This window comes from Janthinobacterium sp. BHSEK (assembly GCF_056174685.1).
The window spans coordinates 1-57,671 of the sequence record NZ_JBWBYV010000008.1; the positions used below are offsets into that span (position 1 = coordinate 1).

The 57,671-nt window shown below is 63.4% G+C and carries 38 protein-coding genes, 2 pseudogenes and 1 riboswitch (1 of these 41 running past the window's edge); of the genes and pseudogenes, 23 read left to right on the forward strand and 17 right to left on the reverse strand.

Annotated features, from left to right (window positions below):
• From AC0V2Y_RS03400 to rpsL, 4 genes are all read right to left on the reverse strand, one after another.
• The coding region (locus tag AC0V2Y_RS03400; protein ID WP_475413842.1) for a GTP-binding protein at positions 1-237 on the reverse strand (237 nt) is incomplete at its 3' end.
• A gap of 72 nt (positions 238-309) precedes the next feature.
• A complete protein-coding gene (gene fusA, locus AC0V2Y_RS03405; protein ID WP_152282043.1) occupies positions 310-2,415 on the reverse strand; it encodes an elongation factor G in 2,106 nt (701 codons plus the stop codon).
• 108 nt (positions 2,416-2,523) lie between these two features.
• Entirely contained in the window at positions 2,524-2,994 is a 471-nt protein-coding gene (rpsG, locus tag AC0V2Y_RS03410; protein ID WP_010394377.1) for a 30S ribosomal protein S7, read from the reverse strand.
• A gap of 152 nt (positions 2,995-3,146) precedes the next feature.
• Positions 3,147-3,530, reverse strand: coding sequence for a 30S ribosomal protein S12 (gene rpsL, locus AC0V2Y_RS03415; protein ID WP_010394376.1), 384 nt, complete (start codon positions 3,528-3,530; stop codon positions 3,147-3,149).
• Between the two features lie 425 nt (positions 3,531-3,955).
• Here rpsL and AC0V2Y_RS03420 point away from each other — a divergent pair, with 425 nt between their 5' ends.
• Entirely contained in the window at positions 3,956-5,881 is a 1,926-nt protein-coding gene (locus AC0V2Y_RS03420) for a phosphoethanolamine transferase (protein WP_475413843.1), read from the forward strand.
• A gap of 17 nt (positions 5,882-5,898) precedes the next feature.
• Here the strand turns inward: AC0V2Y_RS03420 and AC0V2Y_RS03425 are convergent, their stop codons facing one another.
• Complete coding sequence (locus AC0V2Y_RS03425) at positions 5,899-7,515, reverse strand: MutS-related protein (protein ID WP_475413844.1); 1,617 nt, start codon at positions 7,513-7,515, stop codon at positions 5,899-5,901.
• 230 nt (positions 7,516-7,745) lie between these two features.
• Between AC0V2Y_RS03425 and AC0V2Y_RS03430 the strand changes: the two genes are divergently transcribed.
• From AC0V2Y_RS03430 to AC0V2Y_RS03465, 8 genes are all read left to right on the forward strand, one after another.
• On the forward strand, positions 7,746-8,978 hold the full coding sequence (locus AC0V2Y_RS03430; RefSeq protein ID WP_475413845.1) for an efflux RND transporter periplasmic adaptor subunit: 1,233 nt from the start codon (positions 7,746-7,748) through the stop codon (positions 8,976-8,978).
• Between the two features lie 35 nt (positions 8,979-9,013).
• Complete coding sequence (locus tag AC0V2Y_RS03435) at positions 9,014-9,730, forward strand: ABC transporter ATP-binding protein (protein ID WP_475413846.1); 717 nt, start codon at positions 9,014-9,016, stop codon at positions 9,728-9,730.
• A gap of 9 nt (positions 9,731-9,739) precedes the next feature.
• Entirely contained in the window at positions 9,740-11,062 is a 1,323-nt protein-coding gene (locus tag AC0V2Y_RS03440) for an ABC transporter permease (RefSeq protein ID WP_475413847.1), read from the forward strand.
• Between the two features lie 28 nt (positions 11,063-11,090).
• A complete protein-coding gene (locus AC0V2Y_RS03445; RefSeq protein WP_475413848.1) occupies positions 11,091-12,329 on the forward strand; it encodes an ABC transporter permease in 1,239 nt (412 codons plus the stop codon).
• A 28-nt stretch (positions 12,330-12,357) separates the two neighbouring features.
• On the forward strand, positions 12,358-13,710 hold the full coding sequence (locus AC0V2Y_RS03450) for a sigma-54-dependent transcriptional regulator (RefSeq protein WP_475413849.1): 1,353 nt from the start codon (positions 12,358-12,360) through the stop codon (positions 13,708-13,710).
• Between the two features lie 14 nt (positions 13,711-13,724).
• Positions 13,725-15,041, forward strand: coding sequence for a sensor histidine kinase (locus AC0V2Y_RS03455; RefSeq protein ID WP_475413850.1), 1,317 nt, complete (start codon positions 13,725-13,727; stop codon positions 15,039-15,041).
• A 238-nt stretch (positions 15,042-15,279) separates the two neighbouring features.
• Positions 15,280-15,804 carry an FxDxF family PEP-CTERM protein gene (locus tag AC0V2Y_RS03460; RefSeq protein ID WP_475413851.1) on the forward strand — a complete coding sequence of 175 codons (525 nt, stop codon included), beginning with the start codon at positions 15,280-15,282 and terminating at the stop codon, positions 15,802-15,804.
• A gap of 58 nt (positions 15,805-15,862) precedes the next feature.
• The gene (locus AC0V2Y_RS03465; protein WP_475413852.1) at positions 15,863-16,642 is read left to right on the forward strand and encodes a spermine/spermidine synthase domain-containing protein; all 780 of its coding nucleotides are present in this window, start codon (positions 15,863-15,865) and stop codon (positions 16,640-16,642) included.
• 15 nt (positions 16,643-16,657) lie between these two features.
• On the opposite strand, the gene pdxR is transcribed toward AC0V2Y_RS03465, so the two are convergent.
• Positions 16,658-18,130 carry a MocR-like pyridoxine biosynthesis transcription factor PdxR gene (gene pdxR / locus AC0V2Y_RS03470; RefSeq protein ID WP_475413853.1) on the reverse strand — a complete coding sequence of 491 codons (1,473 nt, stop codon included), beginning with the start codon at positions 18,128-18,130 and terminating at the stop codon, positions 16,658-16,660.
• 109 nt (positions 18,131-18,239) lie between these two features.
• Between pdxR and AC0V2Y_RS03475 the strand changes: the two genes are divergently transcribed.
• Positions 18,240-18,896, forward strand: a complete 657-nt coding sequence (locus AC0V2Y_RS03475) for a pyridoxamine 5'-phosphate oxidase family protein (protein WP_475413854.1) — start codon at positions 18,240-18,242, stop codon at positions 18,894-18,896.
• Between the two features lie 88 nt (positions 18,897-18,984).
• Positions 18,985-19,812: a class I SAM-dependent methyltransferase gene (locus AC0V2Y_RS03480; RefSeq protein ID WP_475413855.1), complete on the forward strand. Its 828-nt coding sequence runs from the start codon at positions 18,985-18,987 to the stop codon at positions 19,810-19,812.
• Positions 19,813-19,870: 58 nt separating this feature from the next.
• On the opposite strand, the gene AC0V2Y_RS03485 is transcribed toward AC0V2Y_RS03480, so the two are convergent.
• The 4 genes from AC0V2Y_RS03485 to AC0V2Y_RS03500 form a co-directional block, all read right to left on the reverse strand.
• On the reverse strand, positions 19,871-20,065 hold the full coding sequence (locus AC0V2Y_RS03485; RefSeq protein WP_475413856.1) for a hypothetical protein: 195 nt from the start codon (positions 20,063-20,065) through the stop codon (positions 19,871-19,873).
• A 267-nt stretch (positions 20,066-20,332) separates the two neighbouring features.
• Positions 20,333-21,970: a serine hydrolase gene (locus AC0V2Y_RS03490; protein WP_475413857.1), complete on the reverse strand. Its 1,638-nt coding sequence runs from the start codon at positions 21,968-21,970 to the stop codon at positions 20,333-20,335.
• Between the two features lie 23 nt (positions 21,971-21,993).
• On the reverse strand, positions 21,994-23,853 hold the full coding sequence (locus tag AC0V2Y_RS03495; protein ID WP_475413858.1) for a M1 family metallopeptidase: 1,860 nt from the start codon (positions 23,851-23,853) through the stop codon (positions 21,994-21,996).
• Between the two features lie 118 nt (positions 23,854-23,971).
• Positions 23,972-26,365, reverse strand: a complete 2,394-nt coding sequence (locus AC0V2Y_RS03500) for a M1 family metallopeptidase (RefSeq protein ID WP_475413859.1) — start codon at positions 26,363-26,365, stop codon at positions 23,972-23,974.
• 145 nt (positions 26,366-26,510) lie between these two features.
• Positions 26,511-26,680, forward strand: a riboswitch (yybP-ykoY riboswitch).
• 21 nt (positions 26,681-26,701) lie between these two features.
• Between AC0V2Y_RS03500 and AC0V2Y_RS03505 the strand changes: the two genes are divergently transcribed.
• Together AC0V2Y_RS03505 and AC0V2Y_RS03510 are read left to right on the forward strand one after the other, a co-directional pair.
• A complete protein-coding gene (locus tag AC0V2Y_RS03505) occupies positions 26,702-27,277 on the forward strand; it encodes a TMEM165/GDT1 family protein (protein ID WP_475413860.1) in 576 nt (191 codons plus the stop codon).
• A gap of 113 nt (positions 27,278-27,390) precedes the next feature.
• Entirely contained in the window at positions 27,391-27,621 is a 231-nt protein-coding gene (locus AC0V2Y_RS03510) for a hypothetical protein (RefSeq protein WP_475413861.1), read from the forward strand.
• Here the strand turns inward: AC0V2Y_RS03510 and AC0V2Y_RS03515 are convergent.
• Positions 27,607-36,234 carry a glycoside hydrolase family 94 protein gene (locus tag AC0V2Y_RS03515; protein ID WP_475413872.1) on the reverse strand — a complete coding sequence of 2,876 codons (8,628 nt, stop codon included), beginning with the start codon at positions 36,232-36,234 and terminating at the stop codon, positions 27,607-27,609. The two genes, AC0V2Y_RS03510 and AC0V2Y_RS03515, sit on opposite strands and share 15 nt — an antisense overlap.
• Positions 36,235-36,641: 407 nt before the next feature.
• Complete coding sequence (locus AC0V2Y_RS03520; protein ID WP_475413862.1) at positions 36,642-38,681, reverse strand: aminotransferase class V-fold PLP-dependent enzyme; 2,040 nt, start codon at positions 38,679-38,681, stop codon at positions 36,642-36,644.
• A gap of 167 nt (positions 38,682-38,848) precedes the next feature.
• Here AC0V2Y_RS03520 and AC0V2Y_RS03525 point away from each other — a divergent pair, with 167 nt between their 5' ends.
• Positions 38,849-39,346: an Lrp/AsnC family transcriptional regulator gene (locus AC0V2Y_RS03525; protein WP_475413863.1), complete on the forward strand. Its 498-nt coding sequence runs from the start codon at positions 38,849-38,851 to the stop codon at positions 39,344-39,346.
• A 169-nt stretch (positions 39,347-39,515) separates the two neighbouring features.
• Positions 39,516-41,482, forward strand: a pseudogene (locus AC0V2Y_RS03530) (methyl-accepting chemotaxis protein).
• 17 nt (positions 41,483-41,499) lie between these two features.
• Here the strand turns inward: AC0V2Y_RS03530 and AC0V2Y_RS03535 are convergent.
• Entirely contained in the window at positions 41,500-42,012 is a 513-nt protein-coding gene (locus tag AC0V2Y_RS03535; protein ID WP_217494244.1) for a thioredoxin family protein, read from the reverse strand.
• A gap of 159 nt (positions 42,013-42,171) precedes the next feature.
• Here AC0V2Y_RS03535 and AC0V2Y_RS03540 point away from each other — a divergent pair, with 159 nt between their 5' ends.
• The 6 genes from AC0V2Y_RS03540 (at position 42,172) to AC0V2Y_RS03565 (ending at position 49,181) form a co-directional block, all read left to right on the forward strand.
• Positions 42,172-42,468 carry a DUF3349 domain-containing protein gene (locus AC0V2Y_RS03540; protein ID WP_475413864.1) on the forward strand — a complete coding sequence of 99 codons (297 nt, stop codon included), beginning with the start codon at positions 42,172-42,174 and terminating at the stop codon, positions 42,466-42,468.
• 79 nt (positions 42,469-42,547) lie between these two features.
• Positions 42,548-43,714 carry an HPP family protein gene (locus AC0V2Y_RS03545; RefSeq protein ID WP_475413865.1) on the forward strand — a complete coding sequence of 389 codons (1,167 nt, stop codon included), beginning with the start codon at positions 42,548-42,550 and terminating at the stop codon, positions 43,712-43,714.
• Positions 43,711-44,808 carry a M48 family metallopeptidase gene (locus tag AC0V2Y_RS03550; protein WP_475413866.1) on the forward strand — a complete coding sequence of 366 codons (1,098 nt, stop codon included), beginning with the start codon at positions 43,711-43,713 and terminating at the stop codon, positions 44,806-44,808. The genes AC0V2Y_RS03545 and AC0V2Y_RS03550 overlap by 4 nt, the downstream gene beginning before the upstream one ends.
• A 136-nt stretch (positions 44,809-44,944) precedes the next feature.
• Positions 44,945-46,762: a DUF885 domain-containing protein gene (locus tag AC0V2Y_RS03555; protein ID WP_475413867.1), complete on the forward strand. Its 1,818-nt coding sequence runs from the start codon at positions 44,945-44,947 to the stop codon at positions 46,760-46,762.
• A gap of 167 nt (positions 46,763-46,929) precedes the next feature.
• Positions 46,930-48,009: an SRPBCC family protein gene (locus AC0V2Y_RS03560; protein WP_475413868.1), complete on the forward strand. Its 1,080-nt coding sequence runs from the start codon at positions 46,930-46,932 to the stop codon at positions 48,007-48,009.
• Entirely contained in the window at positions 48,006-49,181 is a 1,176-nt protein-coding gene (locus AC0V2Y_RS03565) for a zinc-dependent alcohol dehydrogenase (RefSeq protein WP_475413869.1), read from the forward strand. The genes AC0V2Y_RS03560 and AC0V2Y_RS03565 overlap by 4 nt, the downstream gene beginning before the upstream one ends.
• A gap of 27 nt (positions 49,182-49,208) precedes the next feature.
• On the opposite strand, the gene AC0V2Y_RS03570 is transcribed toward AC0V2Y_RS03565, so the two are convergent.
• Positions 49,209-50,048: an HDOD domain-containing protein gene (locus AC0V2Y_RS03570; protein ID WP_475413873.1), complete on the reverse strand. Its 840-nt coding sequence runs from the start codon at positions 50,046-50,048 to the stop codon at positions 49,209-49,211.
• A gap of 79 nt (positions 50,049-50,127) precedes the next feature.
• The gene (locus AC0V2Y_RS03575) at positions 50,128-50,760 is read right to left on the reverse strand and encodes an ArsR family transcriptional regulator (protein WP_475413870.1); all 633 of its coding nucleotides are present in this window, start codon (positions 50,758-50,760) and stop codon (positions 50,128-50,130) included.
• A gap of 191 nt (positions 50,761-50,951) precedes the next feature.
• Between AC0V2Y_RS03575 and AC0V2Y_RS03580 the strand changes: the two genes are divergently transcribed.
• Together AC0V2Y_RS03580 and AC0V2Y_RS03585 are read left to right on the forward strand one after the other, a co-directional pair.
• Entirely contained in the window at positions 50,952-51,479 is a 528-nt protein-coding gene (locus tag AC0V2Y_RS03580; RefSeq protein ID WP_475413871.1) for a hypothetical protein, read from the forward strand.
• Between the two features lie 166 nt (positions 51,480-51,645).
• Positions 51,646-51,759: pseudogene (locus AC0V2Y_RS03585) on the forward strand (IS5/IS1182 family transposase); the annotation flags it as partial.
• A 198-nt stretch (positions 51,760-51,957) separates the two neighbouring features.
• Here AC0V2Y_RS03585 and rpoC read toward each other — a convergent pair.
• Both rpoC and rpoB read right to left on the reverse strand, forming a co-directional pair.
• On the reverse strand, positions 51,958-56,199 hold the full coding sequence (rpoC, locus tag AC0V2Y_RS03590) for a DNA-directed RNA polymerase subunit beta' (RefSeq protein WP_230542354.1): 4,242 nt from the start codon (positions 56,197-56,199) through the stop codon (positions 51,958-51,960).
• 109 nt (positions 56,200-56,308) lie between these two features.
• On the reverse strand, positions 56,309-57,671 hold the 3' portion of the coding sequence (gene rpoB / locus AC0V2Y_RS03595) for a DNA-directed RNA polymerase subunit beta (protein WP_152254465.1). Its footprint extends 2,744 nt past the window's final position; only the last 1,363 of its 4,107 coding nucleotides appear in the window; its start codon lies beyond the right edge, outside the window; its stop codon occupies positions 56,309-56,311.

A 57,671-nucleotide genomic window follows, 5' to 3' on the forward strand; every position in this document is an offset into this window, starting at 1 on the left:
GTGCGCGTAGTGACGCGTTTCCGTTTCGTACTCGACGTGGGCGGTGTTGATCGTGATACCGCGCGCTTTTTCTTCTGGAGCCGCATCGATCTGGTCGTATGCTTTGGCTTCGCCGCCGAATTTCTTCGACAGAACCGTTGCGATTGCAGCGGTCAGCGTGGTTTTACCGTGGTCGACGTGGCCGATGGTGCCGACGTTGACGTGCGGCTTGGTCCGTTCGAATTTACCTTTTGCCATTTTATTCTTCCTTAGAACAATGATTTAAATGTAGGGACCGGCATTCTCGTGAAAGCCGGCCCGGAACTTCTATTACTTAGCTTTCGAGCTTACGATTGCTTCAGTCACATGCTTAGGTGCTTCAGCATAGTGCTTGAATTCCATCGTGTAAGTCGCACGACCTTGGGTCGACGAACGCAACGATGTGGCGTAACCGAACATTTCCGACAGAGGTACTTCGGCCTTGATGATCTTGCCGCCACCGCCAGCAATTTCATCCATACCTTGCACCATGCCGCGACGCGACGACAGATCGCCCATCACGGTACCGGCGTAGTCTTCCGGCGTTTCCACTTCCACGGCCATCATCGGCTCCAGGATGACTGGCGATGCTTTGCGGCAGCCATCTTTGAATGCCATCGAAGCGGCCATGCGGAATGCATTTTCGTTCGAGTCAACATCATGGTACGAACCGAAGAACAGCGTGACTTTTACGTCAACGACTGGGTAACCAGCCATCACGCCCGAAGTCAGCGTGTCGCGCACACCTTTTTCAACTGCAGGGATGTATTCACGAGGAACGGTACCGCCCTTGATCGCGTCAACGAATTCGAAGCCCTTGCCCGGTTCTTGCGGTTCGATCTTCAGAACCACGTGACCGTATTGACCACGACCACCCGATTGCTTGACGAATTTGCCTTCCGACTCTTCGCACACTTTACGGATCGTTTCGCGGTAAGCCACTTGTGGCTTGCCGACGGTCGCTTCAACGTTGAATTCGCGCTTCATGCGGTCAACGATGATGTCCAGATGCAACTCACCCATACCGGCGATGATGGTCTGGCCCGATTCTTCATCGGTACGCACGCGGAACGATGGATCTTCTGCAGCCAGGCGGTTCAGCGCCAGGCCCATTTTTTCCTGGTCGGCCTTGGTTTTTGGCTCGACTGCCTGCGAAATCACCGGCTCAGGGAAGACCATGCGCTCCAGAACTACGCTGGCTTTTTCGTCGCAAAGCGTATCGCCCGTGGTGGTGTCTTTCAGACCCACAACGGCGGCGATGTCGCCAGCGCGCATTTCCTTGATTTCTTCGCGTTCGTTCGCTTGCATCTGCACGATACGGCCGATACGCTCTTTCTTCTGCTTCACGGAGTTCAACACCGAGTCGCCCGAATTCAGGGTACCCGAGTAGCAACGGATGAAGCACAACTGACCAACGAACGGATCGGTTGCGATCTTGAACGCCAATGCCGAGAATTTCTCATTGTCGTCAGCTGCGCGCTCAACTGGCTGCTCGTCGTCATCCAGACCTGGGACAGGCGGAATGTCGATTGGCGACGGCAGGTATTCGATGACCGCGTCCAACATGGCTTGTACGCCCTTGTTTTTAAAGGCGGTACCGCACAACATTGGAACGATTTCGCTGGCGATGGTACGCTGACGCAGAGCAGCCTTGATCTCGGCTTCCGACAGGTCGCCTTCTTCCAGGTACTTGTTCATCAGTTCTTCGGACGCTTCAGCAGCGGCTTCAACCATGTTCTCGCGCCACTTGGCAGCATCAGCGGCCAGGTGTGCAGGAATGTCGCCGTATTCAAACTTCATGCCTTGCGAAGCGTCGTCCCAGATAACCGCTTTCATCTTGACCAGATCGATAACACCGGTGAAGACGTCTTCAGCGCCGATAGGCATCTGAATAGGTACTGGGTTCGCTTTCAGACGCGAACGCATCTGATCGTAGACCTTGAAGAAGTTGGCGCCGGTACGGTCCATCTTGTTCACGAAGGCCAGACGTGGCACTTTGTACTTGTTAGCCTGACGCCATACCGTTTCCGATTGTGGCTGCACGCCGCCGACTGCACAGTAAACCATGCAGGCGCCATCCAACACGCGCATCGAACGTTCCACTTCAATGGTGAAGTCAACGTGGCCTGGGGTGTCGATGATGTTGATGTGGTGCGCTGGGAAGTTGTTTGCCATGCCTTTCCAGAAGCACGTAACAGCAGCCGAGGTAATCGTGATACCGCGCTCTTGCTCTTGTGCCATCCAGTCGGTGGTGGCAGCGCCATCATGGACTTCGCCCAGCTTGTGGTTCACGCCTGTGTAGAACAGGACGCGCTCGGTCGTGGTCGTCTTACCTGCATCGATGTGAGCGGAAATACCGATATTGCGGTAGCGCTCAATGGGGGTCTTGCGGGCCATAATTAATCCTAAATGAATGGACAAAACCGAGCAGCATTTTTTTGCAAAAATGAGCCCGGCCTCGAACAACAGATGCTTGACAGCCGCCTTGCGGTAGCTGGCTTTATATTAGAAGCGGAAATGCGAGAACGCTTTGTTCGCTTCAGCCATACGATGGACTTCGTCGCGTTTTTTCATCGCGCCGCCGCGGCTTTCAGCCGCTTCCATCAGCTCACCGCCGAGGCGTTGTGGCATCGATTTTTCGCTGCGCTTGTTAGCAGCTTCACGCAACCAACGCATGGACAGGGCCATACGACGGACTGGGCGAACTTCGACCGGCACCTGGTAGTTTGCACCACCGACGCGACGGGATTTCACCTCAACCAGCGGCTTGGCGTTGTTGATTGCGGTAGCAAAAACTTCGAGCGGATCTTTGCCCGATTTTGCTGCGATGTGCTCGAAAGCACCGTAGATGATGTTTTCTGCAACCGATTTCTTACCGGACAGCATCAGCACGTTTACAAATTTAGCGACATCAGTGTTGCCGAATTTTGGATCTGGCAAAATTTCGCGCTTGGGTACTTCACGACGACGTGGCATATCAATTCCTTTCAATCTTCAGTTGAGCGCGCGTTCTTCGCACACTCGCGGACGACCATCATAGTCTTCCACTTACTCGACCAGATGCGGTCGACTACATTCACTTAGCTAGTTGCCACTGAGCGAAACTTGGGTTTGCTGCGTACAACTTATTACTTCTTGCCTGCTTTAGCGCGCTTGGTACCGTACTTCGAACGCGATTGCTTACGGTCTTTGACGCCTTGGGTATCCAGAGCACCGCGAACCATGTGGTAACGCACACCCGGCAAATCCTTGACGCGGCCGCCGCGCAACAGCACAACACTATGCTCTTGCAGGTTATGGCCTTCACCGCCAATGTACGAAATGACTTCGAAACCATTGGTCAGGCGAACTTTAGCGACTTTACGCAGAGCCGAGTTAGGCTTCTTTGGAGTCGTGGTGTAAACACGTGTGCAGACGCCACGTTTTTGCGGGCTGTTTTCCAGCGCCGGCGATTTGCTCTTCACGGTCAAAGCGACGCGTGGATTGCGAATCAATTGATTGATGGTTGGCATCGTTATAAATCCAACAAAAAACTACGATTAATAACCCGGGCAAGATGCCCGGCGACTAAAACCTCGTCCCGCTTTCATCTACTGCGCACCGGAGGCGCCCGCAGCCACTCGATAAGGAGCGGCCATGAAATGCCAAGTAATGCGTAAACGATGAGCAGAATAAAATCGAGAACTCGCTAGTTTAGACCTTGTGTTACAGGGGGTCAATCGGTTTACCGCTTTTTGCTATAAAAAAAGGCAAAAATCGCGGGCATTTGTGGCATTTTGACTAATCTTTGGCCGCGACGCGCGGGCGCTGGCACCTCCCGGCGATTGATGATTTGGCATTCTTTCCCTGCGGCCAAGGAGCGCACGGCCGCATTCTTGTATGACCGCAAGACAACAAAAGGATTGATAATAGCGGACATTTTTCGCTGCCTCCCTTTATGCGCTCCTTGCTTCGCCCCGCCAATCTGTTCCTGCTCCTGACGTATGCCTTGCTGACGGCCGTGCCCTTCATCCCCGCGCTGCTGGGGCGCGCGCTCGAGCATCCCTGGCAGATGCTCACCTTCGAGCTGCTGGCCTGGCTGGCCGTCTGGAGCGTGTTCCAGCGCCCCGCCTACTTCCACTGGCTGCTGGTGCCCGCCTTCCTGGCCCTGCCGACGGAAATCTACCTGTTCATCTTCTATGGCCAGGGCATTTCCACGCACCACCTGGGCATCATCTTCGAAACCAGTCCCAAGGAAGCGATGGAATTCCTCGGGCAAAAAGTATGGCTGATGGGCGCCGTCATGCTGGGCGTGATCGCCTGGTGCGCCCTGAGTTGGTATGCGGCCACGCGCACGCGCGACCTGGACTGGCGCGACAAGACGCGCCCGGCCGCCTTCGTGCTGCTGATCCTGCTGGGCGGCTTCTGGTGGTATGGCTACGAATTCGGCTTCGAGGCCAAGGCCGTGCACAGCGCCCCCGCGCCCGCCAAGGCCAGCGGGCCGGCGGCCAGCGGCAAGGCGGGCGCCTCCGGCTTCGGCGACGCCAGTTCGGCCGACGACGACACGGCAGAGGAAGACGAAGAAAGCAGCAAGCCGGAGAACGCCAGCATCGCCGGCGCCGACGAGACGGGCCTGGGCTGGCCCAGCCTGCCCCACTGGGCGCGCCTGCCCTACGCCTTCGACACCGTCAGCAATTCCTGGCCCTTCGGCCTGGCCGTGCGCGGTTTCGACTTCTACAAGGAACGCAAATACCTGGCCGAGCTGGGACAGAAAAGCAGCACCTTCCGTTTCGGCGCGCACCAGCAGCAGCCCGATCCCCATCCGGAAGTGGTGGTCATGGTGATCGGCGAATCGTCGCGCTACGACCGCTGGAGCCTGAACGGCTACGAACGCGACACCAATCCCCTGCTGAAGCAGGAAGCCAACCTGGTGCCGCTGGCTGACGTCATCACGGCCGTTTCCGCCACGCGCCTGTCCGTGCCCGTCATCATCTCGCGCAAACCGGCCACGCAAAGCCTCAAGGATGGCTTCTCGGAAAAATCCTTCCTCACCGCCTACAAGGAAGCGGGCTTCAAGACCTACTGGCTGTCGAATCAGATCTCGTTCGGCCAGTTCGACACGCCCGTCTCCGTGTTTGCCAAGGAAGCGGACGTGGTGCAATTTTTGAACCTGGGCGGCTTTACCAACAGTTCGAACTTCGACCAGATCCTGTTCGACCCGTTCAGGAACGCGCTGGCCGACCCGGCGCCGAAAAAACTCATCGTGCTGCACACCCTGGGCAGCCACTGGAACTACAGCCAGCGCTATCCGAAATCGTTCGACAAGTGGCAGCCGTCGCTGTTCGGCGTCGACAAGCCCGTCTACACGGACACGGCCATCAAGCCGCAGCTGAACAACAGCTACGACAGCTCCATCCTGTACACGGACTGGTTCCTGTCGAACGTGATCGGCATGCTGAAGGACGATGGCCAGCGCACCGCCCTGCGCAGCTCGCTCGTCTATGTGGCCGATCACGGCCAGACCCTGTACGACGGCACCTGCCGCCTGGCCTTCCACGGGCATAACACGCAGTTCGAATTCCACGTGCCCGCCTTCGTCTGGTACTCGCCGCAATTCCAGCAGCACTATCCGGACAAGGTGACGCAGCTGCGGCGCCATCAGAAATCGCGCCTGTCGACGGAAAACATGTTCCACACCCTGCTCGACCTGGGCGACATCCGCTTCGCCGGCGAACAGCCCGAATGGAGCATCGCCAGCCCCCGCTTCAAGCAGCACAAGCGCTACGTCGACAGCTACGGCTGGACCAACTACGACAACGCCATCATCCGTGGCGATTGCCGCGAAGTGATCGACAAGAGCACGCCGGAGAAGCAGGACAAGTAAAGGCGGTAAGGGCGCCCTCAGGCCCGTTCGAGCACGCCGCTACAGTCGGCCGGTTGCGCCATGTGCGTGCTGAGCCAGTCGAAGACGCGCCCGGCCTTGTCCGCGATACCGGCGTCAAAACCGCGCTGCGCCAGCAGGGCGATGCCGTTCGTGGCCTGCAGCACGCCGGGCGCCAGCAGCAGCGCGCCCGCATCGTCGCGGCGCACGCACCACGGCGCCAGGCAGTCTTCCAGCAACGGCCCCAGCACCAGGTTGTGCGACGAGACGATCACCAGGTGCTGCGCTGCCAGGGAATGCAGCACGGCGGCGGCCGCCGCCACCGATTCGAGGTGGTTCGTGCCGCGAAAAATCTCGTCGATCAGGAACAGCGCCGGCGTTCCCTCCTCGGACCGAGCCAGCAATTCGCGCGCGCGACGCAATTCGGCGATATATAGACTTTCGCCGCCATCGAGAGCATCCTCGTTCTGCATGCTCGCATACAGGGGCAGCATGGGCACCTGGGCCGCCTGCGCGTAGCAAAAGCCGAAGGCGCGCGCACTGATCAGATTGAGGCCCACGCCGCGCAACAGCGTACTTTTACCCACCGCATTCTGCCCCGAAATGAAGGCGCCGCGGCCATTGAGCCGCAGCGACAGCGGCATGGCGCCTTCCAGCAGCGGATGCACCACGGCATCGAGCGACAACTGCCGCGCATCGGTTTCCTGCGCCCAACAAAACTGCGCGCGGCCGCGCAGGTGGCGCGCCAGGGCCAGGTCCGCTTCCAGGTCCGCCAGCAGCAGGAAACTCTGGCGCAGGAAGGCGCGTTCGCGCCGCACCACGCGCAGGCTGTGAAAGTAGCGCCGGATATTGCCCAGCATGAGCCAGTCGTCATATTCGCTCAGCAGGGGAATCATCTTGACCCAGCGCACTGGCGTGATCTGGCGGTTGATCACGCCGGCAGCCCGTCCACCTTCTCGCAGGTCCGCCGTGAACGGAGTATCGAGCGCGCCCAGGCGGCCATGCACCAGCAGTATCCGCTGCAGGGTAAAGACGCTGCGCTCCCACGGTTTGCAACGGTCGTGAAAGCGCATCTGCAAGGCCATCAGCAAGAGCCAGACGGGCACCGCGACGGCCCAGGCCAGTGGCGCAAACAGCCACGCGGCCAGCAGCGACGCCAACAACGCCAATGTCGGCAGCAGCAGCCAGCGGCTCCACCACGGTGGTGCTGGCGGCGCTGCGCCGCACAGCAGCGCCGCCACCTCCATGTCTGCCGTCCGCAGCGGCTGCATGGCTTGCTCGATCACCGCCTGCTGTACCGGCGCGGCCAGCAGGGCCGCGATGCGCGCCCGCGAGGCGGCGTCCGCCGTGCCGCCCGCCAGTCGCTGATGCAATCGCTGCTGGCCAAGAATGCTGGTCTGCGTGGCCAGTTGCGCATGGTAGGCGTCGAGCAGCATTTCCTCCCACGTCTGGCTATCGAGCTGGGGCGAACCACCCTGGAGCCGCTGCAGCATGGCGATGTCGCTGGCGGCAAATGGATAATCGAATTCCGGCGGCTCGGGCAGGCTGGCGAACTGGCGCAGCCAGCGTTTTAAACTGGCCAACGGGGACGGCTTGGGGGACGAGGCAGGCATCATGCTCCAGAAAGGTGCCAGCATGGCGCCGCGCGCCATCACTGCCAGGCACAGATCAGGTCGATTGCCAGATTATCAAGATCCATACGTGCGCGGACACCCACTGGACGGCGCGGACACGCCGGACAACCGGACACTTTACATTTTCCCCTTGCAAATCAACACCTTGGTTCTGGCACGGAACCTGCATACAGAAGGGCATTGTCCACGAAATGTCCACCATGATCCGCGATACTTCTTCCCAAGATGCCGTAGTGAGCGCCCCACCGGGCCAGCGCCACAAGCAACGCGCCCTGCTGCTGGCCGGCGCCGTCCTCGTCATCGGCGGCGCCGTCGCCGTGTTCTCCGGCTGGCGCAACAGCGAACATTCCGTCAACGCCAGCCGCCTGCGCATCGCCGACGTCACGCGCGGCACCCTGATCCGCGACGCGGCCGTCACGGGCCGCGTGGTCGCCTCGATCAGCCCCACCCTGTATTCGACCACGGTGGCCACCGTCACGCTGAAAGCGAAGGCGGGCGACACGGTGAAAAAGGGCGACATCCTGGCCGTGCTGGAGTCGCCGGACCTGTCCGACGCCCTCAAGCGCGAACAGTCGAGCGTGCAGCAGCTGGAGGCGGAAGTGGCGCGCCAGCAGATCCTGGCCAAGAAGCAGAAACTGCTGGCGCGGCGCGAAGCGGATACGGCGGAGATCGAGCGCCTGTCCGCGCAGCGCACCCTGGAGCGCTACGAAAGCGTGGCACAGGTGGGCATCATCGCCAAGATCGACTACCAGAAAGCCAGGGATGCCCTGAATTCGGCCGATATCCGCAGCAAGCACGCGTCGCAGGCGGCGGGCCTGGAAAGCGAAGACGTGACCCTGGCACTGAAAACAAAAAGCAATGAACTGGAACGCCAGCGCCTCGTCCGCGACAACGCCCAGCGCAGGGTCGACGAGCTGACCGTGCGCGCCCCCGTCAACGGCTTTATCGGCACCCTGTCGGTGGCCAACCGCAGCGTGGTGCAAGCCAATACGGCCCTGATGACCCTGGTCGACCTGTCGCAGCTGGAAGTCGAGCTCGAGGTGCCGGAAACGTATGTGGCCGACATGGGCCTGGGCATGCGCGCCGAGATCGAAACGGGCGCCATCCGGGCGACCGGCAGGCTGTCGGCGCTGTCGCCCGAAGTGGTGAAGAACCAGGTGCTGGCGCGCGTGCGCTTCGACGGCGCGCAGCCGGCCGGCCTGCGCCAGAACCAGCGCGTGGCGGCGCGCCTGCTGATCGATGAAAAACCGGACGTGCTGATGCTGGCGCGCGGCTCCTTCGTCGAAGCCGAGGGCGGCCGTTTCGCCTACGTCGTGCGCGATGGCGTGGCGATCCGCACGCCGATCAAGCTGGGCGCGACCAGCGTGGCGGCCGTGGAAATCCTCGACGGCTTGAAGCTGGGCGACAAGGTGGTCGTCGCCGGCACGGAAAACTTCGAGAACGCGGCACGCGTCTCGCTTAACTGAATCTCACTCATCTCACTCCCACAAGAGGCCCCGCCATGCTGCGCATGCACAACCTGAGCAAAGTCTACCGCACCCACATGATCGAAACCCACGCGCTGCGCGGCTTCGACATCCATGTGCAACAAGGTGAATTCGTCACCGTCACGGGGCCGTCCGGCTCGGGCAAGACGAGCTTTCTGAACATCGCCGGCCTGCTGGAAGAATTCACCGACGGCGAATACGTCCTCGATGGCGTCAACGTCAGGGGCATGGACGACAATGCCCGCTCGCGCCTGCGCAATGAAAAGCTGGGCTTCATCTTCCAGGGTTTTAATCTGATCCCCGACCTGTCGCTGTTCGACAATGTCGACGTGCCGCTGCGCTACCGTGGCTTCAACCGCGCCGAGCGCAAGGAGCGCATCGAGGACGCGCTGGCCAAGGTGGGCCTGGCGTCGCGCATGAAGCATTATCCGGCCGAATTGTCGGGCGGCCAGCAGCAGCGCGTGGCGATCGCGCGCGCGCTGGCCGGCTCGCCCAAGCTGCTGCTGGCCGATGAACCGACGGGCAACCTGGACACGCAGATGGCGCGCGGCGTGATGGAGCTGCTGGAAGACATCAACGCGCAAGGCACCACCATCCTGATGGTCACGCACGATCCCGAACTGGCGCTGCGCAGCCAGCGCAATGTGCACATCATCGACGGCCAGGTGTCGGACCTGGTGCAGCACGGCGCCTCGCTGTCGGCCAGTCCGCAGCACGCCGCGACCGCGTAAGGAGAGACCATGTTCCGCTACTATTTCACGCTGGGCCTGCGCAGCCTGCGCCGCAACCGCGCCCTGACCGCGCTGATGGTGCTGACCCTGGCCGTCGGCGTGGCCGCCAGCGTGTCCACCGTCACCATCCTGCACGCCATGTCGGGCGATCCGCTGCCGCACAAGAGCAACCGTCTGTTCGTGCCGATGATCGACGTCGTCCCCTTGAAAAGTTATGTGCCGGGCGCCAAGCCCAGCTTCGGCCAGTCGCAGCTGGCCTATACCGACGCGAAAAATTTCATGGCCAGCAAGGTGGGCGTGCGCCGCACCGTTATGTACGGCGTGGCCGGCCCGGTCGAGCCGGCACGCACGGATATCGGCGCCTTCCAGGCCCAGGGCCTGGCGCCCACGCGCGATTTCTTCGCCATATTCGAAGTCCCTTTCCTGCATGGCCAGCCATGGAGCGAAGCCGATGACGCCAGCGGTGCCGACGTCATCGTGCTGAGCCGGTCGCTGGCGGAAAAACTGCTGGGTACGGTCAATCCCGTGGGCCGGCGCGTGATGGTACTGGGACAGCCCTATCTGGTCAGCGGCGTGCTCGATCACTGGGATCCCGTGCCGCGCATACACCGCATCATCGGCAGCAAGGGCGCCTTTGGCACGGAAGATGAATTCTTCATTCCATTTGCCAGCGCCATCCGCCATGAAACGCGGCATGACGGCGGCATGGCCTGCAGCGGCGTCGAACGCGGCCCCGGCTTCCAGGGCACCCTGGCGTCGGACTGCACCTGGCTGCAGTTCTGGTTCGAGATGGAAAGCGCGGGCCAACGTGGCGAGCTGCAGGCATATCTCGACAGCTATGCTGCCGAGCAGCGCAAGCTGGGCCGCATGCCGCGCCACGCGCCCAACGCACTGTACAACGTCAAGGAATGGATGGTGTTCCTGAACGTGGTCGACAACGACAACAAGCTGGCGGCCTGGCTGGCCTTCGGCTTCCTGCTGCTATGCCTGGTCAATACCATCGGCCTGCTGCTGGCGAAGTTTTCCGTACGCGCCAGTGAAGTGGGGATCCGCCGTGCGCTGGGCGCCACGCGGCGCGACATCTTTCGCCAGTTCCTGATCGAGACGGGCGTCATCGGCCTGGCCGGCGGCGTGCTGGGCCTGCTGCTGGCGTATGCAGCGCTGGCGGTCGTGCGTACGCAATCGAAGGAACTGGGCGCCGTGGCACACATGGATATCCCGATGCTGCTGCTGACATTTGCCGTCTCCGTGCTGGCCGCCCTGCTGGCGGGTTTGTTGCCCACCTGGCGCGCTTGCCAGGTGACGCCGGCGATACAGCTCAAATCCCAATGACATTTACCGTACCGCAATGAGGTTCAACATGGAAATCCGCCCCATCCTGTCGGCGCTGATGCGCAGCAAAACCGGTGCCGTACTCGTCGCCGTGCAGGTCGCCATCAGTCTGGCCATCCTGGCCAACGCCCTGCATATCGTTAACCTGCGCCAGGCGATCGCCGCCCGCCCCACCGGCGTGGCCGCTGAAAACGACATCTTTTATGTCAACATCCAAAGCATGGACAAAGGCAGCCACCAGCGCCAGCTGGCCGACCAGAAACGCCAGGCCGCCTTGCTGCGCGGCCTGCCCGGCGTGCTTTCCGTGGCGCAGACCTCGCAGGCCGTGCTGTCGCGTTCCGGCAGCAGCACCAATGTCTCCATCAAGCGTGGACAGCCCACGGCCAGCGCCACCACGTCGATGTATTTCACGCCTGACTCGCTGGTCAAGACATACGGACTCAAGCTGGTGGAAGGCCGTGATTTCCATCCCGACGAGGTGCTGGAAATCGATGAAAAAGTCGATGAGATCTTTCCCAAGGTGGTCATCGTGACGCTTGCCGCAGCGCAAAAGATCTGGCCTGGCGAAAGCAGCTTTGTCGGCAAGACCCTGCTCAACGGCACCGGTGACGATGACGACGAAATGCGCGTGATCGGCGTGGTGGAGCGGTTGCAGACACAGGTCGGCCAGGTCAGCGCGCACGGCGAGCATTCGCTGATCCTGCCGGCGCGCCTGACGGGTTCGCGCGACTCGCTGCTGTATGCCGTGCGGGCCGAGCCTGGACAGCGCGACCGCCTGATGAAGGAGGCCGAGCAAGCCATCCGCAGCGCCAGCAGCGAGCGCCTGCTGGTACGCACCGATACGCTGGAAAAGCACCGCACGTCACGCTATCGGGCCGACCAGGGTTTGTCCTGGATGCTGATCGCCGTCTCGGCCCTGCTGCTGCTGGTGACGGCCAGCGGCATCGTCGGCATCGCCAGCCTGTGGGTGACGCAGCGCAGGAAGCAGATCGGCGTGCGGCGCGCACTGGGCGCCCGCCGCATCGACATCCTGCGCTACTTCCTGACCGAGAATTTCATGATCACCAGCGTCGGCGTGGCGGCCGGCGTGCTGCTGGCCCTGGCGCTGAATCAGCTGCTGGTCAGCCAGCTGGAAATGGCGCGCCTGCCCTTGCCATATCTGCTGGTTGGCGCGCTGGTGTTCTGGCTGCTGGGCTTGGGCGCCGTGTACGGCCCGGCATGGCGCGCGGCCAGCATTTCGCCGGCCACCGCCACCCGCAGTACCTGAGCCGGCACCTGAGTGATATGCTGCGCGCATGCCTACCGTACTGATTATTGACGACAACGCCGCCGTGGCCATCGCGCTCGACGTGCTGTTTTCCCTGCACGAGATCGACGCCGTGCGCGCCGCCTCGCCCGAGGAAGGCTTGCACCTGCTCGAGCGCCACGCCATCGACCTGGTGGTGCAGGACATGAACTTCACGGCCGACACCACGTCGGGCGAGGAAGGCGGCGCGCTGTTCCACGCCATCCGCGCGCGCTACCCCGACCTGCCCGTGATCCTGCTGACGGCATGGACCCAGCTCGACGCGGCCGTCGAACTGATCAAGTCCGGCGCGGCCGACTACCTGGCCAAGCCCTGGGATGACCGGCGCCTGATCGCCAGCGTGCGGAACCTGCTGGAACTGGGACAGGCCAACCGCGCGCTGCGCCAGCGCGTGGTGGCCGAGCAGCGCCAGCGCCACGCCCTGGAACACGACTTCGACTTGCGCGGCATGGTGTGGCAAGACCCGGCCACCGAAAGAGTCGTGCACCTGGCGTGCCAGGTGGCGCGCGCCGACGTTCCCGTGCTCATTTCGGGGCCGAACGGCAGCGGCAAGGAACGCATCGCCGCTATCGTGCAAGCCAATTCCCAGGTCGCCGGCGGCCCCTTCGTCGTGCTCAATTGCGGCGCCGTTCCCGTGGAGCTGATCGAGGCGGAACTGTTCGGCGCCGAGGCGGGCGCCTATACCGGCATCACGCGCGCGCGCGACGGCAAGTTCGACGCGGCCGACGGCGGTACCTTGTTCCTCGACGAGATCGGCAACCTGCCGCTGGCCGGACAAATGAAACTGCTGCGCGTGCTGGAAACGGGACGCTTCGAACGCCTCGGCTCGAACCGCGAGCGGCAAGTGAAAGTGCGCGTCATCAGCGCCAGCAACGCCGACCTGCCCGCGATGATCAAGGCCGGCACGTTTCGCGAAGACCTGTTCTACCGCCTGAACGTGATCGAACTGCGCCTGCCGCCGCTGGCCCAGCGCCCGGCCGACATCCTGGTGCTGGCGCGCCACTTCCTGGGCGGCGAAAAAACGCTGGACGCGCAGGCGCAGGCCACCCTGCTGGCACACGCCTGGCCAGGCAATGTGCGCGAACTGAAAAACGTCATGCAGCGCGCCAGCCTGCTGGCGACCGGCCCGATGATCGGCGCGCAGGAACTCGGCTTGCCGCTGGCCGGTGCCACATCGCCGCGCACGCCGCAGGATGTCGGCGCGACGGAACCGGACCGCGACAGCGTCGCCGCGGCGCTCGCGCGCGCGCATGGCGTGGTGGCGCAGGCCGCGCAGGAACTGGGGCTGTCGCGCCAGGCCCTGTACCGGCGCATGGAGCGCCTGGGCATCGCGCGCGGCTGATGGCAGACCGCCCCATGCGCCTCTCGCTGCTCACGCGCTGGACGGCGCTGATCGTCACCTTGCTGGTGCTGGGCATCGTCATCGCCCTGCTGCTCGCGCACTTCTTGCCAGGCCAGCCGCTGCTGGTACTGGCCGGTACCCTGCTGTGCGTGCTGCCCGTGGCCGTCATTACCATCCGCGCGCAGCTGCAGGCGATGCTGTCGCTGTTTCGCGCCTTGAGCGGCACGGTGGCCAGCTACCAGGACGGCGACTTCGGCTTCAGCCTGCGCTGGCCGCAGAACGACGAACTGGCCGACCTGGTGGCGGCCCACAATGCGCTGGGTGACGTGCTGCGCAAGCAGCGCCTGGACCTGGTGCAGCGCGAACTGCTGCTCGACACCATGGTGCAAAACACGCCGGTGGCCATGCTGCTGGTGGCCGAGGGCAGCGCCATCGTCTACGCCAACCTGGCCGCGCGCCAGCTGCTGCACCACGGCCGCCGGCTCGAGGGGCAGCACTTGACCGACATCGTGCGGCAGGCGGCGCCGGCCCTGGCCGAGGCGCTGGCGCGCCGCAACGACGGCCTGTTTACCAGCGGCGAAGGGGAACAGGAAGAGGTGTATCACCTGGCGCGGCGCAGCTTCAGTCTGAACGGGCGCAAGCACGAGCTGCTGCTGCTGCGCCAGCTGACGCTGGAGCTGCGGCGCCAGGAAGTGCAGACCTGGAAAAAGGTCATCCGCGTCATCAGCCATGAGCTCAACAACTCGCTGGCGCCGCTGGCCTCGCTGGCCCATTCCGGCGCCGAGCTGGTACGCCGCGGTCAGACGGCGCGCCTGCCGCAAATCCTCGCCACCATCGAGGAACGCACGCGCCACCTGGAAACCTTCATCCTCGGCTATGCGCGCTTTGCCAAGCTGCCCGCGCCGCGCCTAGCGCCGTGCGAATGGCAGCCCTTCCTCGACGGCCTGGCATCGCAAGCGGCCTTCACGCTCGACGGCCCGCCGCCCGCGCAGGCGGCCGTGTTCGATGCGGCGCAAATGCAGCAGGCGCTGCTCAACCTGCTCAAGAATGCGTTGGAGTCCGGCTCCAAGCTCCAGCATATCGGCCTGCACGTCAGCCAGGCGCATGGCCAGCTGCGCATCGAAGTGCGCGACCGCGGCCCGGGCATGAGCGGCGCCGTGCTGGAAAACGCGCTGGTGCCGTTTTACTCCACCAAGCGCAGCGGCACGGGGCTGGGCCTGGCCCTGGCGCGCGAAATCGCCGAAGCCCATGGCGGGCGCATCACCCTGGCCAACCGCGAGGACGGCGGCCTGGCGGTGACCTTGATTCTTCCCTTACTGGATAGAAATTAGTTCCTCGTGAAACTATCTTTACATCACAAAATCCCAGACTATTTTTAAGTAAAATATTGACAATAATAGTTTTAATTATCGCAACTCCTCGCATCCTATGCCCGTGTGTTAGAAATAAGCTATTTAAGTTTGCATAATGATATAAAAATAGCTCATTGACAACGAATTATCTTGGCGATAATTTATCACTGCGGTACGGTTTTTTTGAAACATCAATCGTTTTTTCGCGGGGATCAACATGAAATTAAAATCACTCATCGCAGCGGCGGTACTCAGTGCCGCCTCCATCGGCAGCGCCAGTGCCGCCGCCTACACCGTCAACCTCGTCAATACCACGGGCAATCTGTGGACCAGCGGCTTCAACGCCGTGCCCAGTCCGCTCGGCGACTTCACCGATACCTTCACGTTCACACCCAACGCGACCTTCGGTTCCACCGCGCAAGCCTTCCTGGCCAACCTGTCCGTCACGGGCTCGGACAGTTCCTCCATCAGCTTCAGCAGCGCCAACCTGAACGGCATTTCGCTAAGCGGCTTTGGCGGCCCCACCGTCTTTGGCTATGCCCAGGGCGAAATCCTGGCGCCCACGAGCGTCCTGTTCAACGGCCCGCTGGTTCTGACCGTGATGGGCAACACCAAGGGGGGCAGCTATGGCGGTGTCTTCAACCTGAACCTGGCGCCCGTTCCCGAACCGGAAACCTATGGCATGCTGCTGGCCGGCCTGGGCATACTCGGCTTCCTGGCGCGACGCCGCAAGCAATCTTGAACGCTCCTCCCCAAAGACGCCGCGGCGTCTTTTTTCATGTGGCTGCTACACTGGCGCCATGACGACCGACTTTATCTCCACCAGCAACACCGCTTTCAGCCACCCGGGCCACCCGCCCGCCACCACCACCGAACACCGCGGCATCCGCTACCTGCACCTGGGCACCAAGTGGGTGCAGGGCGCCATGCGCCTGGACAAACCCGACGCCATCGAGCTCGAATACGTGCAGATGATGATGATGTGGATGCTGTTCAAGACGCAGCCCAAACGCATCGTGCAGCTGGGCCTGGGCAGCGCCGCACTGACCAAGTTCAGCTACCGCCGCTTTCCCGACGCCACGGTCACAGCCATCGAACTCAATCCGAACGTGATCGCCATCTGCGGCGCCCAGTTCGCGCTGCCGCCCAATGATGATCGCCTCGACGTGCGCGAAATGAATGCGCTCGACTTCGTGCTCGACCCGGCCAACCACGGCACGGTCGACGCGCTGCAAGTGGACCTGTACGACGAAGACGCGCGCGGCCCCGTGCTCGACACGCCCGAGTTCTACCAGGCCTGTTACGACTGCCTGACGGACGACGGCATCATGTGCACGAATGTCTTCGGCGACTTCCCCAACTACGACAAGAATTTGCAGGCGATGGAACTGGTCTTCGACGCCGTCGTCTGGGTGCCGGAAATGGAAGATGAAAACATCGTCGTGCTGGCCTTCAAGAAATCGCCGTCGCTCGACTTCAGCGACTTGTACGAACGCGCCGCCACCATTAAGAAACAGTTCAACCTGCCCGCCAAGAACTGGGTCAACGGCTTGAAGCAGTGGATGCAGGATCAGCAGTAAGGCAGTAGCACGGCATCACGCCGGCAGCAGCGCGCCCAGGCGGCGCGCCAGGCCATCCATGTTCTCGGCCGGCACCTGCGCATAACCGAGCAGGAAACCGTTCCAGCCCGCCCCGTCTCCCGTGCCGTGCGCGGACAGCGCCAGCGCCACGATGCCGTCCCGCGCGGCGCGGCGGCTCAGCGCCAGGTCATCCCATTCCGTGTCGTGAAAACGCAGCGCCAGGTGCATGCCGGCCGTGCCGCCATGGATGGCCGCGCCCGCGCACGCATGGCGCTGCAAGGCCTCGCTCAAGGCGTCACGGCGCTGGCGGTACAGCCTGCGCATGCGGCGCACATGGCGCGCAAACAGGCCGCTGCGCAGGAACTCGGCCAGCGCCAGCTGTTCAGCCACGCGGCCGCGCGCGGCGCCCTGCGCCTGCATCTGCGCGAAGGCCCCGGCCAGCGCGGCCGGCACGACGATAAAGGCGATGCGCAAGGCGGGAAACATGGTCTTGCTGAAAGTGCCCAGGTACACGACGGGCGCGTCGGCCACCAGTCCCTGCATGGCCGCCAGGGGCGGCCCGCCATGGCGAAACTCGCTGTCGTAATCATCCTCGATGATCAGCGCGCCCGCCGCCCGCGCGGTTTCGAGCAGCGCCATGCGGCGCGCGGGACTGAGCACGCTGCCCGTCGGATACTGGTGCGACGGCGTCGTGTAGATCAGGCGCGGCGGCGTATCGCGCCAGTCCTCGTCCGTCGGCGCGATGCCATCCATGTCGACGGCGATACCGGTCACCTGCAAGCCGGCGCCACGGCCCGCCGCCAGCGCGCCGCCATAGCCGGGATGCTCGATCCACAAGGTATCGCCCTGGTCGGCAAAGGCGCGCAGGCAGACATCGAGGCTGCTCTGCGTGCCGTCCGTGATGAACACCTGGCGCGCATCGCAGACGACGCCGCGCGCGGCGCGCAAATGGTCGGCGATGGCCATGCGCAGCTGCGGCTCACCGGCAGGGTCGCCATAATTGAGCTGGCGCGGCGTCAGCGCGCGCCACGCGCGGTCCAGCATGCGCCGCCACTGCGCCAGCGGAAATTCGTCGAGCGCCGGCACGCCAGGCGCGAACGCGCCCATGGCGTCGGCGGGAAACACCAGCGCCGCGCTGGCATCCTGTCCTGACACACCGCGCAAATGCCGGGCGCGGCGCGACAAGCCATCCTGGCCAGCGCTCGCTGGCGATGCCACCGGCACGCCGGCGCCGCCGGCGACGACGGTGCCGCGCCGGTCCGGCAAGACAAACCCTTCGCTGGCCAACTGCTCGTAGGCGTACAGCACGGTATTGCGCGCCACGCCCAGTTCGGCCGCCAGCACGCGCGTGGCGGCCAGGCGCGTACCGGGCGCCAGCTGGCCGCCGCGGATTGCCGCACGCAGGCATTCATGCAGCAGGCGCTGGCGCGGCCAGCCCCGCTCGCGGTGCGTGCGCTCGAACGCGCCCAGCAGCAAGGCGAAATCCATGCATCCCCTTCCATCGTGGCTCTATATTATTTATCGGCTCTGGATCTTTTTTCAGGGCCAGATGCCGATTATAGTGCGGCCTGCTTCTTCAACCAACCGGACCTCCTCCATGACCGCTACCGCCCTGCCTCCCAGCCCCCGTACCCGCGTGCGCCGCGTCGCCGAACTGGCCAGCTATGAGCAAGCCGCCCTGCACGCCATCGTCGATGCCGCCTACCTGTGCCATATCGCCTTCCACGACGACAAGGGCAGCCATTGCATCCCGACCGCCTGCTGGCGCATCGAAGGCCACCTGTACATCCACGGTTCGAACGGCAGCCGCATGCTCAAGCGCTTGCAAGACAGCGACGTCTGCGTGACCATCACCCATCTCGATGGCCTGGTGCTGGCGCGCTCGGCCTTCAATCACACGATGAACTACCGCTCGGCGATGGTGTACGGTCAGTTTGAAAAAGTAAGCGATATCGGCCAGCAGCATGCGGCCATGGACGCGCTGATGGAAAAGCTGGCGCCGGGGCGCCTGGCGCACGTGCGCGGCGGCAGCGCCAAGGAATACGCGGCCACCACCGTGCTGCGCATCGCGCTCGACGAATATGCCGTCAAGCAGCGCCAGGGCGGCCCGCTCGACGACGCGGACGACATGGCGCATGCCGTCTGGACGGGCGAACTGCCGTTTACGCACGGCCGTGGCGCGGCCATCGCCGATGCCCTCAATACCAGCGAGATGCCCGCGTATGCCGCCGCCTGGGGCACGGAATCCGCTTGACCGGCCAGCGTGCTTGCCCGATGATCGGCATTGATGGCGATCGCCACCAAGTTAGCAACCGATCCAATCACGCATGGAGCATATGATGATGAAGCGAGTATCCCTGGCCGCGGCCCTGACGGTCATGCTGGCCTGTGGCGGCAGCGGCGCGGCGCTGGCCGCCGATGCGGGCGACGCGGCGCTGAAGGCGGCCATTGCCGGCAGTGCGCGCACGCCAGCCAATGCGCTGCGCGACAGCGCCCGCCACCCGTATGAAACACTGACGTTCTTCGGCATCAAGCCGACCATGACGGTGGTGGAACTGGCGCCCGGCGGCGGCTGGTACACGGAGATCCTGGCGCCCTACTTGCGCGACAACGGCAAGCTGATCGCCGCCGGCAACGACCCGCAGTCAAGCAGCGAAGGCGCCCGCCGCGGCGCGGCGCGCTTCCAGCAAAAACTCGACGCCAACCCGGCCGCCTTCGGCAAGGTGGAAATCGGCGCCTTCGCGCCCCCCACCACCTACCGCATCGCGCCCAAGGGCACGGCCGACATGGTGCTCACCTTCCGCAATATCCACAACTGGATACCGATCGGCGACGAAGGCATGCAAATCCTGTTCAAGCAAGTGTATGACAGCCTGAAACCGGGCGGCGTGTTCGGCGTCGTCGAGCATCGCCTGCCGGCGCACAAGGCGCAGGACGCCACGGCCAGCAGCGGCTACATGCACGAAGCGTATGTGATCAAGCTGGCCGAGAACGCGGGCTTCAAGCTGGCGGCCAAGTCGGACATCAACGCCAATCCGAAAGACACGGCAGACCACCAGGGCGGCGTCTGGGCGCTGCCGCCCACCTACGCCAACAAGGATGTGGACCGGGCCAGGTACGCGGCCATCGGCGAGAGCGACCGCATGACCTTGAAGTTCGTCAAGCCATAGTCAATCCAAGGGCGGCGTGCCGATCCGGCGCGCCGCCCGAGCACGGATCTAGATCCAGCTACAGGTGGATGCCGTACACGCCGCACAGGCGCTTGACCAGGGTGCAGGAACTGGTATCGCCGTCCACCACGCACGCGGTGTAGGCGTCCTCGCAGGTTTCGCGCGATGGCAGGGCATACGCGGAAGAACTGACGGCGCCGGCAAAACCGACGGCGGCGCAAAAGACGAATACGGCTTTTTTCACATTGATCATTTTTATCCCATTCCCAAGAGTTGAGTCGTTATAAAAACCATGGCACAAGCGCCAGCCGCCCGCATACAGCTATCTCCCAGGCATATGGCGCATGGAAATAGTAGCAGCTTGAAAAGTTAGTAAATGCGCAAACAAGAAATCAGGATAACGTTTCTTTTTCATCCCTTTTCATGAAATAAAAACCGGTCCGGCGCCCATGCGCCGCGCATTTGCATGGCGACAGGCGAAAAAAACCGCAGCCCAGGCTGCGGTTTTGGTATCCACCCTTTATTTCTTTGCTTCCTTCGGCTTCACGGGCACCAGGCTCAGGTCCTGGAAGTCGTAGCTGAAATCCGTCTCGGCCGACACGGGCGCCATCTTCACCCGGTCGATGCTGCCATCGGGATTGAGCGAGAACGTCACGTAGGCATCGGCGTTGAAATTGCGCTCTTTCCAGCGCACGATGAAGGTGTCGTGCTGCCAGTGTTCCAGCTCGCCCGTCAGGTCCGGCGTGCGCGTAAAACTGAGGATATGTTTTTTCCCTTCCGGCTTGATCACGACCTTGCCGTACCAGGCGTCTTCATACTCGCCGTCGTACGCCGCCAGCGGCAGCGAAGGCTGCGATTTCGCCGCGCGCGCGCTCGACGCCTTGCCCTGCTTTTTCACTTCTTCCGCATGCTGGTCCTGCTCCACCTTGGCCACCAGCGCCAGCCAGTCCGACGGCGCCGCCTGCAGGTAATGGTCGAGGATGCGCCATTGCAGCGCCGTCATGGAGCCGCCATTTTCCGCATTGGTGAGGATGGCCACGCCCAGTTTCGCTTCCGGCACCATCACCACGCGCGAATAGAATCCCTGCAGCGCGCCGCCGTGCATGGCGACCTTCATGCCCTTGTAGTCGCGCAGCTGGAAGCCCAGGCCATATGCGCTGAAGTTCGGTTTCGTCGCGGCCAGCGCCGGCTTCGGCTCGGGAATCTTGATCGGCGTTTGCGCCGTCCACATTTCGCGGCCCTGCTTTTCGCTGAACAGGCGCGCTTCCTTGCCGTCCTTGCCCTGCACGCCGGCGATCTTGCCGCCGTCGAGCAGCACCATCATCCACTTGGCGATATCTTCCGCATTCGTGTTGATGCCGACGGCGCCCACGGCGTTCGGCACGGACATCGACTTGACGGCGGCGATCCTGCCGTCGATCTTGCTGTGCGCGCTGGCGACGTCGGGATTGCCCGCATTCTCGGCCAGGCTGGTGGTGGTGCCCGTCATGCCCAGCGGCGCCAGGATGCGTTCGTGCATGGCCTCGCCCCAGCTTTTTCCCGCCTTGTCGGCGATGATCTTGCCGGCCACGATATACAGCAGGTTATCGTAGGCATAGCTGTTGCGAAAACTCGTGGCCGGACGGATGTAGCGCAGCTTCTCGATGATCTCGTCGGTGCTGAACGTGGTGGTCGGCCACCACAGCAAGTCGCCCGCGCCCAGGCCCAGGCCGCTGCGGTGCGTCAGCAGGTCGCGGATGGTCATGGCGCCCGTGACGTAGGAATCGTGCATCTGGAAGCCGGGCAAATGCTTGGTGACGGGATCGTCCCAGGCCAGCTTGCCCTCGTCGACCAGCATGGCCAGCGCGGCGGCCGTGAAACCCTTCGAGTTCGATGCCACCTCGAACATGGTCCGCGCATCGACGGCGGCCGGTTCGCCCAGCTTGCGCACGCCAAAACCCCTGGCGGTGACGACCTTGCCATCCTTGACGATGGCGATCGCCATGCCGGGCACGTCGAACACTTTCAGGGCGGTGGCGACGTCGCGCTCAAGATCGAAGGCCGGCGCAGGCGCGGGCGCTGCGGCAACGACGGGGGCGGCGTCAAATGCCAGCGCCGGCACGGCGATGCTGGAAAACGCCAGCACGATGGCGGCGGCGAGGCGGTTCATGGTATGCATGGTCAGGATGTCCAAAGAAAGGTTCAATGCGCTTGCGCGGCCATCAATTTATCGACGCTTTCCTGCGTCACCGGGTGGTAGCGTTCGCGCGCCTGCGCATACACGTCCCTGGCCCAGGCATGGCCTTGCGGCGTCTTCATCAAGGCGCTGTACAGGGGCACGACGAACTTCTGGCGGCCCACGCTCAGCAGGAATGCCTGCAAGGGCTGACGCACGTCGTAGCCGGCGTTAACGGAGGCCAGATAGAAGCGGTAGGCGACTTCATTGTTGCCGCTCTTGCCCACGCCGTAGACCTGGTCCAGCTCACGCAATTGCGCCGCGCTGGCCTTGTTGTTGATGTCGTTCAGGAAGTGCATCGATTCGATGGCGATCCACTTGTCCATGCCAAGAACCTTGGTGGACAGCTCACCCTTGAGCCAGGCGTCGCGGTGCTGGTCGAGCAGCGCCAGGCGCGGCGAGACGACGCGCTGCGCGCTGGCCGGCACGCCCGTGCCATACAGCCATTCCTCGAGCTCCGCTTCCGGCATGACGTCCGGATGCCGCGCCAGCAGGTTCTTGCGCAGGTAGGCGATGAACTGCTCCGTCGTCACGCTCTGGAACGCATGCTGGTCGAACCAGCCGCGCAGGAAGGGATCGAACACGGCGCGGCCGGCGCGGCGCTCCATGGTGGCCAGGAACCAGGCGCCCTTCGGGTAGATGATGCCGTCGTCCGTGTACGTTTCCGCCGGGTTGGCGTCGGCGTCGCGCGTGATCAGCGCCGTTTTCGCGGCCGGCAATTCGCGGATCGAGGCGGCCAGTTCTTCCTGGTCGACCTGCACGCCCATCTGCGCCACGTCGCTGCCATACAGCTGCTCGACGATGCGCGTGGTGACGTAGGTGGTGAAGCCTTCGTTGAGCCACATGTGCTTCCACGAGGCGTTGGTGACCAGGTTGCCCGACCACGAGTGGGCCAGTTCATGCGCGATCAGGTCGACCAGGCTGCGGTCGCCCGCGATCATGGTCGGCGTGAGGAAGGTCAGGCGCGGGTTTTCCATGCCGCCGTAGGGGAACGACGGCGGCAGCACGATCATGTCGTAGCGCCCCCAGCCATACGGGCCATACAGCGCTTCGGCTGCCTGGATCATCTTTTCCGTGTCGGCCAGCTCGTATTCGGCCGCCTTGATGCGCGGCGGTTCCGCATACACGGCGGAACGGGGGCCGAGCTTGCGCACTTCCAGTTCGCCGATGGCGATGGCCAGCAGGTACGAGGGAATCGGCTGCGGCATCCTGAATTTCCAGCCGCCCTTGCCCGTCGCCTTTTCGTCGTTCTCGGCGCTCATCACGACGCGCATGCCGCTTGGTGCCTCGATGCGCGCGCTATACGTAAAGCGCACGGCCGGCGTATCCTGCGACGGCACCCACGAGCGGGCGTTGATGCTTTGCGACTGGCTGAACATGAAAGGCAGCTTGCCCGACATCGTCTGCTGCGGCGTGAGCCACTGCAGCGCGATGGCGTTCGGCGCCGTGTGATAGTAGACGCGCACTTTGCCCGGCTGGCCCATGGTGGTGATGCGCAGCGCCTGGCCCTTTTCCGGGTCAGCCTTGTCCAGCTGATACGGCGCCATCTGCCAGGCGCCGCGCTTGTCCTGTACCTGCACCTTGGCGATCGACAGATCGCGCGTATCGAGCACCAGCGTGCGCGCCGCCGGGTCGATCCAGTTCAAGGACAGCTCGGCATAGCCGGAGAGCGTCTTTTGCTTGAAGTCGGCTTTCAGGTCCAGCTGCAGGTCGCGCGTGCGCACCTGGTCGTAACGCGCGTAGCTGAGGGGGTCGGCGTGCGCAGCCAGGGTCACCTGGCAAAGTAGCGCACAGCCCAGCGCGCGCAGGAAGGTCAAAGTTTGCATGGTCGTCTTTTGAATGATTTGCGAAAGCCCCGGTCCGTGTGCGCCGGGGCGTCGCGCAGAATAGCACTTCCGGCGCAGGCCGGCAGAAAAAAGCGCCGGACTGGCCGGCGCTGTTTCGCTATTTTGCTTCTGCCCTGGCTTGCGGCTTGGCCTCGGGCGCCTTCAGCGGCGTATTCAAATCCTTCATCAGGTTATGCTTGTCGCGGTCCTGCTTGAACAGCTCCAGGCGCGACGGCGTGATTTTTCTCGGCCAGGCGTTATTGCTGGTGTCGATATCGGCCGTCTCCCAGTACGGGTCCTGCACCAGGCCCACCATCGGCTCGTCCGTGATGATCACCTTGCTGATCTTGTGCGGCGCGTAGCGCCACACTTCGGCCGGCACGCGCTCGATGATTTTCTTGCCGCTTTTCAGTTCGATTTCCAGGATCAGCGGCATCACCAGGCCGCCGAGATTCGAAAAGTCGACCAGGTACAGATGCTTGCCCATGTTACGCTGTTCCAGCAGCTTTTTCTCCCACGGCTCCAGCGTTTCCTGCTCTTCAGCATAGCTGTTGCGGTCCTTGTTGGTGACCGTGAATTCATCGTGCCGGTTATAGAAATCCTTCAGCGCGGGATCGGTATCCACCTTCTTCGGCAGCGCCTTGTTGCGCTGGTCCGAGATCGAGATGGGCTGCGCCGCCTTCTGCGCCTTCTTCCACGCCTTTTCCGTTTCCGGATTCTTCGTGCTCACGCCATATTCACTGATGCCGTCGATGCTGATGTCGACGGCGTCGGTGGTATAGAACCAGCCGCGCCAGAACCAGTCCAGGTCCGTGCCGGAAGCGTCTTCCATGGTGCGGAAAAAGTCGGCCGGCGTCGGGCGCTTGAACTTCCAGCGCAAGGCGTACTGCTTGAAGGCGAAGTCGAACAGCTCGCGCCCGAGGATGGTTTCGCGCAGGATGTTGAGGGCCGTGGCCGGCTTGTCGTAGGCGTTCGCCGTGAACTGCAGCAAGGACTCGGAATTGGTCATGATGGGCACCTGGTTCTGGCTGCGCATGTAATCGACGATCTTGCGCGGCTCGCCATTCCAGGACGGGAAATGCTCTTCCCACGCCTGTTCGGCCAGGTACTGCAGGAAGGAATTGAGGCCCTCGTCCATCCACGTCCACTGGCGCTCGTCCGAGTTGACGATCATCGGGAAATAATTGTGGCCCACCTCGTGGATGATCACGCCGATCAGGTCATATTTGGCCGTCTTCGAATACGTGATTTCACCCGTCTTCTTGTCCTTCACGGGACGCCCGCCATTGAACGCAATCATCGGATACTCCATGCCGCCCACGGCGCCATTGACGGAAATCGCATTCGGATACGGATAGTCGAAACTGTACTTGTTGTACTGCTCGATCGCATGCACGACGGCGCGCGTGCTGTACTGCTGCCACAGCGGATTGCCCTCGTTCGGATAGTAGGACATGGCCATCACGCGCTTGCCGCCGCTATCCAAACCCTGCGCATCCCAGATGAACTTGCGGCTCGAGGCCCATGCCACGTCGCGCACATTGGCCGCCTTGAAGTGCCAGGTCTTCATCCCCGCCGGCTTGCCCTTTTCCGCCGCCAGCGCCTCGGCGGGCGTGATCACCAGCAGCGGCGTAGCGCTGTTTTTCGCCCGCGCCAGGCGCTCGCGCTGCGCCGCGCTCAACACGCCAGCAGGATTTTGCAGTTCCCCGGTGGCGGCCACCACGTGGTCGGCCGGCACGGTCAGGTACAGCTCGTAGTCGCCAAACTCCAGCGTGAATTCGCCGGAGCCGAGGAACTGCTTGTGCTGCCAGCCGGCGGCGTCGTAGTACGCGGCCATGCGCGGGAACCACTGCGCGATCTGGAAGATAGCGTTCTTGTCGTCCTCAAAATACTCGTAGCCGGAGCGCTCGACCAGCACCTTCTGGTCATTGATCCGGTACGACCAGTCGATGTTGAACGTGACGCTCTGGCCGGGCGCCAGCGCCACCGGCAAATCGATGCGCAGCATGGTCTGGTTGACCACATACGGCAGCGGCTTGCCGCTGGCCGCTTTCACGGCGGTGAGCTTGAAGCCGCCGTCAAACTCGCGCCCCGCATGGATGGCGCGCAAGTCCTCGAATTTCAGCGCTTCGTCTTCGTTGCCGCTCAGCCAGGCCTGGCGCGACGGTGCGCTCAGGACGCGGCGCTGGTCGGCATCCTGGCGCAAACCATTCTGGTCCAGCTGCAGCCACAGATACGCAAGGCTGTCGGGCGAACGGTTGTGATAGGTGATCTGCTCGCTGGCCGTGATGGCGCGCCGCGCTTCATCGAGCGTGGCGCGGATCACGTAATCGGCGCGCTGCTGCCAGTAGGCGTGGCCGGGCGCGCCGGACGCCGTGCGGTAGCTGTTCGGCGTGGGCAGCAGTTCTTCCAGTTGGCGGAACTTGTCGTCGAAGGGCGCGGCGGCGCACAGGCCGGACAAGGGGGCAAGCAAGGTCAAACACAGGGCAAGCAAGCGGACAAGGACCGGCATGGCGCATTCCATCTGGGAGTCGTGGACAGAACTGCATTCTAAGTCGAGTCTGTTTGCAATCGATCATTGTTGTGCAAGTTCCACACGCAGCACGGCGCCGGCGGCCGGCGCCACTGGCGCAGAAACAGGCATAGGCGTATGATGCGCCTCGAACATTGGGGAGTAGTCGTCCCGCGGTCCTGCCGCGGGAACCTGTATCAACATGATTGGCCCGCAGGCCATGGTGCAGGTGGTTGCAGAACTTGACGAGACCATTGATCCAGGGCGGCCGCATGGGCCGGAGTCGCCCGTGGATCATTGGTTAATTCGTCCGGCCCGCGTACCTCTTGCACTCTCATGGAAGCATTCCTCATCTCCACCGGCATCGTCGGTCTCGCTGAAATCGGCGACAAAACCCAACTGCTGGCCTTTCTGCTGGCCGCCAAATTCCGCAAACCCCTGCCCATCGTGCTGGCCATTTTCGTCGCCACCGTCGCCAACCACGCGTTCGCCGCCGCCGTCGGCGCCTGGATCACCGGCATGCTGGGGCCCGACGCGCTGCGCTGGGGGCTGGGCGTGTCGTTCCTGGCCATGGCCGCCTGGACCCTGATCCCCGACAAGCTCGATGAAGACGAGACGAAACTGGCCAGGTACGGCGTCTTCCTGACCACCCTGATCGCCTTCTTCATGGCGGAAATGGGAGACAAGACGCAGGTGGCCACGGTGGCGCTGGCGGCGCGCTACCACGATATCGTTTCCGTCGTGCTGGGCACCACCTTCGGCATGATGCTGGCCAACGTGCCCGCCGTCTACCTGGGCGACAGGATCGCCAACCGCGTCCCGCTGCGCCTCGTGCATGGCATCGCGGCCCTGATCTTTGCCGTGCTGGGCGTGGCCACCCTGCTGGGTGCGGGCGCGGTTCTGGGATTTTGAGACAGTCCTGGATAATTTCCTATTTACAATATTCATGCTCATAATTACAATGTCGGCAACATGAATACCGGCGCGCCGATCCCGAATGGTCAGCGCGCTTTCTTGAGGAAAGTATGCAGTTGAACAGAAAAGCGGCGGCGCTGTGCCTGGCCGCTTGCGCCAGCCACCTCCCCGCCGCCATGGCGGCACCCTTGCACCGCCACCAGACGGCAACGCCATCCGCGCCCGAAGTACGCACGCGCGATCTGCTGCTGTTCGGCGCCGGCCTGGTCCTGCTGGCGGGCAGGCGCCGTCCCGGGCAAGAGAAGTGGCAAGACACGACGACGCGACTACAGCAGCAGTAGCACCGCATACTCGCGGCTCTCGTCGCGCAGGGCGATGCTGTTGCCGTCCTGCGCCACGCCATCGAGCGACAACCCCGCAGGCCGCCCCTGCGCCGGCTCCACCGTGATGGCATAGCTGCTGGCGCCGAAGCGGTAATGCAGCTTGAAGCCGTCCCATTCGGCCGGCATGGTCGGCGCCAGACGCAGCACGTTCGCTTCGCGCGTCAGGCCGAGCAGGGATTCGACGATCAGGCGGTATAGCCAGCCCGACGATCCCGTGTACCAGCTCCAGCCGCCGCGTCCCACGTGCGGCGCCACGGCATACACGTCGGCCGTCACCACGTACGGCTCCACCTTGTAGCGCGCCACCGCCTGCGCGTCAACGCCATGACGCACGGGATTGATCATGCGCAGCAGCTCCCACGCCTTTTCGCCATCGCCCATGCGGGCAAACGCCATCGCCGTCCAGATGGCCGCATGCGTGTACTGGCCGCCGTTTTCGCGCACGCCCGGCACATAGCCGCGGATGTAGCCGGGATTGAGATCGGCCTTGTCGAACGGCGGGTCGAGCAGCTGGATCACGCCGGAGTCGCGGCGCACGAGGCGCGCATCGACCTGGCGCATGGCGCCGGCGACCCGCTCCTTGTTGGCGGCGCCCGACAGCACGCCCCAGCTTTGCGAAATCGAATCGATCTGACATTCCTCGTTCGTGTGCGAGCCCAGTGGCGTGCCGTCGTCGAAATACGCGCGCCGGTACCATTCGCCATCCCACGCATGCTCCTCGACGTTGGCCGCCAGTTTCACAGCTTCCTCGCGGCAGAACTGGGCGAACGCAGCGTCGCCGCGCAGCATGGCCACTTCGGCGAAACGCTGCAGCACTTCGTACAGGAAAAAGGCCAGCCACACGCTCTCGCCCTTGCCGTGTTCGCCCACCTTGTCCATGCCGTCGTTCCAGTCGCAGGAACCGATCAGCGGCAAGCCGTGCACGCCCATGCGCAAGCCATGGCGGATGGCGCGCACGCAGTGTTCATACAGGTCGGCCGACTCGCCCGAACGCACGGGCAGGTCATAGTAGGAATCCTCTTCCGGCTTAACGGCCCGCCCCTCGATGAAGGGCGCCACTTCCGACAGCACGTTGACGTCGCCCGTGGCGATCACATAGCGGCAGGCGGCCAGCGGCAGCCACAGATAATCGTCGGAGCAGTGCGTGCGCACGCCCCGGTCCGACGGCGGATGCCACCAGTGCTGCACGTCGCCTTCGACAAACTGGTGCGCCGCGCACAGCAGCAGGTGCTTGCGCAGCAGCTGCGGCGCCGTGTGGATCATCGCCATCGCGTCCTGCAGCTGGTCGCGGAAACCGTAGGCGCCGCCCGACTGGTAATAGCCGCTGCGCGCCCACAGACGGCAGGCGATGGTCTGGTACATCAGCCAGCCATTGGCGATCACGTCGAGCGACGGGTCTGGCGTCTCGATGCGCACGGCGCCCAGGGTGCTTTCCCAGTGCGCGCGTACCGCGTCGAGCGCCATGCGGGCCGCTTCCTTGCCCGCATGGCGCTGCACCATGGTGCTGGCGTCGGCATTGCGGCGCCCGCCCACGCCGAGCAGGAAGACGATTTCGCGCTCCTGTCCCGGCTGCAGCTCGAACGGCACCTGGATGGCGGCACACTGGTCCAGCCCCGTGCCCGCCTTGCCGGAAAGGCGCACGCGGCGCAGCGCCGCCGGCTGCGCCAGGCTGCCGTTGCGGCCGATGAATTCATTGCGGTCGCAGGTGATGGAACGGATGCTGGCGTCCGTATTGAAAAAGCCGACGCGGCCGGAAAACTCCGTGTTGTAGTTATTGCGCGCAAACAGCGCGCCGCTGATCGTATCGACTTCGGTGGCCACATGCATGCCGGACTTGGCGCGCAGGTCGGCCATCACCCATTCCACGTAACCGGTGACGGACAGGCGGCGCGGCACGCCGCTGTCGTTGCGCACCTTGATGACCGAGTATTTGACGGCCGCATCGAGCGCCACATAGGTGCACAACTCGGTGGCGATGCCGCCCTCGCTGTGCTCAAAAATGCTGTAGCCGAAACCGTGGCGCGTCACGTAGTCGCCGCTGCCGCGCGCGGGCAGGGACGAGGGCGACCAGAACTGGCCGCTCTGCTCATCGCGCACATAAAACGCTTCGCCGGACAGGTCGGACACGGGGTCGTTCTGCCATGGCGTGAGGCGGAATTCATGCGCATTCTCGCTCCACGTGTACGCCTGGCCGGCTTCCGACACCACCGTGCCGAATTGCGCATTGGCCAGCACGTTCGACCACGGCGCCGGCGTCTGCTTGCCTTCCGCCGTGGTGATCACGTATTCGCGCCCATCGGGCGTGAAACCGCCCAGGCCATTTTCCAGGATCAGCTCGCGCTGCGGCGCCCGGTGCGGCACGCCGCCATGCTCGCGCGCCGGATCCTGCAGCAGCGGCGGCATGCGCAGCACGGGGCTCGGCGGGCGCTTGACCTGCTCGGCCAGGGTGCCGCGCAGGTCGCTGATGATGGCGCGCGCCACCGATTGCAGCAAGATGCGGTCTTCGTTGGCGATCTGCTCGGCCAGGCGCACGAAGATGCCGCCCGGGCGGTCGATCGCCTGCGCATCGATGCCCGAGGCGATCAAGCCCATGATCTGGTCGTGCAGCAGCTGGCGGTAGCCCGACTGCTCTTCGTACCAGATCACCAGGTCGACGATCAATCCTTTCAGGCGCCAGTAGGCATGCGCCTGCACCATCTGGCGCGCCAGTTCGATATTGGCCGCGTCACGTATCTGCAGCAGCACGATGGGCAAGTCGCCGGAAATGGCATACGCCCACAGGCCGGACTGGCCGCGCTGGTTCTTGATCAGGATGCTCGCTTCGGCGCGCAAAGCCGCATTCGGATAGATCACGGCGTTGGCCAGGCGCGCATACAGCTGCGCGTCCGCTTCGCTGGCGTTCAACTGGCGCAGCACCACCTGGCTGTGCGTCCAGGCCAGTTCGAAGACGCGGTCGGCCAGATGGCGGTCCTGGTATTTGTCGATCAGGTGCAGCGCCGCCTCGCGCTGCTCCACCATGCCGGTGACGCTGTCGACGGTGACGGCCTGGTCGGGTTCGAGCGTGATGACGTAGCGGATGGCCACGATGGGGTCGAGCACGGAACCTTGGCCGCCGCTGAGCGGCCCGCTCTCCTGCAGCGCCTGCGGCAGCTGCGCCGTGTTGCCGCGGCCGATGAAGCGCGCGCGGTCCGTCTCGAACGATACCTCGTAGCGCTCGATATCGTGCACGGTCATCACATGCAGCAGCCACGGCATCTGCTCGTCCTTCGAGCGGGGCCGGCGCGTGCACAGGATCGCCTTTTCATGCGCGAGGATTTCCGTCTGCACGAACAGCTTGCTGAACGCCGGGTGGGCCGCGTCGGCCGCCGCCGGCGCCATCACCACTTCGGCAAAACTGGTGATCTCGATGCGCCGCTGGCGGTTCGAATTATTGCTGATGCGGGTGCGGCGGATTTCGATGTCGTCCTCGGGCGAGACGACGATTTCCGTGTACAGGTCGAGGCCATGGTCGGCGCGGCGGAACTCCGCCCGCCCTTCCGAAAAAATCACCTCGTATTTCTTCGGTTCGGCCAGGGTCGGCTGGTACATGGTGGACCAGACTTCACCGTCGTCGAGGTCGCGCAGGTAGCAGAAATTGCCCCAGTTGTCGCGCGTGCTGTCTTCGCGCCAGCGCGTCACGGACAGGTCTTTCCAGCGGCTGTAGCTGCCGCCCGCATTGCTCACCATGACGTGGTAGCGGCCATTCGACAGCAGCTGCGTTTCGGGCACGGCACTGTTGGCCTGCGTGAGGATGCGCATCGGCATGGCCTGCTCCGGCGCGCCGCTGCGCAGCACCGCCAGTTCGGCCGTGTTCGAGTAAAACGCGCCGGCCTGCGGCGTGCGTTCCTGCAGCACCAGCAAGGCCGATTGCAGCAGCGGATCGGACTCGAAACGGCGCTGCATCGGGCGGTCGTGCAGCAGGTAGCTGAGGGCCAAAAAACCCATGCCCTGGTGGTGCACCATGAAGGAGCGGATGACGGCGCTGCCCTGCCCGCGCGGCAGGCGCGCGGTGGTGAAATCGATGGCCTCAAAAAAGCCGTAGCGGCCCATGTAGCCGGCCGCCTGCATGCGCTGCAGGTTCTGGCAGGACGCTTCCGGCTGCACCATCAGGCCCATCATGCTGGCATACGGCGCCACCACCAGATCGTCGGCCAGGCCACGCTTCAGACCCAGGCCCGGCACGCCGAAGGCGCGGTACTGGTAATTCAGGCTGGCGTCGACCGTGTTGTAGCCGGATTCGGAAATCCCCCACGGCACGTCGCGCTGGCGGCCATAGTCGATCTGCGCCTCGATGACGGAGTGGTAGGTCTGGTCGAGCAGGGTGTTCGGGTAGTTCGGCATCACCAGGAGCGGCATCAGGTACTCGAACATCGAACCGCTCCACGACAGCAGCACGGGCTGGCCGGCCACCATGCACAGCTGGCGGCCCAGGGCGAACCAGTGCTCCTGCGGCAGCTGGCCCTGGGCGATGGCGATGAAGCTGGCCAGACGCACTTCGGAAGCCAATAAATCGTAGTAGCTGGGATCCAGGCGCCGTTCGCTGACGTTGTAGCCGATGGCCAGCAGCTTGGTCGACGGGTTGTACAGGAAGCCGTATTCGATCTGCGCGAAGTCGCGCGCCTGGCCCGCCGCGTGGGCGATGTCGCGCATGTGGCGGCCCGCCTGTTCGCGTCCCTGCGCCAGCAAGGTGGCCAGCTCGGCAGGCGTGTCTTGCGGCGCTTCCAGGTTGGCCAGTTCGCGCAGGGTCGGCACGCGCAGCCATGCCGCATCGATGCCGGCCTGCGCCGCCCACGGCGCCAGTTGCAGCAGCTCGGCCAGCGCCGCGCGGCACTGGCGCGCCAGCGCGCCCGTCCACATGGACAATTCGCCATCCTCGCTGTGCAGGGTCAACGACAGCAACGCCTCGGCCGCGCCGTTCGCGGCACTCAGGTAGGCATGCCATTCGGCCAGGGTGGCGGGCGCGGCGGGTGCCTGCAGCAGGCCCATGCTCTCGCGCATGGCCTTGCCCTCGCCTTCGGCGGCGATGAATTCCTGCAGCACCTGCGCCGTCGTGCGGATGCCCTGCGCCACCTGCGCGCCGATGAAGGGGGCGTCGTACAGTTCCACCAGTCCCGGCTGCAAGGTCAGCAGATGGCCGGCCAGGTTGCCGCTGTCGACCGTCGAGATATACATCGGCTGCAACGCCTTGAGCGTTTGCGTGTCGTACCAGTTATAGAAATGGCCCTGGAAGCGTTCCAGCTCGCCCATGCTGTGCAAGGTGGCGCGGCTGCGCTCGATCAACTGGCCCAGGGTCACATAGCCGAAATCGTAGGCCGTCAGATTGGCCAGCAGCGCCAGGCCGATATTCGTCGGCGAGGTGCGGTGCGCCACCACCAGGTTCGGATGCTCCTGCATGTTATCGGGCGGCAACCAGTGGTCGTCCGGCCCGACGAAGGTATCGAAATACGCCCAGGTCTTGCGCGCCACGCCATGCAGGAAACGTCCCTGCTCGGCAGACAGGCGCGCCACGGCCCGCTCGATGGGACGGCTGATCCACCAGGCGATGGCGGGCGCGGCCAGCCACAGCAGCAGCACCACGGCGGCGGCGGGCAAGGCGGCCGGGCGCCAGTACAGCAAGGCGCCGAAGGTGGCCAGCGCCAGCGCGGGCGAGCACCACATGGCGCGCCAGCTGTCGGCTTGACTGCCGGAAGAGCTGTGCAGGTTCGAGGCGCGCCAGTCGAGCAAATGCTTGTGCGACACGCCCAGGCGCCACAGCGTGCGCGCGATGGCATCCAGGCTGATCCACGCTTCGTACGGCAGGAAGACGAGGGTCAGCATGGCGTGCGAAAACTGCACGCCGCAGCGCCGCTCGAAGGCGGCCAGATGCTGGCGCCACAGGGTGTCGCGCGGCTTGCGCAGCAGATCGTACAGGGCCGAAAAGACGGGCGGCAGGAAGATGATGGCCAGCACGGCCGCGCTCCAGAAGGCCACGTGCGGCAGGAAGCCCCACACCAGCAGCAGCGACACGGTGGTGGCCGGCGCCACGACGCTGCGGCGCAGGTTGTCGAACAGCTTCCAGCGCGACAGCATCGACAAGGGATTGCGTTCGCGCTTGCCGGCGCGGCCCGGCACCCGGCCCAGCAGCCAGCCGATCAGCTGCCAGTCGCCGCGGATCCAGCGCTGGCGGCGGCTCACGTCGGCGTCGTAGCGGGCCGGGTATTCTTCATACAGCTGCGAGTCGCTGAGCAGGCCGGCGCGCAAATAACAGCCTTCCAGCAAATCGTGGCTGAGGATTTTATTGTCGGGCAGGCGCTGGCCCAGCACGCGCTCGAACATGTCGAGGTCATAGATGCCCTTGCCGATGAACGAGCCTTCATAAAACACGTCCTGGTACAGGTCGGAGACGGTGCGCGTGTACGGGTCGATGCCCGGTTCGCCGCCGCACAGCAGCTCGTAGCGCGACGCGTTCGCGCTGGGCAGGGCCACGGCCACGCGCGGCTGCAGGATGCCGTAGCCGGCCACCACGCGCGTGCCGGCCGCGTCGAGCACGGGACGATTCAGCGGATGCATCATGGTGGCGATGAATTCGCGCGCCGCGTCGCGCGGCAGCTGCGTATCGGTGTCGAGCGTGATCACGTATTTGATCGTGCGCAGGCCGCGCAACTCGCCTTCCACCAACGAGAATCTGTCGCGCGCGCCGCCGCGCAGGAAGGCGTGCAGGTCGGACAATTTGCCGCGCTTGCGCTCCTGCCCCATCCACGCATTCTGCTGCGAATTCCACAGGCGCGGACGGTGCAGCAGCAGGAACGGCCCCACATGGCCCAGCTCTTCCGGGTCGGCCGGGTCGCCGTTGTCCTTGAACTCGGCGCCCTCCACGCGGTATTTCTCGTTCAGGCCACGGATGGTCTCCTGCGCCTGGCGCAGCAGGGCTTCGTCGCCGGGCATCGTTTGCGCGGACGCATCGACAAAGTCCGTCAGCAGGCAGAAACGCAGGTTCGGGTCGCGGTTGGCGAGATAGCGCACTTCCAGCGCCTCGCACAGGGCCGCCACGTTTTCCTGGCTGTAGATCAGGGTCGGCACCACGACGATGCCGCGCGCATCGGACGGAATGCCGGCCTGGTAATCCATGCGCGGCAGCGGATGCGGCGACGTCATCAAGGTTGCCAGCCAGTTCACCACGGCCACGGCCAGCTGGCTGCTGCCCAGCAGCGCCAGCGCGCCCAGCGCCGCCAGGGGCCAGCCCTGCACGCCATGGCGCACGGCGCGCTCGAGCAGCAAGGCGCTCGTCGCCAGGGTCAGGAACGAGATCGCCCCCAGATAGACGGCCAGCGGCGCGGCGCGCGCCGTATGCTGCAGCGCCTCGATGAAGGGCAGCCTGGCGCCAGCCTGCTTTTCCAATACCAGCGCGCCGCGCCCGACCAGGTAAAAGCCGATATGGCCGCGGCGCGCGTCATTGCCGTTGCCGTGCGTGTGCGCCAGCTGCACCACCATTTCGGCCACTTCCACTTCGCTGCGCGCGCTGCGCCTGGCGATGCGTTCGATGGCGTGGCGGTAGCTGTCGCGCGTGGCGAAATCCATCAAGCCATACGTGCCGGCCGGGTCCAGGCGCAGGGTCTGCTCGACCACGCTCATGGTCTCGACGAACTCCTGCCAATCCATGGTGCCGAGAAAACGCAGGCTGCCGATGCTGTTGGCGATCGAGACCTGGTCGGCCGCCTGCTGTCCGATTTCGGACTGGATCTGCTGCTCGATGGTGAGGCCCGACTCGGCCAGCTTGTGCGTCAGCCACGACAGCGCCAGGGTCAGCGAGGAGCTCTGTCCCTGCAGGCGGCGCGACAATTCGGCCACGAAGGCGCTGGTCATCGGCGGATTCGAACGGGCCATGTCGGCCACCAGCAGGATCAAGCCGCTGGGATTGCGCTCGGCGATCTCCGTCATCTGGTCGGCCCAGGTATTGGCCAGGTCCCGCTGCATGCGGTCGTCGGCCACGCGCGCGGCGACGCGGCGCAGGTTTTCGATCAGGGCCAGGCGCAGCATGATGGGTACGGCCCACAGTTCGCCCAGGGTCAAGGTGGCCACGTCCTGGTACGCCTCGACGAAGTGGCACAGGTTTTCCAGGTCGACGCGGCCATCGCCGTGCGAGATGATTTCCAGCGCGATTTTATACACGCGCGGGCAGCCCGCATCCACGCCGGAACTCAGCCGTGGCAACTCCTTGCTGTAATTCTTCGGCAAGTGGCGCCGCGTGGTGCGGATCTGCTCTTCGATCAGGTAAAAATTATCCAGCAGCCATTCCGAGGCGGGCGTGACCTGGCGCCCGCTTTTGACGGTCGCCGTCAGCTCATTGACGGTGGCCGTGATCAGGGCCGCATTGTCGGCCAGGCGCGCCAGCAGGCGGTCGCGGCCATGATGCCTGCCCACCGCATGGCCGGCGGCCACGTGCTTGCCGTGGGCGGCCATCTGCATGGCGCTGAATAATTCCGAACGCAGGGGCAAGGCATCGTCGCGCGCGGCGTCGAAGGAGTCCGGTGCAAGGGAATGGTCGCGGAAGATTTCTTTGACTTTGGAAACCTGTTCCTTGATCTGCTGCGTGACAACTGCTGTGTACTCTTTCAACTTGGGCCTCGCTAGGTGCGCGCAGGCAACCAGCGGCCACCGTCATGCGGGCCCAGTCTGGAAGAACACGATCGGACACTGGCGAAGACGGAAAGCGAAGCGCCGGAGCGTTGCGACGAATCTCAGGGTATAGGGAGATTTTCTGAACTTCATCGTAGGGGTGCCCTGTGCGCAAGACCGTGCGCTAGCGTACATACTCGACGCATTGGGGAGGTTTCAGTACAGAAATCAGCGCCTTGAATGGCAGAAAGATGCCGGCAGGAAATGAATGGAAGAAAAGGTGCGGCGCGCACCGTGCCGATGATGGCACGGTGCAATATTTCATGGAAGAAAGTTCAAGCAGTTCAGGCCGCAATCGCCAGCGGATGGCGCGTCGCCTCCGCCATCGCCATGCCGCCGTTGAGTTGCCACGCCGCGCCGTGGCCGAGGCGGCGCAGGCAGGCGGCGGCGCGCGCGCTGCGGTTGCCGCTGCGGCAGAAAAACACCAGCGGGTGTTGCGGCTGCTGCAGCCATGCGGCCACCTGCCCCGCCAGACGGCTCAGCGGTACGCTGCGCACCGCGCAGCCCTCGAAGACCGTGCCGGCGCACGCCGCGTGTTCATACGCCTCGCGCACGTCGACGAGGATGGCGTCGGGATGCTGACGCAGGAAGGCGGGCAAGGCGGCCGCGTCAAGCTGCAGTGCGCTGGCGGCGGCCTCGCCTTCGCGTGCGGTGCCCACGGTGCCGCAAATGCCGCCGTCGTCGCCGGACGCGCACAGCACCGTGCCTTGCGTCAGCAGCGCCGCATCCAGCAAGGGCGTCAACGCCTCGGGCGCCAGGGCGCCGATGAAGGCGAAATGCTGCCCCAGCAGGTACACATGGGTGTCGCCGCACTCGATGCGGCGCAGGCGCTGCTGGCCCAGCGCCAGCTCACCGTCGATATCGACGTGACCGACTTGTTCGATCTCGAGTTCCTGCAGCAGCGACAGGCGCGCGGCGCCATGGTCCAATGGCGCCGCCGTGTGCACGATGGCGCGCAGGGCCAGGTGCTGGCAGCGGATGAAAGCGGCCAGACGCGGCACGAGCGCGGCGGCGGGATCGATGACGACGCAACTGGCGCTGGCGGCGTCGCTGAGCAGCCAGGTGCACTGGCCATCGACGCTCAGCTGGATAATGCCGTCCTGCGCGCCGTCCTGCGGCGATGGCGCCAGCGCCGACGGCAGCAGACAGCTGCTGCGCAGCGCTGCGCCGCAGCGCTCGATGCGCGCGCAGGCGGAAGCGACCGTCGCCGCATCGATCAGGGGACCGAACGACAGCCGGATGGCGGAACTGGCGCGCCATTGCGGCACGTGCATCGCTTCCAGCACATAACTGGGCAGCGCCTTGGCGGCGGAACAGGCGCTGCCCGAGCTGACGCGCACGCGCGCCGCGTCGAACAGGTCCAGCAGCTCTTTCGAGGACAGGCCCGGCACGGAAAAATTGAGCGTCGTCGGCAAGGACAGATCGAACGGCATATTGAACACGATGCCGGGAAAAGCGCGTTCCAGGCTGGCCACCAGCTGCTCGCGGAAAGCGGCCAGGTCGGCGTGGCTGCGGAAGGTCTTGCCATCGTCGAGCGCGGCCAGCACGGCACCCAGCGCGGCGATGCCGGCCATGTTTTCCGTGCCCGAGCGCAGGCCCGCTTCCTGGCCGCCGCCCATCATCAAGGGCGTAAACGGCGCGCCGGCGCGCACATACAGCATACCGATGCCCTTGGGCGCATACAGCTTGTGGCCGGAAAACGGCGCATAATCGATGCGCGTGGCGGCCAGGTTCAGCTTCAGCTTGCCCAGCGCCTGCACGCAATCGACCATCCAGAAGGCGTCGGCGCCCCGTTCCTGCAGCAGCTGGGCGATGGCGGACAAGTCGCTGACGACGCCCGTTTCATTGTTGGCCGCCATCGTGCACAGCATGGCCGCCTCGCCGATCAGCGCATCGAGCGCCTGCAGATCGTGGCGCCCCTGCGCATCGACGGGCAGCTTGCGCACTTCCAGGTTCAGACCCAGTAACCGGTTCCAGTGCGCCAGGCTCTCCGGCACGGCCTTGTGCTCAGTCGCGCCATACAGCAGCAGGCTGCCGATGCGCTTGCCCGCGTCGCGCCGTTCGCGCAGCGCGCACAGGGCCGACAGCACGGCCGTCTGGATGCCCTCGGTGGCGCCGCTGTTGAACATCAGACGGCCATCGCCCACGCCCAGCAAGCCGCCGGCGCGCCGGCGCACGCCATCCATCATGGCCTTGGCCTGCAATCCTGTGGCATGGGTGCTGCTGGGGTTGCCATAGCCCTGCTCCATCGCTTGCCGGGCGGCGGCAACGGCGGCGGGCAGCACGCAAGTGGTGGCATTGCTGTCGAGGTAGATTTCTTTCATGATGGCAGTCCGAATATTCTATAAAAAAGGCGCAGTTAAAAAGGCGCAGCGCAAGCGGCTGGGACATCTCGATAGTCTACCGGCCTGCCCCCGTGAAGATATGCCAAAAGACACTGCAAACACGGTACTATGTAGCATGTTCATGCCATAAAAACCGAAATAATAAAATGAATTCACCAAACGTCTCGCTCGACAAATTCGACTGCGCCATCCTCGCCGCCCTGCAGCAGGACGGCACCCTGTCGATCGCCGCCCTCAGCGAAAAGATCGGTTTGTCCAGCACGCCATGCTGGAAGCGGGTCAAGCGCCTGGAGGAAGAGGGTTATATCGAAAACCGCGTGGCCATCGTCAACCGGCAAAAAGTGGGCTTGCCCGTGACCGTCTTCGTCAGCGTGCGCACGGGACAGCACGATGAAAAATGGTTGCGCCGCTTCGCCGCCGCCGTCATCGTCTTGCCCGAGGTACAGGAATTTCACCGCATGAGCGGCGACATCGACTACCTGCTGAAAGTCGTCACCACCGACATCAAGGGCTACGATACCTTCTATAAAAAGCTCATCAAGGCCGCGCAGCTGACGGGCGTGTCGTCCGCCTTTTCCATGGAGCAAATCAAGTGCAGCACGGAATTGCCGCTGGAATTGATCGCCCACGGCTTGCCGGCCTGAGGCGTTTTCCGGCCACGCGGGGCCAATGTGGAAAAACGCGTTGCTGCAACGCAACATTAGTGAACGAAAAGCAGCAATGGTGCGGTGGGACGACAGGCCCGGCCGGTATACTGGCCGCTCGCCTGCCCGCTTTTCTGTCTATTGTGCAGGCCATCCTCCAAGGTCTTCCATGTCTCTGCTGCGCCGCCTCTCCATCCAGAAAAAACTCTTGTTCAGCATGGGCTTGTGCCTGCTGCTCTTCATGGCGATCTCGTCTTTCCTCAGCGTGCGCATGAGCAGCGATTACGTGCGCGAGCGCGTCGTCAGCCAGGAATTGCCGGCACAGGTGGGCGAGATCCGCAACGACGTGTTGCGCCAGATCAGCCAGCCCCTGTCCGTGGTACAGACCATGGCCAACGATGTTTATCTGCAAGACTGGGAAGACGCCGGCTTGCCCGACAGCGGCATCGCCACCTTCCAGCGCTACGCCACCGTGGTCAAGGAAAAGAACAAGGCCGCCTCGATCAACTGGGCCTCGGCCAGCACGGGCAAGTATTTCACCACCGAAGGCTTGCTGCGCACCCTGGACAAGAACCAGGCGGCCGACCAGTGGTTCTATGGCTTGCTGGCCGGCGACAAGGCGTATACGCTCGACATCGACAAGGCCGAGCATTCCAGCGACCTGATGCTGTACCTGAATGCGCGTGGCCGGACGGCAAGCAGATCGCGGCCGGGCTCGGACTGTCCATCAATGCGCTGGCCGACACCATCCGCAGCTACAAGATCGGGCAGACGGGCCATGTCTACCTGGCGCGCGCCAATGGCGTGCTGCTGGTGCACCGCGACACGGCCCTGGCCGACGGCAAGCATGCACTCAAAGATCTGCCCGGCTTCAGCGATACGCTGAGCAAGAACCTGCTGACGGGCAACAAATACGCGTACGCCGTCTACGACGCGCCCGCGGGACGCCAGTTCGTCGCCGCTTCCTTCGTGCCGGAACTCAATCTGTATGTGATGGCCGAAGTGCCGGAAGCGGAAGTGCTGGGCAATGTCACGCGCTCGGCCCTGATCGCCGCCCTGATCGCCGGCCTGGTCGGTGGCGGCATCGCCCTGGCCATCATCTATGTGATCAGCCGCGCCATTGCCGCCCCTGTAGCGCGGGCAGCGGACATGCTCAGCGAAATCGCCAGCGGGAATGGCGACCTGAGCCGCCGCATGCCCGTCGAATCGGAAGACGAGGTCGGTGCGCTGGCGGCTGCCTTCAACCGCTTCGTCGCATCGCTGAACGTGACGATACGCGAAGTTCGCGACAGTACCGGGGCGATTGCCAGCGCATCGAGCCAGATCGCGTCGGGCAACCTGGACCTGTCGGCGCGCACGGAAGCCCAGGCGTCGAGCCTGGAAGAAACGGCGGCAGCCATGGAAGAACTGACGTCGACCGTGAAACAGAACGCGGACAATGCGCGCCAGGCGAATCAACTGGTGGTGTCGGCCTCGAGCCACGCCGTCAAAGGCGGCGAAGTAGTCGGGCAAGTCGTGCAGACGATGGGCGCGATTACGGAAAGTTCGCGCAAGATCGCGGATATTATCGGCGTGATCGACGGCATTGCCTTCCAAACCAATATCCTCGCCCTGAACGCGGCCGTCGAGGCGGCCCGCGCGGGCGAACAGGGCCGCGGCTTTGCCGTGGTGGCAACCGAGGTGCGCAACCTGGCGCAACGCTCAGCGGCTGCAGCCAGGGAAATCAAGGACCTGATCGTCGACTCGGGCAGCAAGGTGGAAGCGGGCAGCAAGCTGGTCGACTCGGCCGGCACCACCATGCAGGACATCGTCGGCTCCGTGCAGAGGGTAGCCGACCTGATGGGAGAGATCGCCTCGGCCAGCCAGGAGCAAAGCCAGGGTATCGCGCAAGTCAATGCCACGGTCACGCAGATGGATGACGCTACCCAGCAAAACGCGGCCCTCGTGGAAGAGGCGGCGGCGGCAGCCCAGTCCCTGCAGGATCAGGCGGGCCGGCTGGCGCAGGTGGTCAGCGTCTTCAAGCTGGAAGAAACGGGGCATGCGGCGCAGCAGCCCCGGCAGCCGGCGCACAAGCCCATGCTGCCCACGCCAGCGCGCCCGAAAGCGCCGGCCAGCGATGCGTGGGAAGAATTTTAGAGAATGTTGGAAGACGCTTAAATCGCCGGCGCTTTCACGCTGGCCGCTTGCTTGAAGAAATCATAGATGCCGCTCTCGCTCATGCGGCGCGCATTCGCCAGCTCGCCGCCCTTGGTGGCGTACAGCACCTGGTTGTTGTCGCTCGATACGAGCACGGCAGCCGGGATGCCTTTCTTGAGAGGATTGCCATAGGCATGCGCCACGTCCAGGTTATGGTCGAAGTTGCCCACGTCGACCTTGACGACCTTGAACTGCTGTTGCATCAACTCGGCATTCTTGCCTTCCTTCAAGGCCTTGTCGAGCGCGCGGCAATCCTCGCACCAGTTGGCGCCAAAGATCAGCAAGACAGGCACGTGCGCCGCCTTGGCCTCGGCCAGCGCGCGGGCCACGTCGGCCTTGGCGTCGGCCGCCGCGTTGTACGGCAGATGCGGCGTGGCGACCGGGTTGGCCGGTGTGGGGGCGGCGGCAATGGCGGTACCGGCAAGCAGCAGGCTGGCAAAGAATGGGGCGACGAAACGGGAAAGGCGCATGCAGGACTCCTGAAAGAAATCGTGAAGCCAGCTGAACAGCTGCCAGCGGGCGTGATTGTCTAGAATATGCCTGCTTGTAGGAAATATCCACCATTTAATTGCACTGTGCTTATGCGGAAAACGTATAAGCGCGTATCAGCGCCACCAAGGAGTCGCCGCTTGAGCACGCCAGATATATTACCCCCAACGCTGTCCGGCGCCGCGCGCATGTTGCGCGACGCCTATCCCGGCGGCATGCCCGATACGGCATATTTCGCCGTGCTGGCCCTGCTGTATGAACACTTTTCCGACCGCAACCTGGCCGAGCTGATGGCCGCCGTCACGGGCAAAGATGCGGCGGTGGTCCTCAATGACATCTATGCCTGCGCCAGCAGCGAGCCGGCGCCGTCGACCATCGCAGCCGTCAGGACGCTGCTGGCGCGGCACGGCTTGCAGGCCGTCTGCGCCGAGGATTAATGCCCACCGGCAGCGAAATGGAACGCATGGGATAATATGGGGCTCACACTGAGCAACGCGGCCCGAACGCGCCCTCCCCATGACGACTTCTTTCCTGGCACGCTGGCTGCCGCAACCGAACAACGGCAGTCGCCGCGAACAATTGCGCGCCTGCGCGGGCGCCATCTGCGGCTTGCTGCTGACGGGCCTGATCTGCCATTTCCTGCTGGCCCCGGACAGCGCCAGCGTCTACCTGATCGCGCCCATGGGCGCCTCGGCCGTGCTGCTGTTCTGCCTGCCGGCCAGCCCGCTGGCGCAACCGTGGTCCGTGGTGGGCGGTAACGTCGTCTCCGGCCTGGTCGGCATGGCCTGCGTCAAATGGCTGGGGTCCAGCGTGGGCGTGGCGGCGCTGGCCGCCTGCCTGGCCATCGGCGCCATGTTTGCCCTGCGCTGTCTGCATCCGCCGGGCGGCGCCGTGGCGCTCACCACCGTCGTCGGCGGCGCCAGCGTGCATGCGGCCGGCTTTGAATTCGTCTTCATCACCGTGCTGTTCAATTCCGCCGTGCTGGTCGCCTGCGCCGTGCTGTACAACAACCTGACGGGACGCCGCTACCCGCACGTCCAGCAACTGGTCACGCCGCATCCGCACGCCACCAAGGATGACGTGCCCAGCAACCGCCTGGGCTTTTCGCCGGACGACCTCGATGCCGTCTTGCGCCAGCACAGCGAAGTGCTCGACATCAGCCGCGACGATCTGCAAGCGATCTTCCTGCAAACGGAAATGCGCGCCTACCAGCGCCGCTTCGGCGTCGTCACCTGCGCCGACATCATGTCGAAAGACGTGCTCAGCGTGGAATTCGGCACGCCGCTCGATGTTGCCTGGCGCACCATGCGCGAGCACGATGTGGGCGCCCTGCCCGTCGTGAACCGGGCGCGCCGCGTCATCGGCATCATCACGCAGACGGATTTCCTGCGCCATGGCGGCCTCGACGATTACCAGGGCATGCGCCAGCGCCTGCGCGGCTTGCTGCAGCGCAGCGGCCTGTCCCACGGCGACAAGCCGGAAGCGGTGGGGCAGCTGATGACGCCGTCGCCGCACACGGCCCGCCTGGGCACGCCCATCATCGACCTCGTGCCGCTGATGGCCGACGCCGGCTACCACCATATCCCCATCCTCGACGATGAAGAGCGCCTGGCCGGCATCATCAGCCAGTCGGACCTGATGGCGGCCCTGTACGAAAGCCGCTTTGCCGAGGCGGCAGCATGACGCCATTCCAGGCACTGCTGACCGGCCCCGACGGCGGCCCGGCGGGCATGGCCGTCAGCGCGCATTTCTTCGGCAGCCAGCTGGCCATCGACGCGCCCGGCCCCACGCTGGACGTGGCGCAGCTGGTCGTCAGCGTGGGCGGTGTCGACGGGCCGGAACTGTTCCTGAACTGGCTCGACGCACAAGGACGGCAAGCGTCGCTCAAGCCGCTGACGGCGGACGACATCGCCATCGTCTTGCGCGCAGCGCCGGCCGCGCTGCAGCCGCAACTGCAGCGACTGTGGGGCGAGCGCCAGCGCAACCGGCGGCAAGTGTCGGGCTGGCTGGCCGGTTTGACGGGTGCGGCCGTCGTCGCTTCCGCCCTGCTGTGGTGGCAAGGCGGCCATGCCGTCGGTGCGCTGGCGGGACTGATACCGATGTCGACGGAGAAGCAGCTGGGCGAACTGGCCCTGGCGCAAGTGCGCGCGCAGGGCGGCATCGTTGAGAGCGGCGTGGCGCAGCAGACGGTGCAGGACATCGGCCGCAAGCTGACGGCCGGTTCGCGCTACCCGTACCGCTGGCTGGTCAAGCAGGACGACACGGTCAACGCGTTTGCCATGCCGGGCGGCATCATCGTCGTGCATACGGGCTTGCTGCGCCAGGCGGGGGATCCGGGCGAGCTGGCCGGCGTGCTCGCGCATGAAGTGCAGCATGTGGAACAGCGCCATTCGCTGCGGCAGATGATCAGCAGCCTGGGCTGGGGCGCCCTGGTGGGCGTGACCATCGGCGACATCAGCGCCGTGGCCGCCATGCTGGCGCACCAGGCCGGCACCCTGTATTTCAGCCGCGACATGGAGGAAGAGGCGGATCGCCTGGGTTTGCTGGCCTTGCAGAGCGCGCAGATCCGCCCCGACGGCATGCTGCGTTTTTTCCAGCAGCTCGATGACAAGGACCAGGCCGGCGTGCCCGGATGGATTTCCTCGCACCCGCAAACGGCGGCGCGCACGCAGCAGATCGAGAGCCTGATCGCCGCCACGCCCTGCCCGGCCTGCCTTCCCTTGACCAGCAGCCACTGGCAAGCGATGAAAGCGGCCCTGCCGCCTACGGCAAAATAGCAACATTCCCCTCATACAATTTATCCAAACGCACTGGGCAATGGCGTATGCTTACGCCCCGGCTGTTCCTTCTTGAACGGCCACCCCCGACCTCGCTACGCCTCCGTTCATTCCCTCCTTACAAAGGATCTCGCGCATGAAGCATCGTTTTGCCGCCGGCACCCTCGGCACCCTGGCCATCTCCCTGTTGCTCGCCTACGCCCCCACGGCGCAAGCGGCCCAGCCCGCTGCAAAAACCGCAGCCGTGGCCGTCAGCGCGCCAAAAGCCAAACAGCAGCTGCAAGTGCTGGCCGACCAGTACTACGATGCGCAGGCCCGTTTCGAGCCGATCAATGCCACCGAGAGCGGCGACAACCGTTTTGACGATCAGCTCGGTTCAGCCATCGTGCCCGCCGCGCGCGCAAAGCAGTTCGCCCTGTACCGCCAGTACCAGAAGACCTTGCGCAGCATCGCCCGCGCGCAGCTGTCGCACCAGGACCAGATCAACTACGATATCCTCGACTATGAACTGACGACGGCGCTGAGCTTCGAGCGCTTCCCCGAATATTTGCTGCCGCTCAACCAGATGGACAGCATGCCCGTCACCCTGGCCAATTATGCGGGCGGCGAGGCATCGCAGCCTTTGACCACGGTCAAGGAGTATGACGCTTACCTGAGCCGTATCGGCCAGTTGCCGGGCTGGATAGACCAGGCCATCGCCAACATGAAGGTCGGCATGCAAAAGGGCATCGTGCTGCCGAAGGCGCTGACGCAGTCGGCCCTGCCGCAATTCAAGAAGCTCGTCAGCACCACGCCGCAGGAGAGCGTGTATTACACACCCATCAAGAACTTGCCGGCCAGCTTTTCCGACGTGGACAAGCCGCGCCTGACGCAAACCTACACCGTCATCATCGAAGCCAAGCTGATGCCTGCGCTGCAGCGCCTGGCCACCTTCATGGAACGCGACTACCTGCCGGCCGGCCGCACGAGCAGCGGCTGGAGCGCCCTGCCCGATGGCGCCGCCTGGTACCAGGCGCGCGTGGCCAGCAGCACCACCACGGATTTGAAACCGGAGCAGATCCACGCCATCGGCCTGAAGGAAGTGGCGCGCATCCAGGAACAATATGCGATCGTCGGTCCGAAGATGGGCTACAACGGCCCGGCCGCCGGCTTGCCCGTGTGGGTCTCGGAACAGGCGAAATACCGTCCGTTCAAGACGGAGCAGGAAGTGCTCGACGTCTACCGCAAGCTGAACGTGCTGCTCGACAGCAAATTGCCCGCCCTGTTTACCCTGGTGCCGAAAGCACCGCTGGACTTGCGCCTGGAACCTGAACTGAGCCGCGACACGGCCGCCGACCATTACACGGCCCCGGCCGCCGACGGTTCGCGTCCGGGCGTGTTCTGGTCCGTCGTCACCGATCCGAAACTGTATGGCGATACGGGCATGACCACCCTGTTCTTGCATGAAGGCAAGCCGGGCCACCATTTCCACCTGGCGCTGGTGCAAGAGATGGACTTGCCGAACTTCCGCCGTTTCGGCGGCAACAATGCCTTCACGGAAGGCTGGGCCCTGTATGCGGAAACCCTGGGCAAGGAAATGGGCCTGTTCGACGATCCGGCCCAGTATTTCGGCCATTTGAACGACGAGATGCTGCGCGCCGTGCGCCTGGTGGTCGACACGGGCTTGCACACCAAGGGCTGGACGCGCGAACAGACGATCAAGTACATGCGCGACACCCTCGGCTATGACGCCGTGGCGAGAAGCGAAACGGAACGCTACATGGCCTGGCCAGGCCAGGCGCTGGGCTACAAGATCGGTTCGCTGAAAATCGTCGAACTGCGCCAGCGCGCCCAGCAGGCGTTGGGCGACAAGTTCAGCCTGCCGAAGTTCCACGAAGTGGTGCTCGGCGACGGCACCCTGCCCTTGAAACTGCTGGAAGCCAAGGTCGACCGGTGGATCGCGCAGCAGAAGTAAAGCAGTAAGGTAAAGCCCTCCCGCCACAGCGGCAGCGCCAACCGGGGCTGCCGTTTTTTTTTCGTGCCGATGCTTGATCTGGCACAGACCGGCCGCATCTCGCGCACGCCTGCCGGAACGCGTACCAGGCAATGCTGCCTAACTCCCAGACACGCAAGGGAGGCAGCATGCAAAGCGAAGACAGGAACGATGGTGCCATGGCTGGCCCGCCCGCCTGGCAAGCGTCAGCGGAGACGCCCTATCACGGGCATGACGCCATTCTTCACTACACCAGCACGCGCGGCCAGGCCGATGGCCGGCCGCAGCGGCACATTCCCGACGATACCGCGCACGGCCGCCATGCCATGATCAGAGCCCTTGGCTGGCTCAGCATCGGCCTGGGCCTGGCCCAGCTGCTGGCGCCGCGCGGCCTGGCGCGGGCCAGCGGCCTGCGCGGCGTCTCGTCTTTCTGGATACGCGCCATCGGCCTGCGCGAAATGGCGTGCGGCGTGGCCTTGCTGCGCGGCGACACCGCTCCGGCATGGCGCTGGTCGCGCATCGCCGGCGACGCCATGGACCTGTCGCTGCTGGGCGTGGCCATGGCCAGCCGGCGCCATGCGCGCGCGCGCCTGGCGGCGACGGCAGCCGTGGTGGCGGGCGTGACGGCCATCGACTATATCGCCAGTGCGCAACTGGCGCCGCGCAAGTTGAGCCAATTACCGGCGCCCGGCGAACAGGGGCTGGCGCTGCAAAAGAGCGTCATCGTCAACCGTTCCGCCGACGATTGCTACCGCGCCTGGCGCGACCTGCAAAACCTGCCCCGCTTCATGCCGGGCCTGAAGTCGGTGCAGCTGATCGATGCGCGCCGCTCGCGCTGGCACAGCGTCGCAGGCGAGTGGATAGGCGAACTGACGCGAGAGCGTCCGGGCCAGGGCATGCGCTGGCGCGCGGCGGAAAACCATGCGGAAACGGGGGCGCTGGAACTGTCGCCCGCACCCGGCGGGCGCGGCACCGTGGTCACCATGCAACTGCACATGCAGCCGCCAGCCGGCAAGGTGGGCGCGGCCGTGGCAGGCCTGTTCAGTCAGGCGCCCGCCTACCAGATCGAAACCACCTTGCGCCGCTTCAAGCAGTGGATGGAAACGGGCGAGGTCAGCACCACCGAGGGCCAGCCGTCGGGCAAGCGCAGCTTCAAGACGCGCTTGCGGCACAAGGCTGGCGGCACGGCCGCTGCCCCTCGGCCGCAAGCAAACGGAGGTGTGTCATGAAAGCCAATTGCTGGCACGGCAAGCGCGACGTGCGGATCGAACAAGTGCCCGATCCCGCCATCCTCAATCCCGGCGACGCCATCGTCAAGGTCAGTTCCACGGCCATCTGCGGCTCCGACCTACACCTCTACAATGGCGTCGTGCCCAGCATGGAACAAGGCGACATCCTCGGCCATGAATTCATGGGCGAGGTGGTGGAAGTGGGTTCCGCGGTACGCAAGCGCAAGGTGGGAGAACGGGTGGTGGTGCCGTTTCCCATCGCCTGCGGACGCTGCTTCTTTTGCGAGCAACAGCTGTACTCGGTGTGCGAGAATTCCAATCCCAACGCCTACATGGCGGAAAAGATGTGGGGTCACTCGGGCGCAGGCATCTTCGGCTATTCCCACCTGACGGGCGGCTATGCGGGCGGTCAGGCGGAATACGTGCGCGTGCCGTTTGCCGACGTCGGCCCCATCCAGGTGCCGGACGAGCTCAAGGATGAACAGGTGCTGTTCCTCTCGGACATACTGCCGACCGGCTACATGGCGGCCGAAGCCTGCGCCATCGCGCCGGGCCAGGTAGTGGCCGTGTGGGGCTGCGGCCCCGTGGGACAGTTCGCCATCCAGAGCGCCTTCCTGCTCGGCGCCGAACGCGTCATCGCCATCGACCATTACCCGGAACGCCTGCGCATGGCACGCGAACTGTCCGGTGCGGAAACCCTGCATTTCGATGCGGTGGACGTGCCCGACGCCCTGCGGGAAATGACGGGAGGACGGGGTCCCGATGCCTGCATCGATGCCGTCGGCATGGAAGCGCACGGTTCCGGCGTCAGCTATATCTACGACCGCCTCAAGCAGACGATGAAACTGGAATCGGACCGCCCCACGGCCCTGCGCGAAGCACTGATGGCGTGCCGCAACGGCGGCGTCGTCTCGGTGCCGGGCGCGTATGGCGGCTTCAGCGACAAGATCCCGTTTGGCTCCATCATGAACCGTTCATTGACCATCAAGACGGGGCAAACACACGTGCAGCGCTACATGCAGCCGCTGCTGGAACGGATACAGCGGGGTGAACTCGATCCCGGCGCCATCATTTCTCACCACTTGAGCCTGGACGAAGCGCCGCACGGCTACGAGATCTTCCAGAAGAAACAGGAGCAATGCATCAAGGTCGTGCTGCATCCCGGCCCTTGAGCGGCGCAGGCAGGCAGCACCAGCGGCTCAGACGAGCAGCGCGGCACTCATCGAGCGCACTTCCTCGGCCGATTCGGCCAGGATGCTTTGCAGGGTCTCGTTGTCGATAATGAAATCGATGACGGAATCGGCGGGAGTGAGCATTTCCACGTACGTCACCTGCAAGGGCGACGGCACGGGCGACAGTTGCTTGGCCAACAACAAGGTGTCGAGCAGGGAGTCCGGCGGGATGGATAGCAAGCCATCGCGCAAGCCTTCGATGGCTTCGCTCACGGCCAGCGGGATCAGCAGCTTCTTCATGACTTCGCGAGAAATGATTTCTTCGGCGGACTCTATCCAGTGATCGGCATCGTCGTCAAGCAGGCCGGGGAATTCATCGGCACGCGACAACAAGTAAAAACCGCCCACTTCATGCACGATGCCGGCGAACAGCGCCGTGTCGGCATCGACGTGCGTCACGCGGCGGGCAAGGATGTGCGCCAGCGCCGCCACATGGGCAGTGTGCTCCCACAGCTGGGTCGCCTTCTGGCGCAGGACGGGGTCGATGATCTTGCTGCCGAACTGGCGCACCACCATCGCCGCCACCAGCGCGTACAGGTTGCGGTAACCCATGCGCATGACGGCCGCGCGCACGCTGGTTACGGGTGCCGCGTCGCCGCGGCTGTACACGGCCGAGTTGGCCAGCGCGACCGTGCGCGCCGCCAGCAGGGGCTCGGCCAGTACCAGTTTGATCGCATGGTCGATATGGCAGTCCGGTTCAGCCAAGGCCAATTGCAATTGCAGTGCGGAATTAACGCTGGTGGGAAACGTTAATTCTCCGCGCACCGCCTGGGAAACAATTAAACCAAACGCCTGTAATTTGTTCATCATACGATCTATCCGCCTCAGATATTATTCCAGCAAACAATTTCACTTTATAGCAGAAACTGCTTTCCAGTCCCGACCTTTAGAATACAGATGGCATGTCATTCGTCTGCATTGGGGAATCCGGCAATGCCAGGGCATGCAATAGCGATTCATCGCCGATAACAAACAACTTCGGCTGCTGTAATACCTGCAGCAGAAATGGCTGGCCCTCACGCAGGCGTCGGCGATAATCGGCCAGCGTATAGAGATTGGGATTGATTTTACGCCGTAAGGTTCGCTCGGCCGGGGCCAATCCCGTCAACAGATCGCCATAATTGGCTTCCTCTCCCACCAGCAACAAATCGATGGCGCTGCCAGGCAGGTCCTGTCCCTTCGCCGTGGCCCCCGACACGAATGCCAAGTGCAACTGGGCACGCAAGGGCGCCAGAGTCATGCTGAGCACGCCAACGATGCCGAAGGTTTTCTGCACCAGTCCGCTCAACTCCGGATACACGAGACTTTCCTTGTTGGGCCAGAAGCGCCGCACGTTGCCGATCCGCTCCGATGTGATCAGGCCGGACTCATGCAGCCGGCGCAATTCCCGCTGCGCCGACGCGCTGCCCAAGCCCGTCAAGCGCATGATCTCGTTCAAGTGAAAGCCCTCGTTCACGCGGACAAAGAGCAAACCCAGCAGTTTCTGCTGGGCGGGAGTAAACAGGGCTTGGGCAATCATGTGCCAAATCTTAGCATGAATGCACCGGAAATTGGCACGGCAAGCGTGCTTTGCTCTGTACAACAGAGCGTGGCGGCGTGACGACATCGTGCATAATCGCCATTGTTGCGCACTCCCGATCGATCGAAAAACCGGCGTGCCATCTCCCACTCGCAGTTGTCGACGAACCTTTCTTTCAGGGGAGCACTTGTATGTCATCAGCCATCAGCAGCGTGGCCGGGTTTGTCGCAGGACAACTCGATACGGCGGCCTTTGAACACCTGCTATATCAAGACGCAGATACGGAGCGCCTGTTGTCCGCGCAGCCAGCGCCCAGGTATGCGCATGCGGGGCACACGCTGTATCACTATCTGATATCGCTCGACCTGGGCAATCCTGCAGACGTGCTGAACGCGCAGGGCGCCCTGGCTGAATTTGTGCACGCCGCCGGCATTCCGGTAGCGGTCTCGGAAAAGCCCACCCGGCTGCACGCGCTTTTGCTGGCGGCGCAGCCGAAGTGGCTGGATGTGGATCTGGCCTACGCAGCGGCACTGCTGGACCAGGCGCCACCGCATGCGAACAAAAGTGAACGGACGCAGTGGTTGCGGGCGCAATTGCGCAATTTGTTTCGCTATGCGAAGAAGCCTTCCCCGTTGGCTGCAAGCGCCGAACTGGTCCATCGAAGCGCACGGTCCGCTGATATTTCTGGGACAACTCACGGTGGATGGCTATTTTCATGACGAGGCCGCCGTCTATATATTTTACGATGCAAGCAAAAACGCGTACCGATCGATACTGCAGACTTGCTGATGCCATGGCGTCCCTGGACGCTGCTTTCTGTTTGCGCGCTAAGACCGCAGCAAGAAACATAAAAAATACCATCAGGAGTTTCTCCCTGGTGCCGTTCTGGTCAGCTACCGGCGCCTGGTGCGCGACTACGAGCAGCGCATTGATGTTTCGGAAAATATGATTTACCTGGCCATGGGTTCGTTGCTGCTGCACCGACTAAATTTCCGCTAAGTTATTAAACCGTTTCTGAAGGCATACGCAATAACTTTTCTGATTACCTGGAATTTTCATCAATTAAATTGATGCAAATTCCCGGGGAAATAAAACGAATGACATCCATGCGATTGCAATTAATAGCAAATTGTACGCTGCTTGATAAAATTCAAAACGGCACCCGAAGGTGCCGTTTTTGTCAGCTGGCAGCGTAGATTACGCTTCGTCGCCGTGGTGTTGCTGGGTTTCGATATCCTGCAACGCTTCGGCAGCTTCGCCGGCCATCGAGGCTTTCTCGGCCAGCAGCAGCGCTTGACGCTCTTCCACTTCCCACGCTTCTTTCTCTTTGCGTGCGCGGTGGAAGGCCAGGCCCGTACCGCCAGGAATCAGGCGGCCGACGATGACGTTCTCTTTCAGGCCGCGCAGACCATCGCGCTTGCCCATGATCGCCGCTTCGGTCAGCACGCGGGTGGTTTCCTGGAACGATGCGGCCGAGATGAACGAATCGGTCGACAGCGATGCCTTGGTAATACCCAGCAAGACGTTCTCGTAGGTCGCAGGAATCTTGTTCTCCGACGTTACGCGATCGTTCTCGTCCAGCAGTTCCGAACGCTCTACCTGCTCGCCAACGATGTAGTTGGTGTCGCCGGCATTGACGATCTGCACACGGCGCAGCATCTGACGCACGATGACTTCGATGTGCTTGTCATTGATCTTCACGCCTTGCAGACGGTACACGTCCTGCACTTCGTCAACGATGTAGCGGGCCAGCGCTTCGATACCCAGCAGGCGCAGGATGTCTTGTGGATCGGCCGGGCCGTCCACGATCATCTCGCCCTTGTTCACGACTTGGCCGTCATGCACCAGCACTTGTTTGTCCTTGGTGATCAAGAACTCATGCTTGTTGCCGTCCATGTCCGTGATTTCCAGACGCTGCTTGCCCTTGGTTTCTTTACCGAACGCAACCGTACCCGTGACTTCCGCCAGCATACCGGCATCTTTCGGCGAGCGCGCTTCGAACAGTTCCGCAACGCGCGGCAGACCACCGGTAATATCGCGCGTTTTTTGCGATTCGGTCGGGATACGTGCCAGCACTTCACCCACCGATACCTGTTGACCGTCCTTCACCATGATCAGCGCGCCGACCTGGAAGCCGATCGCCACCGAGTGTTCGGTGCCGGCAATCTTGACTTCTTCGTTCGCGTCGTTGATCAGCTTGACTTGCGGACGCAGGGTCTTGGTCAGCGAACCGCGACGTTTCGCATCGATCGCCACCAGGGTGGACAGACCGGTCACTTCGTCGACCTGACGGGCCACGGTGACGCCTTCTTCGACGTTCTCGAAACGCACTTGACCGGCGTATTCGGTAATGATCGGACGGGTCAACGGATCCCACGTTGCCAGGGCCGTACCGGCCTTGATGACCATGCCGTCCTTGACGATCAGGGTCGCGCCGTACGGTACTTTATGACGCTCACGCTCACGGCCATGGTCGTCGGTGATCAGCACTTCGCCGGAACGGGAAATGACGATTTGCGCGCCCTTGCCGTTCGTCACGTAACGCATGGTTGCCGTGAAGCGGATGGTACCGTTCGACTTGGCTTCCACCGACGATGCCACTGCCGCACGCGATGCCGCACCACCGATGTGGAAGGTACGCATGGTCAGCTGGGTACCCGGCTCACCAATCGACTGCGCTGCCACCACACCGACGGCTTCGCCGGCGTTGACCAGCATGCCGCGGCCCAGGTCGCGGCCATAGCACTTGGCGCACAGGCCGAAGCGCGTGTCGCAAGTCAGTGGCGTGCGGACCTTGACTTCATCGATGGACAGACGCTCGATCTCTTCGACCATGTCTTCATCCATCAGGGTGCCGGCGTCATACAGGGTTTCCTGGGTTTCTGGATTGACGACGTCATGCACCACCACGCGGCCGAGGATACGGTCGCGCAACGGTTCGATGACTTCACCACCTTCAACCAGGGCCTTCATGACGGTACCGTTCATGGTGCCGCAATCGTCCTCGATCACCACCAGATCTTGCGTCACGTCGACCAGACGACGCGTCAGGTAACCGGAGTTCGCCGTTTTCAGCGCCGTATCGGCCAGACCTTTACGCGCACCGTGGGTCGAAATGAAGTACTGCAACACGTTCAGACCTTCGCGGAAGTTCGCGGTAATCGGCGTTTCGATAATCGAACCATCCGGTTTCGCCATCAGACCACGCATACCGGCCAACTGGCGAATCTGGGCTGCGGAACCGCGCGCGCCGGAGTCGGCCATCATGTAAATGGCGTTGAACGATTCTTGCGTCGACTGGGTGCCGTCGCGGCGCACTACGTCTTCGACTTTCAGCTGGTCCATCATGGCCTTGCCGACTTCATCCGAGGTCTTGCCCCAGATATCGACGACCTTGTTGTAACGCTCGCCGGCGGTCACGAGACCCGAGGCGTATTGCTGTTCGATCTGCTTGACTTCCGATTCGGCCGTCGCGATCAGGGTGACTTTTTGAGGCGGTACCAGCATGTCGTCGACGCAGATCGAGATACCGGCGCGTGTCGCCAGGCGGAAACCCGATTGCATCAGTTTGTCTGCGAACACCACGGTGGCGCGCAGGCCGCACTTGCGGAACGACGTGTTGATCAGCTTGGAAATTTCTTTCTTTTTCAGCGCGCGGTTCAAGACGGAGAACGGCAGGCCTTTCGGCAGAATTTCCGACAGGATCGCACGGCCGATCGTCGTTTCGTAGCGCGTGACCGTTTTCTCGAATTCGCCCGTTTCGGCGTTTTTCGGGTATTCGGTAATACGCACGGTGACGCGGGTCGTCAGTTCGACTTCCTTGTTGTCGTAGGCGCGGATCACTTCCGACACGTCAGGGAACATCATCCCTTCGTTCTTCGCATTGATCGCTTCGCGGGTCGCGTAGTACAGACCCAGCACGATATCCTGCGACGGCACGATCGACGGTTCGCCGTTCGACGGGAACAGGATGTTGTTCGATGCCAGCATCAGCGTGCGTGCTTCCATCTGCGCTTCGATCGACAGAGGAACGTGGACCGCCATTTGGTCACCGTCAAAGTCGGCGTTGAATGCGGCACAGACGAGCGGGTGCAGCTGGATGGCCTTGCCTTCAATCAGGACTGGCTCGAACGCCTGGATACCCAGACGGTGCAAGGTCGGTGCGCGGTTCAACATGATCGGATGTTCACGGATCACGTCTTCCAGGATGTCCCACACGACCGGCTCTTGAATCTCGACCAGCTTTTTCGCTGCCTTGATCGTGGTTGCCAGACCCATCAGTTCCAGTTTATTGAAAATGAATGGCTTGAACAGTTCCAGCGCCATCAGTTTCGGCAAGCCGCACTGATGCAGTTTCAATTGCGGGCCCACGACGATGACCGAACGACCGGAGTAATCGACGCGCTTGCCCAGCAAGTTTTGACGGAAACGGCCGCCCTTGCCCTTGATCATCTCGGCCAAGGACTTCAGCGGACGCTTGTTGGCGCCGGTCATCGCTTTGCCGCGACGGCCGTTGTCCAGCAGCGAATCGACCGCTTCCTGCAGCATGCGCTTTTCGTTGCGCGTGATGATCTCCGGAGCGCGCAGCTCCATCAGGCGTTTCAGACGGTTGTTACGGTTGATGACGCGGCGATACAGATCGTTCAGATCCGAGGTCGCGAAACGGCCACCGTCCAGCGGTACCAGCGGACGCAGTTCCGGCGGCAGCACCGGCAGCACTTCCATGATCATCCAGTCAGGCTTGATGCCCGAACGTTGGAACGCTTCCAGCACTTTCAGGCGCTTCGCGTATTTCTTGATCTTGGCTTCGGATTTCGATTCCTTCAGTTCCACGCGCAAGGTCTCGGCATCGCGGTGGATGTCGATCGAGCGCAGCAGTTCACGGATACCTTCGGCGCCCATGAAGGCGGTGAAGTCGTCGCCGTACTCTTCGTACTTGGCGGCGTAGTCGTCTTCCGACATGATCTGGCACTTCTTCAGCGGGGTCATGCCTGGATCGGTGACGACGTATGCTTCAAAGTACAGCACGCGTTCGATGTCCCGCAGGGTCATGTCCAGGACCATGCCCAGACGCGACGGCAAGGACTTCAGGAACCAGATGTGCGCGGTAGGCGAAGCCAGTTCGATGTGGCCCATGCGCTCGCGGCGCACCTTGGCCAGCGTGACTTCGACGCCGCACTTTTCGCAGATCACGCCGCGGTGTTTCAGGCGCTTGTACTTGCCGCACAGGCATTCGTAATCCTTGATCGGGCCAAAGATCTTGGCGCAGAACAGGCCATCGCGCTCAGGCTTGAAGGTACGGTAGTTGATGGTTTCCGGCTTCTTGACTTCGCCGTAGGACCACGAACGGATTTTCTCAGGCGAAGCGAGACCGATCTTGATTGCATCGAAGGTCTCGTTGGTCTGTACTTGCTTGAATAGATCGAGCAGTGCTTTCATGTATCACTCCAGAGGTGATTAAATTTCTATATTCCTGAGACTACATTGCCCGGCGTGGTTTCCCAGCCGGGCTTTGTGTTTCCCAAACCAAATGACAGGGTGCTGTCGTTTAGTTGCGTTCGAGGTCGATATCGATACCGAGCGAACGGATTTCCTTGACCAGCACGTTGAACGATTCCGGCATGCCGGCGTCGATCACGTGGTCGCCCTTGACGAGGTTCTCGTACACTTTGGTACGGCCATTCACGTCATCGGACTTGACGGTCAACATCTCTTGCAAGACATACGACGCGCCATACGCTTCCAGTGCCCAGACTTCCATCTCACCGAAACGCTGACCACCGAACTGGGCTTTACCGCCCAGTGGCTGTTGCGTCACCAGCGAGTAAGGACCGGTCGAACGCGCATGCATCTTGTCATCGACCAAGTGATGCAGTTTCAGCATGTGCATGACGCCGACAGTGACCTTGCGCTCGAACGCTTCACCGGTGCGACCGTCATACATGGTCACCTGGTTTTTCGATGCGGTCATGCCCAAGTTCTTGGCGATGTCGTCCGGATACGCCAGGTCCAGCATGCGGCGGATCTCTTCTTCATTCGCGCCGTCGAACACTGGCGTAGCGAACGGAACACCTTTTTTCAGGTTTTCCGCCAGCTTCATGATCTCTTCGTCGTCGAAGTTATCCAGCTCTTCCGCGCGGCCGTTGTCGTTGTAGATCGTCGTCAGGTACTTGCGCACTTGCTCGACCTTGGTTTGCGCCTTCAGCATTTCGCCGATGCGGATACCCAGACCCTTGGCAGCCCAGCCCAAGTGCGTCTCGAGAATCTGACCAACGTTCATCCGCGAAGGAACGCCCAGCGGGTTCAGCACAACGTCGGCTGGCGTGCCGTCGGCCATGTATGGCATGTCTTCCACAGGAACAATACGGGAAACCACACCCTTGTTGCCGTGACGACCCGCCATCTTGTCGCCCGACTGCAGGCGGCGTTTCACGGCCAGGTAAACCTTGACCATTTTTTGCACGCCTGGTTGCAGCTCATCGCCTTGCGTCAGTTTCTTGCGCTTCTCTTCGAAGGCAAGATCGAACTGGTGACGCTTCTCGTTGATCGATTCCTTGATCGCTTCCAGCGCTACCGCGGCATCGTCGTCCGCAGGGCGGATGTCGAACCAGTGGTATTTGTCCAGATCGGCCAGGTATTCCTTGGTGATCTTGGCGCCTTTGGCCAGCTTTTTCGGGCCGCCGTTGACGACTTTGCCGATCAGCATTTTTTCCAGACGCTGGAAGGCATCGCCTTCCACGATACGCATCTGGTCGTTCAAGTCCAGACGGAAGCGTTTCAGTTCGTCATCGATAATTTGCTGGGCACGCTTGTCGCGCACGATGCCTTCACGGGTGAAGACTTGCACGTCGATCACGGTACCGATCATGCCCGAAGGCACGCGCAGCGACGTGTCTTTCACGTCCGACGCT

What these genes read in the sequence shown, in the direction of transcription:
- pdxR (WP_475413853.1), bottom strand. Translation starts at nt 18,130, where the DNA reads ATGGATTTCGCCTTGCTGCTGGGCGCGTTCGAGCGCACGCACCGCGAG.
- AC0V2Y_RS03465 (WP_475413852.1), top strand. Translation starts at nt 15,863, where the DNA reads ATGACGACCGACTTTATCTCCACCAGCAACACCGCTTTCAGCCACCCG.
- AC0V2Y_RS03450 (WP_475413849.1), top strand. Translation starts at nt 12,358, where the DNA reads ATGCCTACCGTACTGATTATTGACGACAACGCCGCCGTGGCCATCGCG.
- AC0V2Y_RS03570 (WP_475413873.1), bottom strand. Translation starts at nt 50,048, where the DNA reads ATGAACAAATTACAGGCGTTTGGTTTAATTGTTTCCCAGGCGGTGCGC.
- AC0V2Y_RS03455 (WP_475413850.1), top strand. Translation starts at nt 13,725, where the DNA reads ATGCGCCTCTCGCTGCTCACGCGCTGGACGGCGCTGATCGTCACCTTG.
- fusA (WP_152282043.1), bottom strand. Translation starts at nt 2,415, where the DNA reads ATGGCCCGCAAGACCCCCATTGAGCGCTACCGCAATATCGGTATTTCC.
- AC0V2Y_RS03485 (WP_475413856.1), bottom strand. Translation starts at nt 20,065, where the DNA reads ATGATCAATGTGAAAAAAGCCGTATTCGTCTTTTGCGCCGCCGTCGGT.
- rpoC (WP_230542354.1), bottom strand. Translation starts at nt 56,199, where the DNA reads ATGAAAGCACTGCTCGATCTATTCAAGCAAGTACAGACCAACGAGACC.
- AC0V2Y_RS03580 (WP_475413871.1), top strand. Translation starts at nt 50,952, where the DNA reads ATGTCATCAGCCATCAGCAGCGTGGCCGGGTTTGTCGCAGGACAACTC.
- AC0V2Y_RS03510 (WP_475413861.1), top strand. Translation starts at nt 27,391, where the DNA reads ATGCAGTTGAACAGAAAAGCGGCGGCGCTGTGCCTGGCCGCTTGCGCC.
- AC0V2Y_RS03550 (WP_475413866.1), top strand. Translation starts at nt 43,711, where the DNA reads ATGACGCCATTCCAGGCACTGCTGACCGGCCCCGACGGCGGCCCGGCG.
- AC0V2Y_RS03480 (WP_475413855.1), top strand. Translation starts at nt 18,985, where the DNA reads ATGAAGCGAGTATCCCTGGCCGCGGCCCTGACGGTCATGCTGGCCTGT.
- AC0V2Y_RS03475 (WP_475413854.1), top strand. Translation starts at nt 18,240, where the DNA reads ATGACCGCTACCGCCCTGCCTCCCAGCCCCCGTACCCGCGTGCGCCGC.
- AC0V2Y_RS03525 (WP_475413863.1), top strand. Translation starts at nt 38,849, where the DNA reads ATGAATTCACCAAACGTCTCGCTCGACAAATTCGACTGCGCCATCCTC.
- AC0V2Y_RS03445 (WP_475413848.1), top strand. Translation starts at nt 11,091, where the DNA reads ATGGAAATCCGCCCCATCCTGTCGGCGCTGATGCGCAGCAAAACCGGT.
- AC0V2Y_RS03545 (WP_475413865.1), top strand. Translation starts at nt 42,548, where the DNA reads ATGACGACTTCTTTCCTGGCACGCTGGCTGCCGCAACCGAACAACGGC.
- AC0V2Y_RS03535 (WP_217494244.1), bottom strand. Translation starts at nt 42,012, where the DNA reads ATGCGCCTTTCCCGTTTCGTCGCCCCATTCTTTGCCAGCCTGCTGCTT.
- AC0V2Y_RS03565 (WP_475413869.1), top strand. Translation starts at nt 48,006, where the DNA reads ATGAAAGCCAATTGCTGGCACGGCAAGCGCGACGTGCGGATCGAACAA.
- AC0V2Y_RS03460 (WP_475413851.1), top strand. Translation starts at nt 15,280, where the DNA reads ATGAAATTAAAATCACTCATCGCAGCGGCGGTACTCAGTGCCGCCTCC.
- rpsL (WP_010394376.1), bottom strand. Translation starts at nt 3,530, where the DNA reads ATGCCAACCATCAATCAATTGATTCGCAATCCACGCGTCGCTTTGACC.
- AC0V2Y_RS03500 (WP_475413859.1), bottom strand. Translation starts at nt 26,365, where the DNA reads ATGCCGGTCCTTGTCCGCTTGCTTGCCCTGTGTTTGACCTTGCTTGCC.
- AC0V2Y_RS03560 (WP_475413868.1), top strand. Translation starts at nt 46,930, where the DNA reads ATGCAAAGCGAAGACAGGAACGATGGTGCCATGGCTGGCCCGCCCGCC.
- rpsG (WP_010394377.1), bottom strand. Translation starts at nt 2,994, where the DNA reads ATGCCACGTCGTCGTGAAGTACCCAAGCGCGAAATTTTGCCAGATCCA.
- AC0V2Y_RS03505 (WP_475413860.1), top strand. Translation starts at nt 26,702, where the DNA reads ATGGAAGCATTCCTCATCTCCACCGGCATCGTCGGTCTCGCTGAAATC.
- AC0V2Y_RS03440 (WP_475413847.1), top strand. Translation starts at nt 9,740, where the DNA reads ATGTTCCGCTACTATTTCACGCTGGGCCTGCGCAGCCTGCGCCGCAAC.
- AC0V2Y_RS03435 (WP_475413846.1), top strand. Translation starts at nt 9,014, where the DNA reads ATGCTGCGCATGCACAACCTGAGCAAAGTCTACCGCACCCACATGATC.
- AC0V2Y_RS03495 (WP_475413858.1), bottom strand. Translation starts at nt 23,853, where the DNA reads ATGCAAACTTTGACCTTCCTGCGCGCGCTGGGCTGTGCGCTACTTTGC.
- AC0V2Y_RS03420 (WP_475413843.1), top strand. Translation starts at nt 3,956, where the DNA reads ATGCGCTCCTTGCTTCGCCCCGCCAATCTGTTCCTGCTCCTGACGTAT.
- AC0V2Y_RS03555 (WP_475413867.1), top strand. Translation starts at nt 44,945, where the DNA reads ATGAAGCATCGTTTTGCCGCCGGCACCCTCGGCACCCTGGCCATCTCC.
- AC0V2Y_RS03575 (WP_475413870.1), bottom strand. Translation starts at nt 50,760, where the DNA reads ATGATTGCCCAAGCCCTGTTTACTCCCGCCCAGCAGAAACTGCTGGGT.
- AC0V2Y_RS03425 (WP_475413844.1), bottom strand. Translation starts at nt 7,515, where the DNA reads ATGCTGGCACCTTTCTGGAGCATGATGCCTGCCTCGTCCCCCAAGCCG.
- AC0V2Y_RS03520 (WP_475413862.1), bottom strand. Translation starts at nt 38,681, where the DNA reads ATGAAAGAAATCTACCTCGACAGCAATGCCACCACTTGCGTGCTGCCC.
- AC0V2Y_RS03490 (WP_475413857.1), bottom strand. Translation starts at nt 21,970, where the DNA reads ATGCATACCATGAACCGCCTCGCCGCCGCCATCGTGCTGGCGTTTTCC.